The sequence below is a fragment of the Lyngbya sp. PCC 8106 genome (genome assembly GCF_000169095.1).
In the GTDB taxonomy this organism is placed as follows: Bacteria; Cyanobacteriota; Cyanobacteriia; order Cyanobacteriales; family Microcoleaceae; genus Capilliphycus.
The window spans coordinates 115,343-173,013 of the sequence record NZ_AAVU01000007.1; the positions used below are offsets into that span (position 1 = coordinate 115,343).

Below are 57,671 nucleotides of genomic sequence, written 5' to 3' on the forward strand. Positions count from 1 at the left end.
TTTAGCATTTTGTCAAGATTTATTAATAAAAATCTAAAAATTTTATTAAACATACAATAACACAAAAATCCCTCAACCTGAAAAACTGACCTTGGGGGGATTCAAGAACTAAAAAATTGAATATTTGTTCAAAAATTATATCCAATTAGAAGTGTTTATACCCAAAAACAAACATCCATCTAATCACATAAAAAGAGGTGAGCAAAGCCCACCCAAAATTATACTAAAAGGTTGAGAGAAAGCTGACTACTTCGTTTCTACAAAATCAGCATCAATGACATCATCACCAGAACGAGAAGCAGATGTGATCGCAGTCTAAAAAAATAGAGGGCGCATTTTGCACCCCAGACCGTTATTTTGACAAGCGTTTAAGCTGGCTGTAAATTAGTGATTGTCTTTTGCTTCTGAGGACTGATCTTGATGAAGGAGTGAAGTCGGCAAAGAGCGTTCTAAATTCATGCGTTGAGAAGCACTATGCAAGAAATAACCATTTAACATCGCTGCGGCTAAGAGTTGTCCTAAATTTTCACGACTGGTGGTAATAGAGACATCAAAATGTTGGGGGGGTAAGTTCCCTAATATGCCGTTGAGATGAGATTCCATCAATTGACGAACTTCAGAATTCGGCTTAGACAGTTGAGAGATTGATTCAGTATCGAGGGATTGAATATACTCGGAGAGGACATTCTGATGGCTAGAGTTGGGGTGGAATCCGTTTTGAGTAAATTGAGATTGATTATTCATGTGATTTTTCCTCTATGACTTTCTCTAAACTTTCTATCTATTTGCTAGTGTAGAAGACTAAGGATGAGAGTTTAGTGAGTGTAACCGAACATTTATTTTCGGATTTCACAGCCTGTCAGGTTGTCCGATAAATTGGTCAGGTCAATTCAACTTTAGGATTAGCTTTTGAATATATAAATATCTTCTGCTTTTCCGAGTGCAAATTTAATGGAGTCGGGAATATTGCGGCTAGACTGGGTGATAAATATGATTAAACCGAGTAGTGCTAATCCGGCATCTAAAAGATACATATTCGAGTAACCAACTTGTTCAGCAACCCAACCAAATACCGGGCCAGCCAGTGCAATTCCGATATCAAATCCCCCAATACACAGCGAGAAAAATTGACCCCGTTCATCCGCCGAACAACGGTCTGTAACTAAGGTGATCACGGTGGGAATGAGAATTCCGGCACCTGCCCCTTCTAAAGCCGCTGCTAGGAGAATTTCAGAGTGATGATTTGCGGTTCCTAAAAGCAGCATTGAGATCAGATACAAGATCAAAGCAATCGTGATAAACATACCTCGACCATATCGGTCTGAAGCGCGACCCACGAATAAACGAGAGCTAAAACTAGCGATCGCTGCGGTAGAATAAAATAATCCAGCATTTAATTCTAGGTTAGATTCAGCCAGATAAAGGGGTAAAAAAGTGACTAAACTGCCAAAGATTAGACCGACGATTGCCATGACAAAAGCAGGAGTTCGTAATGCCGGACTTCCGATTAATTTGAAGTAGCGAAATAGTTTTTGTAGGCGAATCTTGGGCGTTACAGAGATGAGGTCAATGTTGTCTAAAGTGGGTTTAGGGCGAGTGGGTTCCCAAACTTGAGAAATACCCAGTCCGGCAAGAAGTCCAAAAGTTGCACTCGATAAAAATAGAAAATTGTATCCCAAGCCTGCTTGTACAAAACCTCCAAAAGCCGGGCCAATTGCCATCCCTATAGGTGTGACGAGACTCATATAACCAATGACTTCGCCTCGACGGTCAATGGGGGCAATATCGGCGACTAAGGCACTGTAACCAATGGTAAAGGCGGCAAGACTAACCCCATGAAAAGCCCGAATTACTGCCATTGAGGGAATTGAAGTGACCCATAAGTAGCCCAACGGGGCTAGTGTGACAACGGTGGTGCCAATCAGTAAAACGAGTTTGCGACCTTTGCTGTCAGCAAGGGGGCCAAGTCCAAACCGGGAGGGTAAGAGTCCGATAGCAAAAGCCCCCATCACTAAACCCACTTGTCGATTGGTGCCACCGAGGGCTTGAATGTAGAGGGGTAGAGTGGGGAGTAAACTGGTGGTGCTTGACCAAAAACACAAACCTGCAATAAACAGAAGTAATAGGCTACGCCGTCGCTTGGGGTCTAGAGTTGAAAAAACGTTCAAAATATTGATTCCTCGGAATGCTCAACATCGATGTCTGACCAAGCTGTTAGTGTGATCAAAATATCGGATACTCTTTCTATTGTGTAACAATTTATTAAAAATTGGCAGGTCAAAGTATATCAAACTTTTTTGATTTTTTCAGCGTGATGATCGAGAATCAATTTTAAAAAGATCAGGATTGAGGAATATAAAATGTGAATATTTCCTCAATTTTAAGTGGATCTTTTTATCTAATTTTCGGTTTGTTTTTCAGGCCAACTTTTGTCAATATCAAGTAACACCGTATCAACGTCTTGACCGTCAATATAATTAATAATTCCGAGCCAAAACGTTCCAGTCCCCACTGCTCCGGACATGACATCTGAAGCATCAAAGCGAATTAAATCGGCATTTAATAAAATTTCAGCTTGTTGGCGACTGACGGCATCGGGATAAACATCCAAACTCACCCCACGATGGGGAGAAATATAGCCTCCCATTGCCGCCGAAATTTCGTGAGGTTGAATAGAGGCTAAATATTGCATTAATTTCCGAGCTTGGGGTGTATCGTTGAACATGGCAACAACATCGCCGCCGACTAAAATAGGTAAGCCCAATTCTTCGTTAATCGGAGGTAACGGAAAAATATCCACATTTTGACCCAGTACCACACCTTCCGGGAAAAAACTACTAATAAAACTGGCTTGACGGTGCAGATAACACTCAGGTGGATCTGTAAATAAACCGTTGGGAGACACACCAAAGGGAATATTAATAATGCCAATGGTGCCGCCAACAACATATTTAGGATTGAGGGCGATTTGACCAAACCTTTCAAAGGCTTCTTTAATCGGCGGAGAATTAAACGGGATTTTGTGTTGAACCCACTGATCATAAACTTCTGGGCCAGAAGTTCGCAGGACAATATCTTCAATCCAATCGGTACCGACCCATCCGGTTGCATCTCCGCTTTGGATTCCCAAACACCAAGGAACACGACTATCAGCGACAATTTGATCAGAGAGATCGACGAGTTCATCCCAGGTTTTCGGGACGGTGTATCCTGCGGCTTGAAAGGCTTTCGGATTATACCAGACTAAACTTTTAACGGAGGCTCTGTACCAAATTCCGTAGATTTTGCCATTCACAGTACCCAAAGTGAGCCAGTCGTTTGAAAAAGCTTGAGTGAGATCTTCTCTATCAATGACGGTTTCGAGGGGAACGAGTAAGTCTTTTTTAGCAAAGTCTGCCATCAAACCGGGTTGAGGAAACATCGCAATATCGGGTGCATTTCCCGCTTCAACCCGCACGGGAAGCAGGGTGCTAAAGGCTTCTGTTCCCTGATAAATGACTTCGATCCCTGTTTTTTCGACAAAAGGGGTCAATGCAGCTTCTAGCTTTTGTTGTTGGGGGCCTGTCATTGCCCCTAATATCGTCACACTTCCCTGGGAGGGGGGATTGCTCTGGGTTTGTTGGTTTTGATTTTCCGCCGTTCCGGCACTACAAGCAACTGTCAAGACCGATAGACTCACCAACAAACCTGCATTGCTGAATGCACGACGGTACTGACCGCAAGAACACCAAATTTTGTCAACTTGAATAATCACTCTATAAATTTGAGCTTCCCACATTTTGATTTCCTCCTGACTAGACTTTAGCTATTTGGAAAATAAAGAGCAACACAGTTAGACTGTTAGACCCAAGCTGTTCTATAAAGTTACACTCCATTTTGAGCAAAATAACCAGAGGAACAGTGCAAATATGATTAGTCTGAGACTTTTGTCTCCGGTGTCCAGCGATTGATCATCAAATTAACTTGATATGGTCGAATGATCTGTTATATAGTTGATCTAAATAAGTTTTGGCTCAATTCTGGGTATTCTCAGAGAAATATTCGCTACATCGCCTTGCTTGTTAGTCTTTGAGACCGCATCCGGTTTTAAAAGTGCCACTAATTCTCAGAAAAAACACCACTCCTGAAGCGAGAGCGGTGCATAGGGGGTGTTATGGGTGTTACGGCTACTAGAGTAGCAGAGTCGAATTGGGTCTGAGTCTCAAGCTTGTGCTAGTTGACAAATTGTCACAATATTTTTAGGGTGTTGAGGTTAACTAAGCTGATATTATGCCAAAAAAACACCGCTCCTGAAGCCAGAGCGGTACATAGGGGGTGTTATGGGTGTTATTAGTCCTAAGGTAACAGACCCCCTATTGAGTGATCATCATGGTTGTGCAAGTGATCAAATTGTCACAATTGAGGATCGTAGATGTTATAATTCCCTAGACTCAAAGGATGGCAAAATGGGGAATCAGATGCCAAAACAAGGGTTGCTATGAATTTTAGTCTTTTCGATCTGTTCTGGATTTTTCTGCTGATCAGCTCTTTGCAACCTGTAATTCAGAAACGTTCAATGGAGTCGCGTCGGATCAAAGCGATTCGAGAATTTGAACAAAAGCGAAACAGTCGGGTTATCCTGCTGATTCATCGTCAAGAGTCGATTAGCTTGTTCGGAATTCCGCTCTCTCGTTATATCAGCATCGAGGACTCAGAACAGGTACTCAGAGCTATTCGCCTCACTCCTTCTGATGTTCCAATTGATTTAATTTTGCATACTCCGGGCGGTTTGGTGTTAGCGACTGAACAAATTGCTCATGCTCTCATTCGTCATCAGGCTAAAGTCACCGTGTTTGTGCCTCATTATGCCATGAGTGGAGGGACGATGTTAGCTTTGGCTTCTGATGAGATTGTCATGGATGAAAACGCCGTATTAGGCCCGATTGATCCCCAGTTAGGTAATTTTCCGGCAGCAAGTATCTTAAAAGTTCTTGAAGATAAACCGATTAGTGAAATTGACGATCAAACTTTGATTATGGCGGATATTTCTCGGAAAGCAATTCGTCAAGTTCAAGACTTTGTAAGAACTTTGCTCGAAGATAATATTCCCCAACAAAAAATTGATCCCAGTCGCATTGATGGGGTGATTAATGCCTTAACGACAGGTCGCATTACCCATGATTGTCCGATTATGGCAGAAGAAGCAGCAAAATTGGGATTACCTGTAACACCGGGATTACCAAAATCAATTTATTATTTGATGGATTTGTATCCTCAATCGCGAGGAAACCGTCCAACTGTACAATATATTCCTATGCCCTATACTCGACCTGCGGCGATGCCTGAAGGGACAAAAAAATCAGACCTTCACTAAATTTTTCTTTGCACAATACTCAACCTAAACTGTTATCTAAAGACGTAAAATTATGCTAGACTCTAAATCTTCTTTAACTTATCCAACCACTCGCAAAGGGGATCACGTTGATGATTATCATGGGGTGAAAGTTGCTGATCCCTATCGTTGGCTAGAAGATCCCAACTCTGAAGAAACAAAAGCCTGGATTCAAGCACAAAATGAGATTACATTTGGTTATCTCCAACAAATTCCTGCCCGAGAAAAGCTGAAACAACGCCTAACTAAACTTTGGGACTTTGCTAAATATAGCACGCCTTATAAACAGGGTAATCGCTATTTTTATTATAAAAATGACGGTTTGCAAAATCAAAGTGTGTTGTATGTTTTAGATGATTTGGAAGGTCAGCCCGAGGTTTTGCTAGACCCCAATACATTATCTGAAGATGGTACCGTTGCGTTGTCTGGGGTTTCCATTAGTGAAGATGGAAATTTGATGGCTTATGGAATTTCGACATCGGGTTCAGACTGGCAAGAGTGGAAAGTTCGAGATGTTAATACCAAACAAGATCTCGACGATCATTTAAAGTGGGTTAAATTTTCAGGAGCGTCTTGGACACACGATCATCAAGGCTTTTTCTACAGTCGTTATAACGAACCGAATGAAAACACCAAACTTGAAGATACCAACTACTATCAAAAGTTATTTTATCATCGTTTAGGTACACCTCAATCTGAAGATCTTTTAATCTACGAACGTTCAGATCAAAAAGAATGGGGTTTTAGTGGTTCAGTCACAGAAGATGGCAAATATTTGATTATTTCGGTTTGGCAGGGAACTGATCCTAAAAATCTAGTTTTCTACAAAGATTTAACTCAATCTGATGCACCTGTGATTGAACTGATCAGCGAATTTGAAGCTGAATATAATTTCATTGATTATCAAGATACAAAATTTTGGTTTCAAACGGACTTAAATGCTCCGAAAGGGAAGGTAATTTCCCTCGATATTCACAGTGGAGATCGAACCGAAATCATCCCAGAAATTGAAGATACTCTGCGAGGAATTAATATTCTCAATCATCAGTTTGTGGCTTTTTATCTCAAAGATGCTCACACTCAAATTAAAATCTTAAATCTTGATGGTTCTTTTGTGCGAGAAGTCGAATTACCGGGAATTGGTTCGGCGGGAGGATTTAGCGGTAAACCTGACGACACCGAAACTTTTTATGCTTATACCAGCTTTACCACGCCAACGACGATTTATCGTTATGATATGGTAACAGGAGAAAGCCGTCTGTATCGTCAGCCCGAAGTTGATTTTAACCCCGAAAATTATGAAACCCAACAAATTTTTTATCCAAGTAAAGACGGGACTCAAATTCCCATGTTTATTACTTATAAAAAAGGCTTATCACTTGAGGGGAATAATCCGACAGTTTTGTATGGCTATGGGGGATTTAGTGCTTCTTTAACCCCTAATTTTTCTATTAGTCGTATTGCTTGGTTGGAAATGGGGGGAGTTTATGCGATTCCTAACCTCAGAGGCGGCGGTGAATATGGGGAAGAATGGCATCAAGCGGGTACAAAACACAATAAACAAAATGTCTTTGATGACTTCATTGCAGCGGCGGAATGGTTGATTAAAAATAAATATACTTGTTCGCAAAAATTAGCGATTTCTGGTGGAAGTAATGGCGGTTTATTAGTGGGGGCTTGTATGACTCAACGCCCAGATTTGTTTGGGGCGGCTTTACCTGCTGTGGGGGTGATGGATATGTTACGTTTTCATAAGTTTACGATTGGTTGGGCTTGGTGTTCAGACTATGGTTCACCGGATAATGCCGAAGATTTTCAGGCAATTTATGCTTATTCTCCCTTGCATAATTTGAAACCTGAAACGGCTTATCCGGCAACTTTAATTACAACGGCTGATCATGATGACCGAGTAGTTCCAGCACATAGTTTTAAGTTTGCAGCAGCGTTACAAGCCGTTCATGTGGGAGATAATCCGGTGTTAATTCGGATTGAAACAAAAGCCGGACATGGTGCGGGTAAACCAACGGCAAAAATTATTGAAGAATTAGCAGATGGATTTGCTTTTTTGGTGAGAGTATTTGAGATGAATCCTACGTTTTAAGCGATTGAGTTTTTTAGGGTTGAGGGCGGCGGCTTTTACCTTCAAATGAAGTGAATTGAATCGGTATCATTTAAGTAGAATGTCGTCAAGTTCAACCCTAAATCTTGTGAATATGAAGTGGTTTATTAACTCTAAGATGTCGAAGATTAAGTTTAGCTTAAAGTTTGGTTAATTTTGTGAAAACTATGATAAACTATTAACAATAAGTTAATTTCTGAATTCTTGATTATTTTAGAAGTGTATGAACTGTGTTCCCTCAAACGGTTAACAACGATTAAAGCCGGGCAAAATCTGAAACAAGTTGATTTCTTTGACTCTCGTTCAAGATGTCAATAAAAGTTAATCTAATGGTGGTATAATGGATAAAACCTTTTCCGTCAATCACCAAGAAGCTATATCTCGCAGCGTTGAACGATTTTCTCAATGTCATCTATCGGTAACAATTGATTTAGAACCTTGATCATGGAATCCTGAATATCCATTAACATTAGATTTACGAAAATTTACATAAAAACAATTTTTTTTGTCAAACTGTAAAATATAGCGAAGAAATGCTGACTTAGTTATCCAGTTTATAAAAAATATCTTAAGACAAAGTGAGTTTAGGAGGAAAGTACATTGTAAAATAAAGAGGACACCACGCCACACACAACAGAGAAAAATGACCCAAAGTAACCCCAAAACTCAAACCATTCAGGAACAAACCGGACTCCGACAGAGGCATTTTGCGGATCTGATTCGAGTCGCACAAATCATTTTTGATCCTTGTGGAGGAATTACAGGTCGAGTTGTTAATGCAGATTGGCAAGCATTCGGTATTCCGATTGAAGTTGAAAAAAATCTTAAACTTTTAGGAGATAAATATCGCTATGCTTCTCCTCATTTACCGATGGAAGAAGTTTGGGAACAGTTGACCCCGGAAACCCGAAGTTGGTTCATCGAAAATAAAAATGAATTGTGGATGTTAGAAGAAGCATTTCCGGCACTTGATGAAGACTAAAGATTAACGTCACGTCAACACTCTATTTTATTTTACCCAAGCCAGACGGCCCAATGGGTCGTCTAAAATTTAGAATTAATTATGAAACATTTAAAGAAATTTATGAGATAATATACATGAATCTTGACTTTAGTTTAAAAATGTATTATATATGTAATATAATACAGATAGTCGTTCCATATGCTGATCTGAGGCAAGTTAAACAGTGAGCAATTTCTCACAGAAGGTCAACCCAAAACCCAATCTTCTCTATCAACGACTAGAGGAGGCTCTCCAACAGGGGAATGAAGTGCAGGTCGTATCATCTTGTGGCAGATTTTTTGGTATTCCCTCTGCTCTTGATGAGGATTTTTTAGAACTCGTTAATCTGTATATTCCCTCTGAAGAAGAAGGTTGGGAAGATGAGCCATACGAACGCACAGTTTGGTTGATTAAAATTTCTGAGATTGTTGCAGTTGCTTATCCAATTCAATCGTTATCAAAAGCTCAACTAGAGTCATTGATTAACCCCAGTCAAACAGTCTTTGAATCTGAGGATTAATCAAGCCACTCAATGAGGTGGTTTCCCAAGACTTCAAAAACGATAACCCGAGATTGATTTCGGGGATAGAATGAATTAAAATTCATCACGTTAACTGATTTCAAGGGATTTCCACCTCAACTCTTTTCATCCCCTAATTGTGACTCTTTTCAGACAAAACTTGACAATGAATCCTCAGCGTTTGGTCAAAATTAGTCAATATTTGAGCAAACACTTACGACATCAACCCGAACGTCTAGGACTAAAATTAGCGCCTGGAGGTTGGGTTAATGTTGATAAACTTTTAGCAGCTTGTCAACATCATCAATTTCCTCTGAGTCGGGTCGAACTCGAAGAAGTCGTGATTAAAAATGATCAGCAACGATTTTCCTTTGATGAAACAAAAACTCGTGTTCGTGCGAATCAAGGTCATAGTATTGATGTCGATTTACAGTTAAAAGCGAGAATTCCGTCCGATATTCTTGATCACGGAACAGTGAAAAAGCCATTGATGCAATGTTGCAATTTGGGTTGCTAAAAATGTCTCATCATCACGTTCATTTATCTACTGATATCACCACAGCAACAGGAGTTGGAAGGCGAAAGAGTCGTCCTATTATTTTTCAAGTGAATGCAGCTTAAATGGTTCAAGACGATTACACCTTTTATTGTTCTAAGAATGGCGTTTGGTTGGTGGAACAAGTCCCAGTAAAATACTTAACCCCTCTAAACTGAGAGCCAAAAAAATGAATATTCAACACTATAATTACTGCTTGATTATAGATCTAGAAGCGACTTGTTGTGATCAACATACCATTCTGCGTTCAGAGATGGAAATTATCGAAATTGGGGCGGTAATGGTGGAGACAAAAAAACTGACTTCCGTTAACGAATTTCAGACTTTTATTAAACCCATTCGTCATCCAATTTTAACTAAATTTTGTCAGCAATTAACGTCTATTACTCAAGCTCAAGTCGAGCAAGCACCTCACTATCCAGAAGCCATTAAAAATCTAAAAAATTGGTTATCTCAATATTCAGATTCTCATTTAATTTGGGGTTCTTGGGGAGACTATGACCGACGACAATTTGACCAAGATAGTCAATTTCATCATGTGTCTTTTCCGATAGGTTATCCTCATATTAATCTGAAAAAAATGTTTAGCACAAGTCAAGGCTTAAAAGGACGTTATGGGATGGCAGACGCTTTAAAATTGGCAAATATTCCCTTAGAAGGAACCCATCACCGAGGAATTGATGATACTCGCAATATTGCTAAACTCATGCCTTATATTTTAGGTGTTAAAAAGCTAGAGCATTAAGTTGTAAACTCTGAGTGAAAAGATAACCATGAAAATCAATAATTTTGACGCTCCTAAATTATTTTATCAACAAGCTAAAGAATATTTACTGCGCTATGAAGCTGAACATAATCTATTATTAGGAATTAGTCAAGCCTTAATACATTCACCTGATAGATATGGGAATCAACCCTATTTAGCAACGGTAGAAGAAGAAGATAAAATTGTAGCGATTGCCATGATAACTCCTCCCTATAATTTTCTGCTTTCAAAAGTTGAAAACTTCGCGGCTATTGAAATGATCGCTCAAGATTTATATCAGAATAAAATATCATTACCGGGAGTTAGTGGTTTAACAACTGAAACTGAAATTTTTGCTCAACAATGGCATAACTTAACTCATCAAGCTTATGAAATAGAAATGCACTTGAGAATTCATCAACTCAAACAGGTTGAACCCATCCCAAAGGTTAGCGGTTTTCTGCGTTTAGCAACAGAAAATGATCGCGCTTTACTCTTCAATTGGTATGAGGAATTTATTCAAGAAGCGGCACCTTCTGAACCCACGAGTATTGAAAAAACTGTTAACTATCATTTAGGTCAAAATCATATTTATCTTTGGAAAAATGAAGTTCCTGTTTCTATGTCTTTAGCCACTAAAGCTACACAAAATTCTAGCAGAATAGGGCTAGTTTATACTCCTCCAGAATATCGAAAAAAAGGTTATGCAAGTGCTTGTGTTGCGAGTCTCAGCCAGCAATTACTTGATCAAGGAAATCAGACTTGTTATCTGTACACAGATTTAGCAAATTCCACATCTAATCATATTTATAAAAACATTGGATATAAACCCGTTTGCGACTGGAATATTTATCAATTTGATGCGATTTAATTTTAGATTTTAATTTCCTCAAAAATAGGGAAGATATCTATAAGCTTATTAATCAACTTTCAAAGATCGTTTTATCTTAACATCAACTGATTATAAAATGACACCTAAATCTACTTCTGCTCAAACCAAAAATCAAGTTTTAAATTCCGAAAGCGAGCAAACTTTTCGCTCTCAACCCCAAGAAGAACTTTCTTTTCAACAACTTGTCTCTAATCTAATAGCAGGTTTAGTTGTTGGAATTATTGGGGTAACAATGTGTGTTTCCTACGCGGCATTAATCTTTTCTGAACAACTTGCTAATTTTCTCACACGAGGAATTGGAATTACCTTTTTTAGTGCAGCATTGTTATGTTCAATTGTCGCTATTTTAAGTTCTTCTTCTGCGGGAATGATTGCTATTCCTCTCCCGGCTGCTGTCCCAATTTTAGCATTAATGGTTGCTGACATTGAAAAAAATATTCCCGAAGAAGCATCCTTAAATGTGTTACTATCAACGGCTCTTTGTACAATTGCTTTAACTTCTCTATTAACTGGAATTTCTCTACTCATTTTAGGACGATTAAAAGCAGGTCAACTCATTCGATATATTCCTTATCCAGTTGTTGGGGGTTTTCTTGCAGGTGTGGGTTGGCTGCTATTTAAAGGAGGAATTGAAGTCACAACAGGAATTGAAATTAGCTTTTCTAAACTCCCCATTTTATTTCACTCTAATTTACTGTTGCGTTGGCTACCTGGATTAATCTTTGCGATTGTTTTACTCTTGATTTCTCGTCGCTATAAACATTTTTTGATTTTACCTTTGAGCCTAATTTTTGCAGTTACTTTGTTTTATTTGGTATTAGCGATAACTCATACCTCATTAGCGGAAGCGACTGCTCAAGGTTGGCTGTTAGGGCCATTTCCAGAAGGAAATTCTTGGCAACTGTTGGGCTTAAGAGAAATCAAAACAGCAAATTGGTCACTGATTTTTGATCAAGTGGGTAGCATGGGTGCAATTATTGTGATTACAACCCTAGAATTACTCCTAACAGCGAGTAGTATGGAGTTAATTACCAACCGAGAAATTGACCTCAACCGAGAATTACAAGCCGCAGGAATTGCGAATTTAGCTTCGAGTTTGGGTGGAGGCTTAGTGGGTTGTCATTTGACTTCTTTAGGAAGATTAGCCTCAAAAATGGGAGCAACTCGTCGCTTAGTTGGACTAACTGCTGCTGGGGTTTTTGGGATTATGTTAGTTTCAGGAACTTCCCTATTACCCTTTTTTCCTAAAGTTGTTTTAGGCGGATTTTTGCTATTATTAGGGCTGAATTTTTTAGTTGAATGGTTATATGATTCCTGGATTGAACTTCCGCGAAGTGACTACTTTTTAGTCGTTTTAATTTTATTGGTGATCAGTACATTTGAGATTTTAGAAGGTGTGCTAGTGGGTTTAGTTGTAGCGGTGATTTTATTTGCTATTAAATATAGTCAGATTGAGGTAACAAAACATACTTTTTCTGGAGTCAATCGGAAAAGTTATGTTCAACGTTCTCCAAATCAAGAACACTTACTCCAAAAGCAAGGAAAGCAAATTTATATTCTTGAACTACAAGGATTTATCTTCTTTGGAACTTCAAATAAGTTACTCAATCAAGTCCGAACTTTATTAAGTCAAAATCAAGATCCTCCCTTACAGTTTGTGGTGTTAGATTTTCGTTTTGTTAACGGACTTGATTCTTCTGCGGTGCTTAGTTTTACAAAACTCAAACAACTTTCTCGCAAAGAACAGTTCAATCTAGTTTTAACAAATCTCAATTCTCAAGCGGAAAAGTTACTTCAACAAGGAGGCGTTTTAGAAGCAGAGAATTCTTTGTTAACAGTTTTCCCCGACTTAGATCGAGGGTTAGAATGGTGTGAAGACCAAATTCTAGAAATTTATCATCTCAATAAACTTAACTTCCAGCCTCTAAGTGAACAGTTACAAAGCTTTTTTCCCGACTCTCAACAGGTTATCATGCTGATGAAATACCTAAAATTATTACAAATTTCCCCGGATGAATTTATCTTTAGAACTGGAGATCTAGCAGATGGCTTATACTTCGTTGAAACAGGTCAAGTCAGCGTAATTTTTGAGCTACCAACGGGTCAAATGAAACGGGTACAAACTTACTATAGTGGAACGATTTTAGGAGAAATTGGTCATTACATGAATGTACCCCGAACGGCTTCAATTATTGCCGATCAACCCAGTCGTCTTTATTATCTCTCAACTCAAGCCTTTGAACAAATGGAAGCTGAACAGTCTCAACTCGCCAGTGAGTTTCATAAGTTTATTGTGAAGTTACTGGCTGAACGATTAAAGCAGCGATCCCAAGAACTGCAAAACCTTTTACAATAATTTAAACAGGTATTAAGTTTTATTTTGAACTGATTTTGAGTCTTGTTGTTGCATAAATTCATCATACTTATTGCGAACTTTTTTAATATCTTCCCACATTAACCATTTGGGTTTTCCGGGTTCCAGAGAAGGATTTCGCAGTAAATAAGCGGGATGAAAAATCGGCATACATAAGCGTCCTTCCCATTGTCGCCACTCACCCCGAATTTTAGTAATTCCTTGCTTTTCTGCTAACAACGACTTGACCGCAGTCGCTCCCGTCAACAAAATAATCTGCGGATCAACTAAGCGAATTTGTTCTAATAAATAAGGTTTACAAGCCTCTATTTCGGCAGCCGTGGGAGTTCGATTTTCGGGTGGACGACAACGAATCGCATTAGAAATATAAACCTCTCGTTCGGTACTCAACCCCACAGATTCTAAAATTTTATCTAAGAGTTGACCCGATCTTCCCACAAACGGTAAACCCTGTTCATCTTCATTTTTACCCGGTGCTTCTCCAATAATCATAATAGCCGCTTGGAGATTTCCGCGACCAATCACCGCATGAGTTCGATTATTTCCCAAAACACACCGATGACATTGATTACAATGATCCGCAATTTCATCTAAATTTTGGTAAGTTTCAGGAGGAATTTGAACCTGAACATCTTGGGGAATTTGATCCCGATTAAAATGAGATGGAGTTGGAGTAGCACCCGACTCGTCAAAGTCAAATAAATTAAGTTGTTGATCGCCAGACATGAATTTAAAAGCTGAAGTCACACGACAGAAACTTTATTTAGTCTAGACTGATTGAGTTGCAACTCTCAAGTTTGACGGTCAAGATAAAGAAGATAATGATCGCCCGTTATGTTCTCAACCCCTCCTTTTAAAGATCGCACACAGGCAGGTATAGAACTCGCTAAAGCCATTGAGCGACAAATTGCTCGACACCCCCAACACCGCGATCGCATCATCGTCTACGCCCTTCCTAGAGGCGGTTTACCCGTTGCTGAACCTGTAGCCCGTCGTCTCAACTGTCCGTTAGATGTGATCGTTGCCAAAAAAATCACCCATCCCGATAACCCTGAACTCGCTTTAGGTGCTGTCACCGCAGAGGGATATGTACTTTGGTCTTCTAAACATCGCCCGGCAAATTTTGAACTCCAGCAAACCCTCTTACATCAAGCCCACGGTAAAGCCCTCGATCAACTCGCCCAACTGGCGCCCAATGGCTTGAAAACCAACCCTCAGAACGCATTAGCAATTATCATTGATGATGGGATTGCCACCGGGTTAACAATGGCTGTAGCGGTTAGATTTCTCAAATCCAAAAACCCCAGTGAAATTTGGATCGGTGTACCTGTTGCCCCCCGAGACTTACAAGAACCCCTAAAACAATGGTGCGATCGCTTAATTATTTTAAAATTACCCCGAATATTTTTCAGCGTCAGTCGGTTTTATCGAGATTTTCCTCAAGTTGAAACCCAAACCGCGATCGCTTATTTACAACGTCAAACCGAATGGCTTTAGATTCAGTAACCCGTTGTTACAGTGACTCGTGAAAAGGTCACAGGGAAAATTCATAATTCATCGTTCCCGATTTTGTATGATATTTCAAGAGCGAACTTACAAATAAACTGGTCATGAGACTTTGGCAATATTGCTGGCAAACCCTGGTACTCTCGACTCAATACAATCAGCCTCAATTTATCGAGGTGATCATGTTAATATTAGCCATTATCTTACTCGGATTTTGGAGTTTAACCGGAGAGATACCCTATTTAGTGCTGTGTTTGAGTTATGTTGCGGGTTCCTCGACCTCGATGTTAGTCCGAGAAGCAATCATTCCTTCGACCCATTTTAACATCGCTCCACTGCTTGCTGTTTTGTTACTGTATATTAGTCTGTTTATGTTCATTGAATTGATGCTGACTGTTGCTTAAAGATCTTGACGGGAAGACTGATGTAGTATGATACGATTTCCCACAGGGTCATAGGCATAAATTTCTCGACCATGAGAAGCGGTTAAAATCTCTCCGGGGGGTGGATATCCCAGGCGAGATAACTCCGCGATCGCCCCATCCAAATTCGCCACTTCCAAACACAGACTCATTCCGGTTTTGGCTTGATCTGCAAACTCCTCAACCTGAGTCGAGTTGGGTTGAAAGATACCTAATTTTAAACCCGGAAGCTGAAACTCTGCATAAACTTTCGGGATGTACGACTGAGGTTCAATTCCCAAAAATTGACGATAAAACTCCACTAAAATCTGGAGATCTGTCGCCGCAAGCGTGACAAAGGCTTCAATGCAGTGTACAACCATAATGGCAAAATTGCTAAACCTAACGCTTAAATTGTACAGATGGGACGAATCTTTTTATCCGCAGGTCATGGTGGCTTTGAAAACGGAGTCCGAGATCCGGGAGTGATTGCAGGAGGAACAACCGAAGCCCAAGAAATGATTTGGATTCGCGACTTGGCTGCTGCGGAATTGCGATCGCAGAATTTTACGGTATATTTGGTTCCTGATGATCTCTGTCAAGTTGAAACGGTTGACTGGATTAACTATTATTCTCGTCCGGGTGATGTCGCGTTAGAATTGCAAGCGGGAGGCTCATCAAATCCCAGTGTACGGGGCGTAACGGTGTTTTATATTGCTCACAATGCCGAACGTCAACGGGATGCTCAACAGCTTTTAATGGCGTTGTTACGGCGAGTTCCTCAATTTCCCAGTCGGGGAACGAAAGCGGATACTGCAACTGGATTAGGGCGTTTAATGTTTTGTCGCTGGATTATTATTCCTTCTTTATATGTTGAAATTGGTTTTTTGACTAATTCTCAAGATCGAAGTTTAATTCAATCTCGACGACAGGATATTGCTCAAGGAATTGCGGATGGAATCATCGGTTGGATTCAAGGAGAAAACGTCATCCCTGCGCCTCCCGTTCCACCGAATGTGATGGTTTATGGTTCAATTGGAATTAAAATTAATGGTCAATCTTATGGGGAAGGTGGGATTTTAATTCAAGGGAATTCTTATATTCCTATTGATTTAGTGGATCGTCTCGGAATTAATGTTGCTCAACTGGCTCGGGTGCGTCGAGTTCGATATCAAAATATTGTCTATGTTCGTGCTGTAGATTTGCGAGATTTTGGCATCTCCGTGTCTTGGGATAATCCGACTCGGACTGTTGTTTTACGGTCTTTTTCCCGAGTTTATGCTGAGAAAATTGATCGAATTATGAGCAATGGGATTACGACAGAATTACAACTGATTGCGTTTATCAAGTCTGAAAATAATACGGGTTTGTATCAATTTCCAGAGTTGGCTCTGATCTACCAAGAAGAAGCTAATATCGAAGGCGTTAATTATGATATTGCTTTTTGTCAAATGTGTTTAGAAACGGAGTTTTTACGATTTGGGGGCGAAGTCAAAGCCGCTCAAAATAATTTTGCTGGACTCGGAACGCTTGGCGGTGCATCAACAACGGCTTCTTTTGCAACCCCTCGATTGGGAGTTAGAGCGCATATTCAACATTTAAAAGCTTATGCAAGTACCGAACCTTTAGTTCAAGATATTATCGATCCTAGATTTCATTTTGTGACCCGAGCAATTGCCCCTTCTGTGTTGCAATTAAGTGGGCGTTGGTCAGATGATTTACAATATGGTAATCGAATTTTAGCCCTGATGCAACGACTTTATGAAGTTTCTGGAGTTCTCTAATTGAGTTCTAGACTTGAAAAATTAAGCGATTGAAAATAAAACTCTATCGAGAGGCAAAAATCGCCGGAGAGACTGACTGAACTTGCATTTTTTTATATATTATGCTATGATTAATTGTTGTAAGCTCATATCAAATATTATTTATGTGTATTTGAGGGTATAACTTTTGTATACTTTAGAGTATAAATTTATAACATACAACAATCGGGTTTTTGACTCATTATCAATCCTCTTGATTAATCGCAAAAAAGTAAAGTTATAGTAGAGTAAATATTGAACTAAGATAAAGAATATATAAGCATCTCCAGATTGACTTACTAGATTAAAAATTAAACTTATAACCCACCCTTTTTTAGACTTATGTCTTCAATTCAACATCAGTCACCTGTAATGTGTTCTGTTCATCGAGATTCTCCCATGACTGAACAACCCGGCGGCCCTATCCCTCCTTTCTCAACAATATATATTGAGCGTTCTCCTCTCGAAAAACAAGCCAAAGAAGCGATTGAACAACCCGGATGTTTACTCCGAATCAAAAGCCCAAAAAAGATGGGCAAAAGTTCCCTAATTGGTCAGGTTAAAACTCACGCAATAGGCTTAGGATATCGGATCGTTCATCTAGATTTACATCGAGTCGATTCTAATATTTTAACAAACTTAAACTCTTTTTTACGGTGGTTTTGTAAAACTCTCAGTTATCAACTGCAACTTGAATGCGAACTTGAAGATTATTGGAATGAAGATATTGGCAGCAAAATTAGTTGTACTGCTTACCTCTACAACTATATTTTAGAAAAACTAGAAACTCCGCTATTACTCGTGATCAGTGAAATTGATTGCTTATTTGAACATCCACAAATTTACCAAGATTTTTTACTGTTGTTGCGTTCCTGGTATGAAGAAGCAAAACAAGAAGAAAGCATCCAAAAACTCAGGTTAATTTTGAGTCATTCCACCGAGATTTATATTCCTCTCAAGATCCATCAATCTCCCTTTAATGTCGGTTTAGTTCTCCAACTTACCCCCTTAAATTTACAACAAACCCAAGCCCTAGTTCACTGCTATGGATTCTCGTCTACTCTGAGTGAAACTATTACTAATCAACTCTACGAATGGGTAAACGGACATCCCTATTTAACTCAACTGGCTTTGTATCATCTCGTGAAGCAAATAGAAGTTAATTCAGAGACTCCAGAAGTTAAACTCGCTCATCTTATAGAAGAATCTGTCACACTATCAGGGATTTATAGCGATCATCTACGACGTTGTTTAATCCACTTAAAACAAAATCAAGAACTCGCCACCGCTTTTCAATACGTCGTTGAAATCGATGATGCAATTACACTCGATCCCATTTTAGCCTATCAGTTAGAAAGTCTAGGGCTAGTCACACTCATCGGTAATAAAGTGATTTGTAGTTGTCAACTTTATCGACAATACTTTAGAACTTACAAACTAGACATCATTGATCAGCATCCATTAATTCACCATCTCAGACAACTCGAAAAACAAAATCTAACCTTAAAAAGCCTCTCAGAAACAGATGAATTAACCGGACTGGCTAATCGTCGTTGGTTTAACAACATGATTGAACAAGAATGGCAACGATTAGGACATCAAAATAATTCCTTATCACTTCTTCTTGTCGATATCGATTATTTCAAAGTCTATAACGATCTCTATGGTCATCCGGCTGGAGATGTTTGTCTACAAAAAATTGCTCAAGCCCTAACAGAATGTGTTAACCGTTCAACAGATTTGGTTTCCCGTTATGGGGGAGAAGAATTTGCAATTTTGCTCCCGATGAGTAACAATCAGGGCGGAGTGCAAGTCGCCCAACGTATTCAAAAACAAATAAAAGCCTTACAAATTACCGTTAAAAATTCTCAGATCATTTGCTTTCCAGAGGACGTTGTAACAGTTAGTATTGGAGTAGCAAGTATTATTCCTTCATCCGATTTTAATTGGCGAGATCTGGTCGAAGCTGCTGATCGATCTCTCTATGAATCTAAGAGAACAGGACGCAATCGGATTACAGTCAGTCAAACTTTTAGCAGGTTAAATGAGTGAGAATTTTTATCAAGTTGGAGGGAGCTTAAGAGTTGGAATCGGAATCTATGTGATTCGACCCGCAGATCATGAGCTTTATCAAGCACTAAAAGCGGGAGAATTTTGCTATGTATTCAACGCCCGTCAAATGGGAAAATCTTCCCTTTTGTGTCAAACTCGTTACCGACTGCAACAGGAAAATATTCGCTCCTCCTTTCTAGATATTACCCGAATTGGTAGTAATGATGTTACACCCATTCAATGGTATAGAGGAATAATTTATGAACTCTGGCGAGGATTTAATTTGCCCAAACCCGCTACTCTCAAAACCTGGTTGCAGAGTCAAGCGGATTTCTCTCCCATACAGCAACTTAGTCATTTTATTGAAGATGTTTTATTGACTCAACTGAGCGAAGAAAAGTTGGTTATTTTTATCGATGAAATTGATAGCATTCTGAGTCTAAATTTTCAGGTTGATGACTTGTTTGCTTTAATTCGTTTTTGTTATAACCAACGGGCGGTTAATTCTGAATATAATCGCCTTACCTTTGCTTTGTTTGGAGTGGCTACACCTTCCGATTTAATTCGAGACAAAACTCGCACCCCGTTTAATATTGGACAAGCTATTGATTTAGAGAACTTGAGTTTAAATCAATCTATGGTTCTCGCTCAAGGATTTCCAGTTTCTAAAACCAAGAGTAAAGCGATTTTAACGGAGGTTTTTTACTGGACAAATGGACAACCATTTTTAACTCAAAAGTTGTGTTATCTTGTTCAAGGAAAATTAGAAGAAATCTCTATAAAAGATCCAGAATCAGCCCTAGAATATATTAGTCCAGAGCGCTTTGTTTCGGAAATTGTGCGATCGCAGATTCTCGAAAGTTGGGAATTTCAAGACGAACCCGAACACCTAAGAACCATTCGCGATCGCCTGTTATACCATCGCCAGCAAGTCGGACGAATTTTAGGGATTTATCAGCAAATTTTGCAAGGTAAAAATATTAACTCCGATGAAAGCCGGGAACAAATTGAGTTATTGTTGTCCGGGTTGGTGATTAAACAAAATGGCAAATTGCAAGTTATCAATCCCATTTATGCCGGAGTTTTTAACCTCGAATGGGTAAACCAACAGCTTCATAATTTGCGCCCCTATTCGCAGGCGTTTGATGCTTGGATCGCTTCGGAAAAAACTGATGAATCTCGTTTATTGAGCGGACAAGCGTTGCGAGATGCTCGAACTTGGGCGCCGGGTAAAAGTCTGAGCAATTTAGATTATCAATTCTTAGCGGCTAGCGAGGAAAGCGAGCGTCAAAAAACTCAGCAAGCCTACGAAGCCGAACGCGCTAAAATTATAGAAACCCAACTCAAACAAGAGCGTAAAAATGCCAAGTTGCAACGCTATTTGCTCGGTTCCATAAGTATAGGATTTTTGGTCGCCGTTGGTTCAGGATTGATCGCAATTAATCAACGCCAGCAAGCCATCCAACGGGAACAGCAAGCCACAGTTCAAGAAATTCAAGCCTTAATTGATTCCTCAGAAGGACTGTTTACCTCTCAAAATCGCTTAAAGAGTTTGGTGACGGCAATCAAAGCAAAACGGCGATTAAACAACCTCAAAATAACGCCATCTAATCTCGATAAAAATGTGACAGACACATTACGCCAGACTATTTTAGGAACCGCAGAATTTAATCGTTTGCTGAGTCATCAGGGTGTGGTTGTTGGAGTTGATACGAGTCCAGATGGTGAAATTATCGCCACAGGAAGTAGCGATAGAAGTATTAAACTTTGGAATCGTCACGGTCAGTTACTTAATCGTTTAGAACACGATGGTACGGTTTTTGCGTTTAGTTTTAGTCCCGACAGTCAAACCCTTGTTTCTGCGACTACACTCGGTACAATTTATCTTTGGAATGCTCGGGGAAAACTGCTAAGAAAATTCTCGGCTCATCAAGGTGCGATCTGGGATATTAGCATCAGTCCGGATGGTAAAACGTTTGCCTCAGCCAGTGGAGATACAACCGTTAAATTGTGGAATTTAGAAGGTAAACTTCTCAACAGTTTTACAGGAAATTTAACTTCCATTTGGGGAGTCGCCTTTCATCCAGAGGGAAATATGATTGCCTCGGCAAGTCTGGATGGAACAGTTAAACTTTGGAGGCTGAATGGTCAAAAAATTCTAACTATAGCAGCCCACAAAGCACCCGTTTGGGATGTCAAATTTGCTTGGTTAAAAGATGCAAACGGACAAAATAATCCGATTATTGTTTCCGCCAGTGGGGATAATACGATTAAAGTTTGGACAACTGATGGCAAGTTAATTAAAACCTTAGAAGGTCATCAAGGTGAAGTCATGGAAATTGAGATTAGTTCAGACGGAAATCAAATTGCTTCTGTGAGTGGGGATAAAACGGTAAGACTCTGGACAACAGAGGGAAATCTATTAAAAACTTTTAAAGGACATCAATCTACAATTCGAGCGGTAGCATTTGCTGAAGATGATCGAACCCTGATTTCGGGTGGTGATGATAATACAATTCGGTTTTGGACAACAAAAAATCCCTTTTATCAAGCTTTTAGCGGAAACGCCGGAACAATTTGGCAACTCAAATTTAGTCGGGATGGTGAAACTTTAGCATCGGCAAATTCTAGTAATACGGTTAAATTATGGTCAACCGATGGGAAATTACAACAAACAATAGACGGAAGAAGAATTAGTTTTTCATCAACTCAAAATTATACTTCGGGTTTAGAAGATCTACTCACCATCGCAAAAATTGGCGGTACAATAGAGTTTTGGAGATCGGGTCAACTGATTAACTCTTTCCCCGCTCATTCCAGTCAAATTTGGGATTTGTCCTGGAGTTATGATGGTCAAATATTAGCATCTAGCAGCGATGATAAAACTGCAAAGTTATGGAATGTAGACGGTGATTTAATTACAACTTTAATTGGACACAAAGCCCGGGTTTATAGAGTTAAAATTGCACCCGATAATCAGACGGTTATAACATTGAGTGAAGATGGAACGGCTAAACTGTGGAAAACAGACGGTACTCTGGTGAAAACCTTAAACGGTCATAATAATTCAGCTTGGGGACTTGATATTAGCCCAGATGCTGAAATCATTGCCACTGCGAGTTTAGATGATACAGTGAAACTCTGGAAACTTGATGGTACAATCCTACAAACTTTTAAAGGAGAATGTCGGGGAATATCTTCAGTTAATTTTAGTCCCGATGGTCAAACATTAGCAGTGGGTTGTGGAGATGGTTCGGTGAAAGTGTTAAAAATAGATGGAACTGAGATAGTTAAACTGAAAATTCACGAGAGTAATGTTTGGGATGTAGCTTTCAGTCCCGACGGTCGATTTATTGCTTCTGGTGGAGAGGATCAGACTGTTATTTTATGGAATTTAGAGGAAATTTTCAAGTTGGATGAACTCCCTTATGCTTGCAATTTTGTTAAAGATTATCTTCAAAATAGTTCGGAAGTTCAAGAACGCGATCGCTCTTTGTGTGATGATGTAAATTGAAACCTCTCCCCAACCCCTCAATAATGCTACAGAAGGTAAAAGGCAAAATCTCCCGACCTCCCCATCTATCATCTGTAGCAAACACTTAGGGATTTCAGATTATAAGTCAAACACTATTAAGCTTCTTTGAAAAACCTGACAAGTTCTCGGGCATGACTTAATATTTCGCTATCTGTTGTGAGTTGAGAAATAGCATTTTCTGCCTCTCTAGATAACTGTTGATGTTCAGCTTTATTCGTTGATTTTAACTGTTTTAAATCAGCCGATAGATTCTCTAAATCTCTGGTTTGAACTTCCCAATTTCTGATTTGTTGAGAGATAAACGAATTGGGATTATTAGTATCCAATATATTTGTTAATTGTTCTACCTTAAACTCAAGTGTTGTAAAGCGATTGCGAAGTTCAACAACATCCTCTCGCGGATAAGAAAACTCTCGCCGAACCATTGACAAACGTGCGGCTAAATATTGATAAGCACGAATCGATGGACGCAAAACAGTTAAGAGTAATGCCGCCCCCGAACCGATATAACCAACAACACTAATTCCAGCTAAAGCTAAGGCATAAAGTCCGAGAGTAGAAACGAGATGTAATCCAATTGCAACCCACAGAGAACGACTGGCAACAAGCTGAACATATTTAAGCTGTTTTTCGTCAATTCTGATTTCTTTTTTGATAGAATCATCCGCCTCCGCGATCACTTCCTTAGCATCAAAGTGAATATTCCAAGGAACCGTTACAATTAACAATAACCACCAAAATGTTGCGCCACCAATTACCCAGTCTAAAAAGTTCCCCGTCGGAATATTCAACCATTGCAAGATTCCGAAGCAAAAGAGAACTAATAGAAAAAGTCCTACAGTAAAACCTGCAAAATTAATTGAGTTTTTCATCGTTAAACGCTGGCAAATTCAGATGACTTAATTATGTTGGGCGAATGGGGACTTCTATAAAATCATGTGACAGTTCCCTGACTTTCATAGTTGTGACAATTGAACAATTGGATGCTACTCTCAGAAAACAGTAGAATCGCCAGGCTGTCATCCAAAATAAATAGAAACCTCCTTGTGACAATTTCACAATTGGATGTTACTCTCAAAAAACAGTAGAACCGCCAGGCTTACCGCCTCAACTCAAATTAATATAAACGTCAAAATAGAAATGAAAACCTCAAAACCAGGGAAAGTATATTTAGTGGGTGCAGGATTAGGAAATGTTGATTATCTAACGGTGCGATCGCATCAACTTTTGACCCAAGCAGAAGTAATTATTTATGATGCTTTAGTCGATGATTCGATCTTACAACTGATTCCCTCAAATTGCCTAAAACTTGATGTCGGTAAACGAGGCGGAAAACCAAGTACACCCCAATCAGAAATCAATCAGCTATTAGTTGAATATTGTCAACAGGGAAAACAAGTTGTGCGACTCAAAGGCGGTGATCCGTTTATTTTCGGACGGACAACCCACGAAATTCAAGCCTTAATAGCAGCGAATTGTACTTTTGAAGTTGTTCCGGGTATTTCCTCAGTATTAGCAGCGCCACTACTGGCTGGAATTCCGCTAACCGATGCTGTAATGAGTCGATGTTTTGCCGTATTAACCGCCCATGAACCCGAAGCAATTGACTGGAATAGTGTTTCCCAAATTGACACCTTAGTGATTTTAATGGGAAGTCGGAATTTAACAGAAATTATCCATCAATTACAACGTCACGGGCGATCGCCTCAAACTCCCATTGCCATTATCCACGAAGGAGGCCGCCCTCAACAAAAAGTTTGGATAGGGACATTAAGCGATATCATTGAAAAAACAGCAAACTCCTCTCTTTCCCCCTGCGTTATCGTTGTTGGAGAGGTGGTCAACTTGCGGGATTTCCTGCAATCTCCTGTATATCCTATGTCTAAGCCTCAAAACCCTTTATCTGAAAAAACCATTTTAGTCACCAGGGCAGCGGGACAGTCGAGTAAATTTAGCGAATTGTTAACCGCAGAAGGCGCAACGGTGATCGAAATGCCAGCTTTAGTAATTGGCCCCCCTTCCAGTTGGATGGCCCTCGACCAAGCGATCGCCCATTTTGACGGGACTTCCCCTTATTTTCATTGGTTAATTCTCACCTCAGCTAATGGTGTCAATTTCTTTTTTGATCGACTGCAAGCCAAGGGTAAAGATCCTCACGCTTTGAGTCAGACTAAAATAGCAGTTGTGGGGAAAAAAACCGCCGCAAGTTTACAGAAATACGAACTCCAACCTGATTTGATCCCGCCTGATTTTGTGGCTGATTCTTTAGTGTCTCATTTTCCCGAATCGTTAGCGGGAAAACGAATTTTATTCCCGAGAGTCGAAACAGGAGGGCGAGATGTGTTAGTACAGGAATTGACCCAACAAGGCGCCGAAGTGGTGGAAGTTCCGGCTTATGAGTCTAGATGTCCGGATACAATCGCCCCAGATGTCTTAGAAGCTTTGCAACAGCATAAAATTGATGTTATTACATTTGCGAGTTCTAAAACGGTTCAGAACTTCTCTCGTCTGACTCAATTTCTGGGAAAAGATTTATGGGAGGGTGTTTGTATTGCTTCGATTGGCCCGCAGACCTCGGAAACTTGTCAGCAGTTATTGGGTCGGCTAGATATAGAAGCAAAAGAATATACTTTAGAAGGGTTAACAGAAGTCATTGTTGCCTGGGAGTTGGGACAGAAAAAAAATCAGGGTCATTTGTAAACGTAAAAAATTGATATTCTCCCTTGGGGGTGAAAATATGAGTTTAAACAGATTTCGACAAAGCAATTTCACGCCGGATTTAACACAGGTTTTATTCGGGACTGCGACTGTGGCGGCGATTGTTGTCACTCAACAGAATATTGTTGTGGCAAAATCAGCCCAAGAAGTTGCAGAAATAGCCGCCCCGATTACGGTTCAAATTAATAGTATGTTGGGTGATGGTTCTGGTGTGATTGTAGCAAAATTGGGTCAGAAATATACAGTTTTGACCGTCAATCATGTGGTTGAAGAAACCAGTACAAATTATAGTATTCGCACCCATGATGGGGAAAATCATTTAGCAACGGCAGTCACTCGTCTACAAACTGATAACACCGAACCCGATTTAGCCATTGTTGAATTTGAGAGTAATTTAGATTATCCAGTTGCAACATTAGGAGATTCTGAACAGGCTGTTATTGGCGCTCAAATTTATGTTTATGGATATCCGGCAACCGGAGGGTTAACCGGGGCAGAACGCGAACCCGAACTCTCGCCGGGATTAGTCACCAGTCGCCCCAAAAGTCGCCCAGAAGGATACAATTTGCGCTATCAAGCTGTTACCTGGAGCGGTATGAGTGGCGGCCCGGTATTTGATGGGGCGGGGCGTGTGGTGGGTTTACACGGACAAGGGGAGTTTGGATTTGCTCAAACCAGTTCCGGTGATGTGGCACCGATTAAAACGGGGTTTAATGCCGCAATTCCGATTAATTTATTTATGGTACAACTCTCAGAAACACCCTTAAAGCGAGAGGATCTTCAGATTGATGAAACCTCAAAAACGGCAACAGAACCGACGTTATCTCTAGATAATCCTGGGGATGCTAAAACGTTCTTTTTTCGGGGTTTAAGTTTGTTGGATCAAGGATATGCTTGGGAGGCAATTGAGAGTTTGAATCAAGCCTTAAAACGTGATCCTAATTTGCCTGAAGCTTATTTTAATATGGGGTTAGCTCGTACCTTATTAGCGGCGAATGTTACTCAAGAAATTGGCACAGTTCGCGGTTCAAATCCGGTTGGTGATTATACTGAAGCGATTCGTTTAAATCCGGGTTATGCTGATGCTTATTATAATCGGGGGTTGGCATATTTAGAGCTAAAAAAGCTAGATTTAGCGATCGCTGATTTTCAGCAAGCAGCCCAACTTTATCGCCAATTAGGACGGGAAGCCTCCTATGCAGATGCAGTTCAACGTATTCAAGAACTTGAAACCTCGATGTAACTGATTTAACAACTAAAGTTAGAATAATCTCAAGTCTCCAGAAATTAAGTAAGTTTCTGGGGAATTTTGTCTTTTTAGAAGTTTTAGTTATAGTAGAATTAGAAAATAATCAGATGTAGTCTGTCCAAATTAAAACAGATTAGATCTCATCACATTATTGATGGTAAATTTTCTATATAAAGGTATAAAAAAAAATTATTAGATCCATCAGTTTTTGATTTGAAACCTTTGAATAAAACTACCTTTTTTGCTTTTTGTCAGGGAACAATCACACCAGGAAATTTAAGATGACTTCATTAACCACAGAAACAGAAAAAATCGATAAAGGAAATATTGTCGTTGTCGATGATACACCAGATAACTTGCGCTTGTTGGGTAACATTCTCAGAAAAGAAGGATATAAGGTTCGATTAATTCCGAATGGAGAGTTAGCTTTATCCGGGATTGAGTTATTACGACCTGATCTAATTTTACTCGATATAATGATGCCGGAGATGAACGGTTATGAGGTGTGTCAACACTTAAAAGCAAGAGAACACAGCCGGGATGTTCCGGTGATTTTTATTAGCGCGATTGATGAGGTTTCAGATAAAGTGAAAGCCTTTGAAGCCGGAGGAGTTGATTATATTACGAAGCCGTTTCAAGTTCAAGAGGTATTAGTCCGAGTCGAAACTCATCTAAAGATTCATTTTCTGCAAAAGAATTTACTCGAAAAAAATCAAGAGTTAGAAGTTACCCTCGAACAACTCAAAGCCACTCAAAATCAACTGGTTCAGTCAGAAAAAATGGCAGCACTGGGACAATTGGTTGCCGGAATTGCCCATGAAATTAATACTCCTTTGGGGGCGATTCGTTCTTCTATCGAGAATATTACCACCTTTTTTAATGATAATTTAGAACATCTACCCGAAGTTCTCCGAACGTTAACTCCAAAAGCACAGCAAGATTTATTTGCCCTCTGTCAGCAGTCTTTACAACAAACAACAGGCTATTCTAACAAAGAAAAACGTCAAGCTAAACGGGCTTTGAGCCGTCAGTTAGAAGCGGATCAGATTGCCAATGCAGATACGATTGCGGATACACTTGTTGATCTCGGAATCATGGAAGGTTCATCATCGATTTTATCATTTTTACACGATAAAGAGGGCAATAAAGTGCTAGATTTAGCCTATCAAATTACCAGTGTTCAAAAAAGTGCTAACACGATTAAAACCGCGACAGACCGAGCCGCAAAGGTTGTATTTGCCTTAAAAACTTATGCCCGATATGATCATTTTGGAAATCTTGTTGAAGCCAATATTATTGAGGGAATCGAAACGGTATTAACGCTGTATCAAAATCAGATCAAGCAAGGGATCGAAGTAATCCGAAACTATCCTGATTCTATGCCTTCGATTTTATGTTATCCTGATGAGCTAAATCAAGTGTGGACAAATCTAGTTCATAATGCCTTACAAGCGATGAATTATCAAGGGACGTTAACCATTGATGTTATCTATGAAAGCCAGAACCTAGTGATTCATATTACTGACAGTGGTGATGGAATTCCCCCGGAAATTCAATCCAAAATTTTTGATCCTTTCTTTACTACAAAACCCGCAGGTCAAGGAAGTGGTTTGGGTTTAGACATCGTTCAAAAAATCATTGCAAAACATCAAGGTAAAATCGAGGTAAAATCGGTTCCGAGTGAAACCATATTTACCGTCTGTTTACCCATTCAGAGTTAATCACAATATCTATATTTATGATTGAACGAATTGCATGGTATCCTATGATCTGTAATGTGCTTTTCGAGATGAAGTGCTTGCTATTCTCTGTTTGAATTGAGTTGCGCTCCTAGATTAAAATCCTAATTCTACTGAGGTTAGCTATAATGTCTAAGCCCGTTATTTTATGTGTCGATGATGAATCTGTCGTTTTAGATAGTTTAAAAATTCAGCTCAAAAATGCTTTTCGAGATGCTTATAGCTATGAAATGGCGGAAAGTTCTGATGAAGCTTGGGAAATTTTAGAAGAACTTTGTGAGGATAATAGTCATGTTCTCGTCATTGTTTCTGATTGGTTAATGCCGGGAATGAAAGGGGATGAATTTTTAATCAAAGTACATCAAAGATTCCCCAAAATTTTAAAGATCATGCTGACGGGACAAGCAGATATAGAAGCTGTAGAAAAGGCAATAGAACAAGCTAGTTTGTATCGATGTTTATCGAAGCCTTGGAACAGTGAAGAACTAATTACCACGATTAAATCAGGGTTAACTAACTATCAATCTTCTCAAAACTATGAGCAAACCAGTGGTGATTTGTGTTGATGACGAACCAACTATTTTAGACAGCTTAAAAGTTGAACTTAGAAAAGCCTTAGAAAATCAATGTATTATTGAAGTAGCTGAAGGGGGAGAAGAAGCGCTAGAACTTTTAGATGAACTTGAGGAAGAAAACTCAGAGATTGCTGTTGTGTTATCCGATTATTTAATGCCGGGAATGAAAGGTGATGAGCTACTCAAACTTATTCATCAAAGATTCCCGAAAACTTTAAATATATTGCTCACAGGACAAGCAGATTTACCCGCTCTGGGGAATGCAATCAAATATGCAAAACTCTATCGATATATTGCTAAACCTTGGCAACCGGAGGATTTAAGACTAACTGTAGTTGAGGCAGTTAACAGTTATGTTCAAGAGAAAAAACTCCAAGAACAAAACCTAAAACTACAACAAATGAATCAGGAGTTACAGCGATTAGCGGGAGAATTACAACAAGCAAATCGAGAACTTCAACGTTTGGCTGTGACTGATAGTTTAACTCAATTGGCAAATCGTCGTCAATTTGATGAATATTTAATCCATGAATGGCTAAGAATGTTGCGAGAACAGCAATTTTTATCGGTAATTTTATGTGATGTAGACTTTTTTAAAAATTACAACGATAAATATGGTCATCCCGCCGGAGATAATTGTTTAAGAAAGGTTGCTAAAGCCATTTGTCAACAAGTTCAGCGCCCTGGAGATTTAGCCGCTCGCTATGGTGGAGAAGAATTTGTGATTATCCTTCCTAATACTCAAGCCGAAGGTGCGATTAATGTTGCCGAAGGCATTCGCCAGGCTATAAAATCCCTTAATATTCCCCATTCTCAATCTAAAATTGCAGATTGTATTACAGTAAGTTCGGGAGTGGCGAGTGTCGTTCCTCAAGCAAATGATTCACCCTCTAACTTGATTGCAACGGCGGATACTGCTCTCTACGAAGCCAAAAAAAAGGGCCGAGATTGTGTGATTTATAAACCCTTTTCTGACTGTTATGATTTTGATAATCTATTCTAAATAATTGAGTCTAATCCTTTAGACTGATGTTAAGTATTCTAATTGAATGCTAACATGACGCTCCTCCAGCGTTTGTTTAAATAAATCCGTAGTTAAGGCTTGCTCAATCGGCCAAACTCCGGGTTGATTGAGTTGATTGGTGAGTAGAAGTTGAGCCACACTTCCGGTTCCTATTCCCGCTGCAATGGCTGTATTTTCATGGGTGAGAGTTGAACAACATTCAACCCGTTTTTGGTCTTTGTAACCCTGAGTTGATGACCGAACAGCTACTCCAATTCCACTAAAATAATCGGTGAATGTTGTCATCGCATAACTCACCTGAGAGAGAAATTCAATCACTGCGGTCTGTTGTAACCAACTTGACGGCCATTGATGAGCAACCATTTGAGTTAAATAATTATAAAAATCGGGAAAAGTGCCGAATTTAGTGACGACTGTTTTAACATCAAAAGATTGAGCCAGAGTAAAACATTCCGGCATATCAAACCAATAGACCCCTAGTTTACCATAGGGTGCTGGAAATTCAATTTCTTCGCGATCGCTATAGGGTTTAACCTGTTGCCATTTTCCCTCTTTCCAGACCTCAAAGGGACGCTGTAACCCCAGAAAAGTCGTTCGCATCACGGTAATTCCCGCCCCACCGGAACCCCCAACAACATAACTCAAATGAATATTTTCAACTTGATCTAACTGTTCAACACAAAGACGAACTAAACTATTAGAAATCCCCGGAAAAATACCCGTATTAATCACTGCCGTTATGCCTTTTTCTTGAGCTTGATGGTGATAATTTAAAGCCTGGATTGTAAAGCTGCGATTATCACTCACATCAATATAATTCACTCCCGCATCAATACACAGTTTCAGAACTGTTGCATCCCGATAGTGAAATGGCCCGGCACAATGAATCACTAAATCAACGGACGAAATTGCAGCTTTTAATGAATCGCGTTCAGCTAACTCTAACTCTAAAAACTGCATTCTCGGATCAAGAGGCAGCTGAGATTGTATAGCTTTCCGACCCGTTACAATAATCTCAACCTCTGGGATAAAATGAATAATATCTTGAGCAACACAACTCCCAACTCGTCCTCGTCCTCCTAAAATTAAAACTCGCTTTTTCATCATGTTATTGATTGTCTATTGTTGGCATTAAACAAAAAATGTTTGATTGAATCTGGGTTTAAGTAAAAGCAGTTAAAATTGCCCTTGCTGTTTGAATATTAGTCGCACAAATCACCTGAGAAGCATCACACAATCTTAAAATAGCATCTATAGACGCTCGGTTAGGTCTACGAGCTAAGGGATCTCTAAAACAAACCACAGCTTTAATATTACCTAAGATAATTTGTGCGCCAATCGTATCTGATCCCCCAACTAACACATTAGAATTAATCACCTGTTTCACATTCAGATTAATATTCTGCTGCAAACTTTGAGCCACCCATTCTGGTGCAAAAATAGGTATATTGTACAAGATATCTATTTCCTTTTGTACCCAGTCTAGCAAATCTGACATTTTCGTTTCATCTGCCATCAGAATCATATATTTGCGATGCGCTTGAATTCCACTGTTGCGAATGTTCTCAACGGCGGATTGGGTAATACGATGAACGAGTTTAACGGCTAAATAAGGATGTTTGAGTTTGAGATTTTCAATATCATCAAAAGTCATAATCGCAATTTGACCATCACTCGCCGCAATAAAATCAGCTTGGCGATCAACTGACTCCAGCAGCGCCATTTCTCCTAAAAAGTCTCCCGCAACTCGGCTTGGGTTGTCAACTTGATGATCATCTATAATACTAATTTCTCCACTGAGAAGTAATCCAAAAGAAGTATCACGTCCAGTTTTGGGCATGATCTCTTGTAAGTCAAAAAACTTATGAATGGAAAAATATTCACAGATCAGTTCGATTTCTTCCGAGTAAAAATCCTTGAAAGTCTCTAAATTGTGAAATAAGTCCGCTTTCTCAGACATAAAGTCAGAACCCCAAGAGTATATTAGGAGAAAAATGATCACAGTCTACTTTTGGTCAAATCAGGAAGGCTTGACCAACGGTCACAGCAGGAAGGCTTGACTCGTCGGGAAATACAAAAACTCAAATGTTGAGAGCCAGATTCTTCAGAAACTCAACTGAAGATTTGAGAATTGAAAATTTCCCTCGATGAATCTGACCTCAATCTGCGCGTCAAAAATCCCCAACTACAACTTATAATTAAATCAATATAATAACTGAATCGCACATCTATTCCCAAATTTGATGAGTCTATCACAACTGATTGCATTTGAACCGATTGCGGCGATCGCTACAACTCCCAACGCCAGCCAACGACTGCAACCCTTGTGTCAGACTGCCGATGTGACGCTCTATGTCCCTCAATCTTTGGGCAATATTCCCAGAACCCAAGTTTACCCTGACTCTCTACGACAACTCCTCCCGCAACTGTGGTCAAGTCATCGCGCCATTGTCTTCTGTTTGGCGTTAGGCGCCGTTGTCCGTCTGATTGCCCCTTTATTACAACACAAATCCACTGATCCGGCGATTATCGTAGTTGATGAAACGGGTCAATTTGTGATTAGTGTCTGTAGTGGTCATATTGGTGGCGGCGATCAGCTGGCCCAACTGGTCGCCCGTATACTGGGAGCAACTCCGATTTTAACCGGATCAGCCAACGCTTTGAATCTCCCCGGAATTGATGTTTTAGGGACTCCTTTTGGCTGGAAACGCGGTAGCGGAGACTGGACAGGGGTGAGCGCTGCCATTGCCCAACAAAAAACGGTACAAGTCCAGCAAGAAGCGGGTTCCACGCTTTGGCAACACCATCTCCCCGCAACTCATTCTTTTGAATTTACCTCAACTCAAACCCCCCAAGCCCAAATCTGGATTAGCCCGAAACAGCGACAACTCTCAACTGAAGATTTACCTCAAGTTCAGTGGCATCCGCGAGTGTTGTGGGTGGGTGTCGGTTGTGAACGCAATACCCCCAAAGCGGTGATTGAAAGGGCAATTTTAGAAGTCCTACAAGCCCATCAACTGGCAGAAGAAGCCGTTGCCGGAATTGCCACAATCGATCTCAAAGCTGATGAAACTGGATTGGTGGAACTTTGTCAAGAGCGTCACTGGCCGTTACAGACATTCAGCGCTGAAATTTTGCGTCAGGTGACGGTGCCGACGCCTTCGGAGATTGTTCAGTCTGAGGTGGGAACGCCCAGTGTTGCTGAAGCTGCCGCCTTACAAGCCGCCCAAGTTCAACCGTTACTCGTGTCTAAACAGATTTATCGTTCTCACAGGCCCCAACCCTCGGAAGCCGAAAGAATCGGTCAGGCGGTAACGGTGGCCATTGCGATCGCCCAACAGGAATATACCGGACGAGACGGACAATTATTGCTTGTGGGTATAGGCCCCGGTCAACTCAACCAAATGACTCCTGCCGCTCAAACTGCCGTAACTCAAGCCGATGTAGTGATTGGGTATTCGTTGTATTTAGATTTAATTACACCACTTTTGCGATCGGGGCAAATTGTTGAGTCCTATCCCATTACCCAGGAACGTCAACGGGCTGAACGGGCGATTGGGTTGGCCCAATGGGGTCTAACGGTGGCGGTAGTGTCTTCGGGAGATTGTGGGATTTATGGGATGGCGGGGTTGGTGTTTGAACAGCTTCGCGCCCAAGGTTGGCAAGGTGAAACGCCTCGAGTGCAAGTGTTTCCGGGGATTAGTGCGTTGCAAGCGGCGGCTTCTCGGGTTGGGGCGCCATTGATGCACGATTTTTGTGCAATTAGTTTGAGTGATTTGTTGACGCCTTGGGAGATGATTGAAAAGCGCTTAAAAGCCGCAGCGATGGCTGATTTTGTTTGTGCTTTATATAATCCGCGATCGCGCAGTCGTACAGAACAATTATCTCAGGCTCAGGCGATTTTTTTACAGTTTCGTTCTCCTCAAACTCCTGTGGCTTTAGTGCGTTCAGCCTATCGAGACGATGAACACATTACCTTGACTACCTTAGAGAAATTAGGGGAAGTTTCGGTTGATATGTTAACAACGGTTTTGATTGGTAATCAAAGTACAACTTTTCACCACAATTGGATGATTACACCCCGAGGGTATCTGGGATTTACTTAATAAAATTTCAACTTTAGTGAGTGAATAAAATACAAGTTAAAGTAGAGCTATTCATACTTTACTCTTGTTCAAATGATAGAAATTTTCAAGTCTGCCTAAAATGTATATGAGCGAAAATATTGAGTCTAACGGGACTCCAGCTTTAGAACAAATTCTGAATCAATCTCCACTCATTGTTACTCCAGAAACTTGTATAACAGATGTGTTGACTTTGCTCAATCAATCTCAGGAAGCAGATTGTGTTTTAGTCGTGGAAGCCCAACAGCTTGTGGGAATCTTCACCACTAGCGATGGAGTCAGACAAATCGTTGAGGGGAGTCTTCAAAAAATTCCGATTAAGAAGGTAATGACTCAGCCCGTGATTACACTCGATGAGAGTGAATATCGAGATATTTTCCAAGTTTTATCTTTGTTAAAGCAGCATCAAATTTATCACCTTCCCATTATCTCTAGAGAAGGAAAACTGCAAGGTTTGATTACACAAGACCGTTTACTTCAATCCTTTGCTGCCGTTGATTTGTCTAGTCAGGTTCAATCCCTACAGCAAAAAATATCTCGGATACAGTTAGAAAAAAAGGGAATATTACAACAGCAAAATCAACAACTAGAACAGCAAGTTCAGGAACGAACAGCCGCTTTAAATCAACAAATTGATTTGGATCGCATCTTAATTAATATTGCTGATAACATTCGGCGTTCTCTTAATCTCGGTCAAATTCTGAATACGACTGTCACCGAAATTAAACAGTTACTCCAGGTTGATCGAGTTGTAATTTATCGCTTTAATCCCGACTGGAGTGGGGTAATTATTGCTGAATCTGTAGGGGCTGGATGGCTGTCAATTTTAGGAACATTTATTGACGATTCTTGCTTTGCTCCCAACTGGGTTAAATCCTATCACAACGGTAAAATACGAGTCATTTCTGATATTTATACAGCCGAAATGTCATCCTGTCATCGCGAGTTACTCGAAGCACTACAGGTTCGGGCTAAAGTTCTGGTTCCAATTCTATTAAATTCTCCTGAACATTCCTCCAGGGAATGTTTTTTATGGGGATTACTGATCGCTCATAACTGTGGCGAACCTCGGCACTGGCTACAGCATGAAATTCAGTTATTAGAAAAATTGGCAGTACAAATTTCAATGGCGATTCAACAATCTGAACTTTATCATCAATTAGAAGTTTTGGCAACTCAGCGAACACTTAAATTAATTGAAATAAACAGTCAGTTATACCAAGAAATTAAAGAGCGTCGTCGAATTGAAAATACTCTCGAAAAGAGCAATGATCTTTTGCAAGCGATCAGTGAAGTACAATCTCAATTTATTGCAAATGCCGAGTCAAGAATTTTATTTGATTTTCTCCTCGAAAATTTTTTGAATCTGACCGAAAGTGAATACGGTTTTATTGGGGAGATTCTCTATACTAAAAAAGGAGAGCCTTACCTCAATAAAAGTTATGTCAAAATCAAAGGGAAACCCGAGCTAAAAAATTACAAAATCACCAACAATTCTTGGGAGCAAGAAACCTACAGTTGGGATGAAAAAACGGATCAGAAAGGGATGGGGTTTTACACTCTAAAAACTCTATTTAGATCGGTGATGACAAGGGGTGAACCCGTGATTGCTAATGATATCAAAAATGACTCCATCATAGGAGAAACACCAGAGGATTATCTACCCTTGAATGCTTTTTTAGGAATTCCATTTTTTAGCCCCTCTCAAAAGTTAGTGGGAATCGTTGGAATTGCCAACTGTCCAAAGGGTTATGACGAAGCATTAATTCAATATTTACAGCCCTTTTTAGCCACCTGTGCCAATATTATAGAAGCCCATCGTAGTAATCGTCGTAGTAAAGAAGCGGAAAAAGAGTTGCGAGAAAGTGAAGCGAGATCTCGCCTTTTTACTGACATCACGCTCAAGATTAGGGAATCTTTACAACTCAATGAAATTTTACAAGCGACGGTAACAGAAATTCAGAAAATTTTAGAGGTTGAACGAATCTTAATTTATCAAGTCTTTGCCAACGGTACGGGTCGTGTGGTCTTTGAAGAAGTTCAACCGGGATGGACTTCCATTCTTAATATTGATTTTCCAGAAGATGTTTTTCCCCTAGAGCATCAACAGACCTATTACAACGGACAAGCAAAAGCAATTTCTGATGTCAATCAAGCTTATAGTGAAATCACACCTTGTCTACTGGATTTTGCAGAAACATGGCAGATCAAAGCTAAGTTAATTGTACCAATATTACAGGACAATAATCTTTGGGGATTTATGATTGCTCATCACTGTTCAGCACCTAGAGATTGGAAACAATTTGAGATCGAACTCCTACAACAAATTACAATTCAACTGGGGGTTGCTCTGGCTCATGCAAAACTCCTCGAACGTGAAAAAGAACTAAATGAACTCAAGTCACGTTTTATCTCAATGGCTTCTCATGAATTTCGGACTCCTTTGACTTGGATTGCTTCTTCTGCGGGAATTTTAGAAGATTATGGTGATCGCCTTCAGTCTGAAAAGAAACAAAAACATTTCGCTCGGATTCAATCTTCGGTTCAGTATATGACTCAACTCTTGAATGATGTGCTAACCATTAGTCGTTCAGAAGTTTATCAGCTAGAATGTAATCCAATATCTTTTGAACTGGTTGAATTTTGTTCGGATTTAGTTGAAGAATTACAAACTTCAACTCACCAACACCAGATTATTTTTAGGGCTTTTTATGCAGATAATCCTCGAGATGAAATTAAGCTAATTCCAGTTTTTCTCGATGATAAATTGTTACGGCAAATTCTCACCAACTTATTGACAAACGCGATTAAATATTCACCCAAAGCTGAATCGATTAACTTCGAGATCATTCGTCAAGAGCAAGAAGTGATCTTCAAAATTCAAGATTCTGGGATTGGAATTCCACTTGCAGATCAATCTAGAATCTTTCAGTCTTTTCATCGAGCCAACAATGTTGATACCATTGCAGGTACAGGTTTAGGGCTGGCGATTGTCAAGAACTGTGTTGAGGTTCAAGGTGGTGAAATTACCTTTTCTAGTCGGCTTGGGAAAGGTACAATATTTCAAGTTAAACTTCCTCGAATTCTTCCTCACATGATAGAACAATCATCGTGATTTTCTAGAGTTTAATGTTATTAAAGTAGATGAAAACATCTGTTATGACACCTATTACAATACATCAATTTATGCTAAGTATTAAAATCTGTAAATATAATTGATGATTCATTATGAAATATGATAAACTATCAACAACTAGAGATTGATTTTCCTCCTAATGATTAAGATTTTAGTAATTGAAGATGACAAGCAAGTACAAGAAAATATTCAAGTCATTTTAGAACTCGAAGATTTTGATGTGATTGTAGCTAGAGATGGTCAATCCGGTCTTGAAAAAGCGATCGCAAGCTCACCCGATTTGATTCTTTGTGACATCATGATGCCACAGATGGATGGATTTGAAGTTTTATCTGCTTTACAATCCATAGAAGCAACAAGTAATATTCCTTTCATTTTTTTAACGGCTAAATCGGATCGAGATGATTTACGTCAAGGAATGGAATTAGGAGCAGATGATTATTTGACAAAACCTTTTACACCGAAAGAATTACTCAAGGCAATTCAAATTCGTCTTGATAAAAAAGAAAAATATCAACAAAAATATACTCAAACAATTCAAGAGATTTCAGAACAAGTTGAACATCAGCTTCATTATGATCAAGTCACAGAGTTACCCAATCGCCTCTCCCTACGAGAACAATTTAACCAGAGATTAGCTCAAAGTCAATTTATAGCAAGTAATACTCAAATGTTGCCTATATTTTGCTTGAGTTTAGACCGCTTCAATCAAATTCAAAAAAACTTGGGATATAACTTCAGCGATCAATTACTCAAGGCTTTTGTTGAGCGAGTAAAAAAAAGTTTAGATCCAAAAATTTTTCTAGCTTATCTGGGTTCTAATGAATTTGCAATGATTCTACCCATTGTTGAGTATAAAACATTTATTTTTGATCTCGCTAATCACATCAAGACTCAACTCAATCAGCCCTTTACAGTCAATAATCAAGAGGTTTTTCTCTCGGTGAGTATTGGAATAGCTCTTTATGAAAAAGATGCTCAAGACATTGAAAAAATCCTTCAAAAAGCAAAGAAAGCGATGTATAAAGTTCAGGAAAATGGAGGAAATGACTGTGAGTTTTACAGTTGGGTTCTTGATGTGCATACCTCTCGACGACAGAGACTAGAAAATGATCTTCACTATGCAATTGAGCGGGGAGAACTATCAGTTCACTATCAACCTCAAGTCAGCCTAAAAACGGGAAAGATCATCGGTTGTGAAGCTTTGGCTCGTTGGTCACATCCGACTTATAATATGATTGCACCGGATGTTTTTATTCCAATTGCTGAAGAAATTGGTTTAATTGATAAAATTGGAGAATGGGTTTTAGATCAAGCCTGTAAAGAACTAAAAAAATGGCAATCTTGTGGATTTTTGAGTTTTAAAATGGCTGTTAATATTTCGGTTTGTCAATTAAATAAAGCTAATTTTCGCCAAAAATCAATTAATACTTTATTAGCCAGTAATATTCTACCTAAATATATAGAGTTTGAGTTAACCGAAAGTTGTCTGGTACAAGATTTAGTGATGGCAAAACAAAAAATTGAAGCTTTAAATTCTTTGGATATTAGAGTTTCTATAGATGATTTTGGGACAGGTTATTCATCGCTAAAATCTTTACAAAATTTGCCTTTCAATACCTTAAAAATAGATCGATCTTTCATTCAAGATGTTGATAGTAATCCGAGTAATTCTGCAATTACCAGTAATTTAATTAAAATTGCACATAGTTTAGGTTTAAAAGTCGTTGCGGAAGGAGTAGAAACAGCCGGAGAACTTAATTTTCTAAAACAGCATCAATGTGATGCGATTCAAGGCTTTATTTTCAGTTATCCTCTCCCCGCTTCTGAAATGACAAACTTACTCAGAGAAGGAAAATGCTTAAAAATTCAGGAACCACTGGAATAAATTCCTGAAAAAAGTTAGATGAAAATATTGAGTTTAAAAACAATAAAATCTCAGGTGAGAAGATTTTTGAGTTGATTAATCAGAAAAGCGTTAAATTTCCTGACTATTGGGATCAAAGACTTTCCCAATCAAACTAGAAACCAAGGATAAAACAATCGAACCAAACAACGCCGGGAAAAATCCTGCAACTGTAAATCCGGGTGTAAAATATCCAACCAAGCCCAGGGAAATGGCATTAACTACCAGTAAAAAGAAACCCAAAGTTAGTAAAGTTAAGGGAAGTGTAAACAAAATCAAAATCGGTTTAACAATCGCATTAACTAACCCCATAATCACGACACCAATTGCTGCGGCTTGCCAACTCGCAATAGTTAACCCCGGTACGATAAAAGCAGTAATCCAAAGGGAAATGGCTGATAATAGCCACGTTAGAAAGAAATTCAGCATAGCCAGCTTAACCCTATCAGTACCTTATAATTTTAGCAAATTAACCGATTTTTTAGGCTTCTGTATCCGCAAGTCGGTATGCTGGAATGAGAGATTCCATTTGAATAGGAGATTTAAAGATGATTCGAGGATTGATCACTTTTCTGGCGACGCTGTTGTTGTTCTGTTGGCCTTTAACGGCACTCGCGGATAATCCATCCGGTTTGTTTTTTAATCATAGCCTCTTGCAAGGACGAGATTTTTCCGATCAATCTCTCCCTGCGGCGGAGTTTGCTAACTCAAATTTAGAGTCGGCTAACTTTGATCATTCTCAATTAGTGGGATCAGTTTTTAGTAAGGCGATGATGAAAAATGCCAATATGCGAGGTGCAGATTTGACTTACGCCATGCTGGATCAAGTCGATTTTAGTAATGCTGATTTGAGTAATTCTATCTTTACAGAAGTCTTATTTTTTGGTTCAACTTTTAAGGACACTAAAATCACAGGTGCAGATTTTACGGATGCTCTTTTGGATGGAGAACAGCTTCGACAATTGTGTATAACTGCTAGCGGAGTGAACCCCAAAACTGGAGTTTCTACGCGATATTCTTTAGGGTGTCGTTGATTTTTTTTCGGGATTGGAGTTGATAGCCTTGACCATTTTTTAGGCTGTTTTTCAACCAGGATTACACCCTAAATTTAGCTATAACTCCAATCTTTATTAAAAAAATTATAGTCATCCTCAATCCGAGTCAAAAAAAGAAAACCCATTTAAAAATTAAAGACTAGGTTTATGATTCTCGATCCAATGTTGATCAATCCCCGCAGATAAAGCCCCAAACGTTTCAGCTAATACACTGATCACTCGATAACAAGCGATCGCACTGAGTAAAAGTCCAGAGGGAAAATGGGATTCTAAAAGGGCAAGCGTTGTCGCTTCAAACACACCCAAACCTCCCGGCGCACCGGGAACGACTAAACCTAGTAACCAACCTAAACTATAAGCACTAATTAACAATGGAATTTGCTGAGGAGTAAACGGCATCAATGCTAAAGCAGTTAATAAAAACCCAATTCCTCGCAAGCTGACAAATCCTAATTCTCCTAAAAAAGGTCGCAAAGGATAACGTTCTAACTGATAGAAGAATGCTGAGGGACTCTCAGAAGAAGTCACTTTCCACTTGATTTTTCTCAAGTGATTAACAACAGGATTTAAAATCAGAGGATGAACACCAGTCAATACCACAACCAAGCAAAGAATCTGCAAACCCCAGTATTTTTGTTGAGCGGTAATTAAAGCGATCGCTAATGCCGCAGATGCCATTAAAAGCGGTTCCAGTAAAACGCTGAGTGTAGCTGGCCCCAGAGAAACACCTGCCTTATTCACTTCTGTAATACGACCATAAAAATGCCAGATATTTCCTGGTAAATACTTAGCAATATTCGTTTTAAGATAAATATGTAATCCGCAGCGTTGTTTGATAGTTTGATTAAACTCTCGTAAAATCAATAACCACACCCATGCTGCCCAAATATGAGCCGTTGTCGTTACGACAAAAGCTATTGTTAGACAAAGCCATCCCGTACTCGTAATCTGGATTTCCGCGATTTCTTGCCAGTTTGTTTTTAAGGTATGAATCAGGAAAAAGGCTGTTAATCCCAGAATTAACCAACGGAGATAAGGTTTGAGGATGGATATAAATTTTTTCATGTGGTTTTTACTAAAATCAACAGAGGGGCTAGTTTTCAAGGCTTTTAAAATCATTAAAACTACATCAACACTTAGACAGTAGATTGAAACAGTTTAGATAGTGGGAACATCAATAAAAGTTGTAATACGCCGGGTTTAGTCCAACTTTTCAGAAGAAGTTTTTTAAATTAAATCTTCCGATGAGAAGCTGGGTCAAGCCACCGACTGATAACTGCTAACAACTCTGCCTGCACCCCGTAACTGCCGATAGTATCCCTGAGCAACTCTATCTCCCTGATCTGATATAACGTCAATTTCAATGCCATTTCGACCTTTTTCAGGGCTAGAACTGTGAATGTAACGTCCTTCTCCTAGATATAATCCGACGTGAGTTGCTTTAGTCGGAGTTCCAAAAAATATTAGATCTCCAATGTGTAAACAAGATAGCATGAGCTGAGTTTTGTCAAGATCAATCTTTTGGGTGAAAGCCTCCTGTTGGTAAGCATCGCGAGGCAACCATATTCCCTGGGATGCAAAAGCAGCTTGCATCAAACCAGAACAGTCATAATTTGGCCCCACTGTTCCTCCCCATAAATAATAATTGGGTGTGTTCATTTTTTCATAAGTAAAGTCAATAACAGCCGATAATTTGGATTGGATCTCAGCTAAACTGATCGGTTGAGGTTGATAGGGAGTTGTAGCGCATTCAATTTGATCGACATCAGTACGCGCCAACCAACCCGGATAATCATCTTCACACAGTTGAACCTGAATGGCTTTGCAGTCGAGACAAGGGTTTAAATCTCGGTGACTGACTCGCAAATGTCTTCGGGCGGCAGCTTGGGTCGCCAACGCTTGGCAGTCTGCCGAATCATACAGATTCAGATTCGCGGTGCAACGATACTCTACAATGTCCGATAATGGGTCAATAATCATGGGTTGGTCGTGATCGTTTGGTCTGGAGACATCCGGGGTGAATTGTGTACAATCGCCAATCATACGTTAAAAAAACAGATATCTTTAGGTCAGAAAATATAACAAACTTTAGTCACTACCCAATTTTTGATTCTGATTCCTTATTCTTTATCCTCTGCTATGACGTTTTTTAATTTAGACGAACAACTCGAAAACTTGGGCAAAGGCATTATAGAGGCAACTTGCGCCCAATTTCCAGCACTTGCACCGGATCAAATTGCCATGACTTGGGTGGTCTATGATCCTCCCATTCCCGTTAACACAGGGGGGGCATTAACTCCGGAAGAATTTTGGAAGTATACCGTTCGGGGATTTGCCTATCGCGGGATTGAACGCATCTATCCGGCGAGTGTCGTCAAGTTGTTTTACTTGGTGGCTTTGTACGAATGGATGGAAAAAGGCATGATTGCGATTTCTGCCGAGTTAGAGCGGGCAACACGAGATATGATCGTAGACTCGAGTAATGATGCTACTAGCCTGGTCGTCGATATGTTAACTGGAACAACCAGCGGCCCTGAGTTGGCACCTGGCCCCGATGAGACTTGGAAAGCCCAACGAAATCTGATTAACCGTTACTTTCAATCTCTCCATTGGCCGGAACTTAAATCGATTAATGTTAATCAAAAAACTTGGTGTGATGGGGCCTATGGTCGAGAACGAGAATTCTTGGGAGAATTGATGGAAAATCGCAATATGTTGACCACAAATGCCACCGCCCGGTTATTACATAGTATTGTCGGTGGGATTGCCGCTTCTCCTCAAGCTTCTCAAGCGATGATGAAGTTGATGAAACGGAGTCTTGATCCGGCTGAGTTAGCAGAAGATCCAGAAAACCAAGTTAGTGAATTTTTAGGGAGTGGTTTACCTTTAAATACTAAACTTTGGTCAAAAGCTGGACATACCAGTCAAGTTCGTCACGATGCGGCTTACATCGAAATTCCCGGTTTATATCCTTATTTACTTGTAGTCTTTACAGAAGGCAAAAGCCAAAGTCGCAATACTGAACTCTTACCTTTTGTGTCTAAACAAGTTTTAGAAGCAATGAAAACTGTTTGTTCAACAAAAAAGTAAAACCACTCCACTCGGGTTTTAAAAGTTAGTCGGATCATTCATAAAAGCCTGATTGAGAAAACAACAAAATGACAAGATTATAATCTATTGATATTTTAACAACTCCAACCTCAATTACTCAGTCCCTTTTTTGAGTGACAATGCGACATTTAAAACGTTCTTTTTTGAGTCTAATTTCGAGTCTCGTCTCTGTGACGGCGATCGCCACAACCGCCCTCTCTACACCACCTCCGACACCCGATCAAGAAGTCGCTTGTGATATTTTAGTCGTTGGGGGAGGGTTAGCTGGATCAGCCACCGCCTATGAAGCCCTACTCGCTGGACGAACTGTCTGTATGACCGAAATTACGGACTGGGTTGGCGGTCAAATTTCTTCTCAAGGAACCTCAGCCCTTGATGAACGGGCGACACAGCGATCGCTACTTTATTTCCCTCGGGGTTATCTAGAATTACGAAAACGAATTGAAGAAAAATATGGTCGATTAAATCCTGGGGCTTGTTGGGTAAGTCAAGCTTGTTTTATGCCCTACGACGGTGATAAAATCCTATTTAATATGTTACAAGATGCCGCCAAAAAAGGCAAGGGTAATTTGAAATGGTTTCCGTCTACTGTTGTTAAAGAGATTGAAGTTACAGACGGTTTAATTACCAACGTTACCGCCATTCAACACGAACCCGCACCAGGAACACCGCCCCTCAATACAGAACCTTTATCCCAAATTATAGAAGATGCTTACAGTTACGAAGATTCTCCCCGTTTAGATAAAACAATTATTCGTTTTAATCCCCCCAGTCCCCCCTTAGAAAGTGAAAATCCACCCTTGGAAAAGGGGGCTAAATGGTATGTAATTGAAGCGACAGAAACGGGAGAAATATTAGGTTTAACAGACGTTCCTTATCGGTTGGGAGTTGATGAAAGAACACCCTTTGAACCGACATCTTCCAGTGTATCCGGTGCGCCCTATTGTACGCAAGGATTTACCTACACCTTTGCGATGGAAGCCACCGCAGAACCCCAACCCCACAAACTTCCCTCATTCTATCAACAATATGCACCCTATTACAGTTATGAATTAGAACGATTAGCTAACTTTAATCTCGTTTATACTTATCGCCGCATTCATAGTATGAACCCCGACGAACAACTTCCCGGAAATGTCCGAGAATGGCCGATTTATCCCGGTGATATTTCCATGCAAAACTGGACATGGGGAAATGATTATCGCCCCGGAAGTGCTGAAGATAATTTTATTTTCACTCGCAACCAACTACAAGCAATGGGTCAGTTAGAACCCGGAGACTGGAAAGGAGGATTGAGAACAGAAACCCTAGAAAGAGGCGAAGAAAATGCCATCGGTTATTTTTATTGGTTAGTCGTCGGAACTACAGATTCTCAACTGGGAGAAGGCGTTAAAAAACCTCATCCAAACCATCGTTATGTCACCGGGTTAGACTCGCCGATGGGAACAGTTCACGGGTTGTCAAAATATCCCTATATTCGCGAAGGTAGACGAGTGATTGGTCGTCCGAGTTGGGGTTTTCCAGAAGGGTTTGAAATTACAGAAATTGATATTTCTCGGAATGATTTTCGCAAGGAATTTTATCAAGAGAATTTATCTTCAGAAGATTATCAGGCGTTGTGGACGGGGTTAGCCGGGTTAGAACTTCCAGCGTTATTAAGTGGAATGCAAACAGTTGAAGAAACAAATCCCAAATCACGGGCGACTATTTATCCCGATACTGTGGGAATTGGTCACTATGCAATTGATTTTCATCCCTGTCTAACTAAAACCCCCCCAGAGGCGCCGGGAAACACAGAAAGAGAAGGCGAAAGACTCGGACAGGGGGCGGCTTATCCCTTTCAAATTCCCTTGCGGGCGATGATTCCTCAAGAGATTGATAACTTATTAGTTGTGGGGAAAAGTATTGCAACCAGTCATATTGCAGCAGCAGCTTATCGGGTTCATTCGTTTGAATGGTCTTCGGGAGTTGCGGCTGGAATTACCGCAGATTTTGCCTTAAAAACAGGGATTAAGCCTTATGAATTAGTTGATGATTTACCGTTGCAAGAACCCCAGTTAGAAGTGTTAAAAAAGAGAATTCAAGAAACAGGTAATCAAATTTATTTCCCGGAAACCTCTATTTTTAACAATTCTTGGGAAGATTGGAAATAAAGACTGTTTGTGATTGGATAGCGTTCTCTCTAGAGGGCTACATCTTCTTCTCCTTTGGTAATTTCTACAGTTGACTTTTGATAAAATAGTGCAATCCCAAAAGACAACGGCCCAACTCTACCAATATACATTAAAATAATCACAGCGAGCTTTCCCAATGCGGTTAAATCTGAGGTTATTCCTCGGGATAAACCCACCGTTCCTAAAGCAGATGCGGCTTCAAAAATTATATCTTCAAAGGCTTGATTTTGAAAGATGAACAATAGACTACACCCAAACAAAAAGGCAATAATATAAAATACCCATGCGGAAAAGGCAGTAAATAATCTTTCTTGGGGAATTTTTCTACCGAAAATACTAATAGAATTGTGACCTCGTAATGAACTCCACATCACCGCTAAAGCTGCAAAGACTGATGTTGATTTTAAACCTCCTCCAGTTCCAGAAGGAGATGCTCCCACAATCATAAGAATTAGGGTTAAGAAAATCCCGATCGCACTCAGCGTACCGATAGGATGAGTATTGAATCCTACAGTGGTTAAAGCTGTCATCGCTTGAAACCAGGCTGCGAGTAAATGTTCTCCCAAAGGTAAAGTTTGCAGGGATTTATCAAATAAAAAAAGCAGTAAAAAACCTACAACGATAAACCAAGCCGTTACCCACAAAATAATACGAGTTGTTAAAGTTGTGCGGCGATTGCGTTTTGTTAAACCTTGCCAAATATCTGATGCAACTAAGAAGCCAATTGCGCCTAAAATACTCAGTATACTAATGATTAAGTTAATTCCAAAATTGTTTCTAAAATCCTCTAAACTATTGGGAAAAATACTAAATCCAGCCGTACAAAAAGCTGAAATTGAGTGAAACGTTGCCGCCCAAAATGGATTGTCAACATTGGCTGATTTAAAACAGATATAGAGTGAAATGATTCCGGCAACTTCTACCAGTAGAGTAAAGATTACAGTATGCTGAATAAATTCTTTCAAGCTGAATCCCTGGGGTAAAGAAAAAACGGCATTTCCAATTCGTTGACGCAAATAGGATAAAGAGTTCTTGCTAGCAATCAAAACAAACGAACCCAAGGTCATGTAACCTAACCCACCCACTTGAAAGGCTGACATAATCACTAATTCTCCAAAAAAGCTGTAAGCTTCAGGAGTATTAACCGTGACTAATCCTGTTGTACTAACGGCTGATGTGGCGATAAACAAATTATCTAAAGGAGAAATCGCTTCGGCTTCCCAACTAATCGGTAAACAAAGAAGTAGCCATGCAATCAAGATATACAATCCGTACCCAAATAAAAGTAGTCGAACAGGATTATGATGAGCAAATCTATTCAGTAAACGCTGAAGAGAAGATGGTTTCATGAAAAACTAGAATTTTACTAAGCTGATTTATATATTCTTAGGGGTTTTAGTTCTTCAAAAACATCTATCTTCAGATAGATTTAAGGTCTGGAAATATTTCCTTATACTAATTTTAAATCCTGAAGCCGCAGCAAGAGATAAAGTGGTTTTTTTCTGTCACATTGTTTTCACAAAATAAAACAACAAAAGTTGCTTTGTTTATCTTTTTTGAGATTAACTATAAACAATCAAGAGATTTTCGGCAATTGATGGTGTAAAATAGACAAAGTTTGTCAAAGTTAAACGCTACCGTGTCAGAGTCCCCCTCTTTTCAGTCTGCATCTTCATCGAACTTACCCAACCAACGATGGCATCTAGTTCCGCCTCAACCCGAAAAAGCGCAACAATTGGCGGAAGCTACCCAACTTTCTCCTCTGTTAGCACAAGTTTTGATTAACCGAGGGTTTGACACCGTTGAAGAAGCAGTTATTTTTTTAGATCCTGAAACTCAAGCTTTACCCGCACCCATTAATGAACTTCCTGACTTAGCAAAAAGTGTAGAATTTTTACATGATGCGATTCTTCAACACCAAAAAATTGCCATCTGTGGAGATTATGACGCCGATGGAATGACGAGTACCGCTTTATTAATACGAGCGCTTTCAAGCTTAGGAGCGGATGTCAGTTATGCCATTCCGAGTCGGATGAAAGAAGGCTATGGGATTAATAATCGCATTATTGAAGATTTTCATCAAGAGGGAATTCGCTTAGTTTTAACGGTCGATAATGGCATTTCTGCCTATGAACCCATTGCCAAAGCGCGAGAATTAGGCTTAACAGTAATCATTACTGATCATCATGATCTGCCTCCCTTACTGCCACCTGCTCATGCTATTCTCAATCCTAAACTCATTCCTGAAACCTCTCCCTACAGAGGATTAGCGGGTGTGGGTGTGGCTTATGTGTTAGCAATTTCCCTCGCTCAAAAAATGGGGAAAGTACAAGGTTTAGTTAATCCTTTGTTAGAGCTTTTTACATTAGGAACAATTGCTGATTTGGCTGCTTTAACTGGAGTAAATCGTCGTTGGGTCAAACGAGGATTACAGCGATTAATGAGTTCCCAAATTGAGGGAGTTCAGGCGTTAATAGAAGTTGCAGGATTGAGTGGTTCTCAGGTTTCTGAATCCTCAAAAACAGAGGAGATTGAAGGGAATAGAAAAAATTTTAAAACAATCAAACCCGAAGATATTGGCTTTCGGTTAGGGCCTAGAATTAACGCAGTTGGACGCATTGCTGATCCACAAATTGTGATCGAATTACTGACAACAGAAAACATGGGAATTGCTTTAGAAAGAGCGATGCAATGTGAGCAAATTAATCAACAACGTCAACAACTTTGTGAACAAATCGAACAAGAAGCGATCGCCTGGTGCGAAAATAGTAATATTGATTTCACAAAAGAAAGAGTTTTAGTGATTGTTCAACCGGAATGGCATCATGGAGTGATTGGAATTGTTGCTTCTCGGTTAGTCGAACGTTATGGAGTTCCGGTGTTCATTGGCACCTATGAAACGGAAAAAGAAAACGAAGACAATTCATCAGAAAAACCCGCCCCAATGATTCGCGGTTCAGCCCGAGGAATTCCCGAATTTAATGTCTTTGAAGCCTTACAATACTGTACAGATTTATTGGGTAAGTTTGGTGGACATAAAGCCGCAGGGGGTTTTTCCTTTCAGGCTGAAAACCTAGATCAATTTCGTCAACGGTTGAGTCAGTTTGCTCATCAATGTTTAGAAATTGAACATTTAAAACCCGTCGTCAAAGTCGATGTTCAAGCCAATCTGAAGCAGATTAATTTTGAGTTATACCATCAAATTGATCAACTTCATCCCTGTGGAATCGAAAATGATCCTCCTATTTTTTGGACTCCTAATGTTAGAATTGTCAAACAAAAAACGGTGGGAAAAGGTCATATTAAACTCACACTTTCTCAAGACTCTCGCTCAGACCATAAAATCGCAGCATTACCCACTCTAGAAGCAATCGCATGGCGCTGGGAAGATTATTTTCCCTTACCGACTCAGTTAGATATCGCCTACAAACTCAGAACCAATGATTGGCAAGGTCAAACCTCTCTTGAACTCGAAATTGTGGGAGTAAGACTTCCGAAAATCTCTCCTGTTGTGACGCCAAAAAAACAGAATTTAGCTGAATTTTATTATCAAGATCGCAAATATACTTGTACTCTCTGCGATAGTGATTCACTCACAGAACTTAGAATCCGCAATTCTGATGGAAAAGTTCTCGCTATTGAGCAAGGAAAATCAACAGGTTTATTAGGTGAAAATCGAAAGTCAGCTAAAATTGTTGATATTTCTCAACCCTTCTATCATTACTTAATTCGATCTGCTTGTCAGGCTTTGGGAATGGGAGAATAATCGGTAAACAAACAACGAAAGAAGTGATCAGCTTTCTTTTTCTTCATCTGTTCTCCAACCTTGTTCTCTATTCGTTTCTTGCTTAAATTCTTGATTAATTTCTTGACTTTCGGCTTCCATTCTTCTCTGTTCTTCTCGACCCATTTCCTGATTGATTTCTCGTCTTTCTGCTTCTATTTCTGCTTGATTTTCCTCGGGAATAGTTGTTTCTGAAGGTGGATTTTCCGCAGTCGTTAGTGAATATTCATTCATCGAAAGTTCAGTCGCTTCTATTTGTTCATTCATCAAATCAAGATCTTCAGTTTTGGATTCAGGTTCTAACTGATGAATTTGAATTTGATCAATTCGTGGCCCTTCTGCTAAAATCACCGTAAATTCAAGATTTTGATAACGCAGTGTTTCCCCAACTATCGGAATTTTTTGGAGTTGATAGATCAGAAAACCACCCAAAGTTTGATATTCTTCAGTAATAGGAAGATCTAAATCAACCAGTTCATTAACTTCTTCAATATCGAGTTGAGCTTGAACTAAAAATGTTTGTTCATCAATATATTGCAACTTAATTTCTTCTGTTTCTGTTGATTCTGAACTATCTCCAATAATTTCAGCAATCAAATCATTAATCGTTACTAATCCAGCCGTTCCACCAAATTCATCGACAATAATCACCATTTCTAAATGCGATCGCTGCATCAGTGGTAATAATTCACTCAAGAGCATTTGTTCAGACACAAATCGAGCTGGACGAATCCAAGATTCTAGAGAGGTTTCTGGGGAAAGTAATCCTTCAGCGAGCGGTTTTGCTAAATCTCTAAAGTCAATAATTCCTAAAATATCATCTAAAGATTCTCGCATGACTGGATAACGAGAATGACCCGAAACTGTCATTTCATTGAGTAAGTTTTGAAAATTTGCGGTGCTAGAAATAGCGATAACATTGGTGCGGGGAATCATCACTTCTTCAGCTAACACATCCCCAAATTCAAACACATTATTGAGGATTTCTCGTTCTTCGGCTTCCAACCCCATCGACTCACTAGATGTGGTGATAATCAGTTGTAATTCTTCTGGAGTTACTCGTGTATAAGGTTGTCCAGTATATTCAATTCCACCGAGTTTTAAGAGCCAGCGAGTCGATTGATTTAATCCCCAAACAAACGGACTAAAAAAACGAGCGATTGCTAAACTAGGAGGGGCTAATAAACGAGAAAGTTGCTCGGGATAAAGCAGGGCTAACGACTTTGGACAGAGTTCACCTAAGACAATTTGTAGATAAGCAATTAATACAAACGTAAAAATCGGAATTGCCAAAGAATGAGCAATAAAATCTTGAAGATTAAGAGGGATAGGAAGCGAAACGATTAACGCTCGAATCGCAACTGCTAAGGTTCCTTCGCCAATCCAACCTAAGGCTAAACTCGATAGCGTAATTCCAAACTGAGTCGTCGAAAGTAATAGATCAATCCGTCGCTGAAGCCGTTGAACTGCGAGAGCGGGTTTATCTCCCTCATCCACAAGCTGACTAATTCGCGAACGTCGGACAGAAACCATTGAGAACTCAGCAGTCACGAAAAAAGCGTTGATTGCAATCAGCAGAAGCACTGACAATAAGCGCAATAGCAAATCCTGCGAAGTCAGTGTCATTGTAGAAAAGTCACCCACATGAGTTCTATTAAAAAAAGTCGCACAAACATCAAAACTGATTTATCTTATAATTGGAATTCCAGACATTTTTAGTTCTAGTTTCTGATCTGGATAATCCGTTAAACTAATGGCTAATTCATTCGCGTTATCAAGCAATGCAGTCGGAATACTGACCGTTCCCACATAGGTTTGACTATCAGCAGGTAACTGTCCGGGTAAATCATCTACACTTGCACTCAAAGCACGACCTTTATCATCTGTCACATTTAAGAAACTGTAGAGAAATCTAATCGAACTATCGCTTTCATTTTTGAGCTGAACTTTTAACTGAAGCGAGCTTCCGGTTTGACTAGCTGAAATAATTTCTAGCGTGACTCCCTCATCTCGACTAACAATCGGAAAAGCGGATGAATTAGCCTGCTGTTGGGGTTTTTCTTCAGGTTTTTGTTCGGCTTTTTCTTCAGGTTTTTGTTCGGGTTTCTGTTCGGCTTTTTGTTCACCTTGAGCGCTGGCTGGGGGAGAAGTTGTTGTCTCCTCATCCTTCCCTTCTATGCGCTTTTTCACATTCGCTAAGATCTCACCTTCTTTAAGCATTTTCACGCCTTCAGATTTGTGATTGCTGTCTTCTTTTTTCCCGGTGAGGTTGCTTGGACGAACATCAGGCTGAGTAATCTCTTTTAAAGCTTCCCGACCCAGTTTATACCCCCAAGCAGAACTAAAAAACCCGGCTCCGAACATAAGCACGAGTAAAATAACGGTCATTACTACGGTTGAGTTCAATCCCATCTCCTGTAAATGTCAGTGTGAGCTATTGTGATTGATGATCAGTTTCAATCTAGATATACTAGCAGTCTCCAGCCTAAATGTAATGGCAATTTGTGAGATCCTGATCTTAACCTCCAGCCCAATACCCGAGCAGAACTGACTGAGCCAGAACCTTTGTCGGGATACTGTGGCTTGCACTCAAAACCAAAATATTTTAGCGATCGCTTGCATCAAACACCTATGTTAAACTAGAATCACAAAGTAATTGTCGGTTAAAATCAACTTTTGTGTTAACCTAGACAATAATGCGCCCTTGGCCGATTGGGGAGGCAGCGAACTCATAATTCGCCTTCAGGCTGGTTCGATCCCAGCAGGGCGCACTTGACAGCTATTCACAGACCGAAAACTGTACATTGATTTTGTTGTACAGTAGCAAATTAATTCCGTCTCTACACTAGAATAATGGCTCATCTTCCAATAATGTGAGCGTCGAGCCGATTAAATGATCTTGAGTTTGAGACAATCGAGAAAGACTTTTAAACCCGTTTAAAATCGGTTCAAGCTGAGATTTTGCATCCTCATAACCTTGTTGTTTCAACTCGGAAATTCGTTCAGCATCAAAGTTGAGCAAACTTTTTAAATCGGAATTGAGTAGTTTTTGAGGTCGAATTTCAATAATCGTTTGATTGGGAAAATCATGGCGGTTCCAAACCCGACCACTCCCTAAGTGTATCACAATCACATGAGTACAACCTCTAGCCGCCAATGCACCCAATGGAACGTTATCAACTAAACCCCCATCAACGTAGTTTTTCCCATTAACACTTCGACAGGGGAAAGCCAGAGGAATAGCGACACTCGCTAACAATAAATTATAAATTGTTTCGTTATCTGGGCAATCTTGAATACACAACCATTCAGCGCCCGTTCCCGTTTTAGCGCGAATAAAATCAATTAACCAATCATAACCCAAACCGGGAATTTTTAACGAAGGAAATACTGTTACCCAGAGTTCAATTCCTCGCCGCAACTCAACGGGATTAATAGTTTCTCTTACCAGAGATTCTATCGGAGTTGGATCATAAATTGCGGTTCTATCTTTCAAGATTCCGCTTTCAACTAAAAAATCTAACATCCACTCTCGAAAAGTGGGAATAAAAGTTTGGGCGGCGTAACTAATAAGATGATAAATTTGTTCAGTATTGGGTTTGAGAATTTCAACTTCTCCGAGATTTGTCCAGAGTTCATTTAGCTGTTGAACGGCGTTAGAAAACGGGCGATCAGAGGCTAAAACCGCCCCGTTAAGAGCGCCTACACTGGTTCCGGCGATAATTTTCGGTTGAAAGTTCAACTCGGCTAAATAGCGGAGAGCGCCCGCTTGATAAGCACCTTTAGCACCGCCTCCGGTTAATACTAATCCCCATTGAGAATTGAGAAAGTTTTGATTCATTTTATTGAAGTTTATAAGTACAAAAAAGTTGTTACGCTAAAGCGCAGTATAATAGGGCGGTCGCTCAACAACGAACTGAGTTTTTACCGAATTAAATTAACACAATCATTGGCAATTTCTTCGACAATCGCCGTTACAAACTCTCTTGCATCGGTGGTTTGAGAAATCCGATCTATTTGTTGGCGACAAAGAGCGATCGCACATTTTCCAATCTGTTTCGGTTGGGCATCTGGCGGTAAAATTGCCAGTTCTAAAGTTGTACCAAGAGTAAATAATAATGGTGTGGTTTGTAGCCGCGAAAACCGAAGCGATCGCACTTCTAATAACGCCGCAGTCAGTTCCCGATCATCTGCGGGTATTTCTTGACAAGTTTGATTGAGTAAATTTGCAAGTCCAAAAAATTGTTTAGAAGGGGGTTGACTGTGGGCTAATATTTTATTTACCACCAGAGGACGAAATCTTTTAGTGTCGCCCGTTACTCGTTCGTAAATTGCAACGGAACTGCTGAATATTTCCCGTGTTAACAGTGCTATTTGTATCGCCCAAGGTAAGTTTGTATAGGTTTGTTCCGCCATCCAAGCGGTTAGAATTCGATCCAAATCTTCCGATGCGGCGATTCTAATTTCTAGCTGATAAATTCGGCTTTCTAATTCATTTAATCGCTGGTTAATTGCGTTGATGGAGTTTTCTAGGTGTTCACTCAGAGATAATATTGCTTGTTTTTGACGGCGAATGGCTGACCGTGCTTCTAATAATGATTGTTGGGTAATTGTTAGGGCGACTTGGCTAATACTTTGAGAATCGGTTAATTCTAATACCCAATTATATAACGCTTCTTGACCTGCGATCAGGTTGCCATCGAGTAATAGTTGACGTTGGCGATCGCTTCCGGTTAAGCTTTCAAAGAGTTGTCCGAAATATCCTCTACTTTTGCGATAACGAATTAAGTCTTTATTGATGTCAATTCCGTTAACTAAATCGACTAATGCTTTATCGCTAACTAGGGGAATTCGTTGTTGGAGTTGTTGAAGGCGATCGCTTAATTCTGTTTGGGGTTGTCGGTGAGTTGAGAACATTTTAACTCGGTAAATGGGATTAAGTTGGTTGGTTAGACAGGGAATTAATTCCCTGCCCAAGTGATTGACTATTTGTTAGGGGACATTAATTGCTCGTTTCGCCCCTTGTATGAGTTTACTGTTTTAATGTTTTCGCTTGCCTTTTGAGCGATGTTTTCAAACTCATCAATTAGGTGTTTTTGCTGTTCAAGAGAAAGTTTTTTATCTTTCTGAGCTTGTTTCAAACTGTCTCGATAATTCCCCAGATAAGCATCAAGGTTCTCAAAGAAAGTATCAATTCGTTCTTGGAAGTCTTCTTTAAGATACTCAGAAATATCCTGATTGATCTTACCAATTCTTGCTTCGAGAGAATAATTAATCTGAGCAACTAAATCATTTATAGAAACAACATAGTAATCTTCTCGGACATCAGGCTTCTTGTAAGTTTCTTCCTCTTCATAAGGGACTATCCAAAGCCAATGCCAAAAAGAACGCTTTTCAACTGTTCGCGTACCATACCCTCCGTCTCGCAGGCGAGTTTGAGATTTCACATCAAGCTGTATCGTTGTTAAACTATCATCTGACTCTAAAGTAGGTGAGGGTAAATCCAAGTTAATCTCGAAGGTTTCATTCAAGCGCTTTTTCGCTTTTTCGATGATGGGCTTTGTTTGTTTTTCTAAAACTTTTGTCAAGTTTATTCGAGCTTGTTTAACCTCTTTTTCTGCATTTTGACGAACACTTGACATGATAAATTTCGATCTCTTTCTTGCCCAAGCAACCGCTTGTTCGGAACACTCTTGTGCTTCTTGCTCGGTCTTAAATTCAAAAACTCCTGCTGATTTGTACTCGGTCTTAGGCTTTGTTTTTGGTGAAAAAAATTTAGGAAAAAGAGCGAAGCTTCCGCCTAAATTAATTGGTGGAGCAATTCCGACTAAGGCTTTGGCTTTAAATGTATCGGGTTTTTTTATAGCACCATCCTGTTTGTAGTCTTCCTCAATGGAGTAATCCTCTATGCTGACTTTAGCTTCTTTTTTTAGTTGAATCTGATTCAAATTGCTCTCAAGCGATGTTATGATTGAATCAACAACTTTTAATCGATTGCAACATTTTTCAAGACTATGTAAATCGTTTTCGAGCGCACCAATTTCTAACCTCAAATCTTCCTCACTTTTGGCGATCGCATTACTGCGAAGTATAACATCATCTCGTAATTCTAAGAGACAAGAACCAGTGAGACTAAGCGAAGACTTTATACAGCGAGGCGCCGCAGTTTCCATCAGTACATTAATTGCTTGATCAATAAAGGGTGCAAATCCTGACTTCTTCCACAATTTTAGAGCTTTTTTCTCTAGTTCTTCCGTTGTTGCATCCTCGAGATCTTCTTCCCAGTCAATCCCAAATACTTCTTGAGCCAGTGATTTTGCTGTGACTAATTCCCTTACTTCAGCGTCGGGATTTTGTTGTAACTCCAATAAAAATTTAGTCGCACAAAAAGCGCGAATTGCAGCGATTTCAAAGACTTGTTCTGTATCGCTAGACTTACTAAGTTCCAAGTCAGAAGCAACAAACTTTTTAACATCTTCAGGGGTCATATCTCCTTGACGACGTTGATCAACTTTATTCACCAGAACATAAAGGTTTTCTTTTCCGAGTAAATCAATAATCGGCTGAACCTGTTTTTTAACACCTTCTGCGGCTTGGTTATTTAGCTGTGTAAAATCGAGAACAATCAACACAATAGAACTTTTTCGTAATTGATCTTCTACTACATCACTCAGCCGAAGGTTTTCTCCCGCTTCATTGGGTCCCGGAGTATCAACAATCACTAAATTACCAAGTTTTTTGGATTGTTCACCTTCCTGAGAATGCCAAAAAGGTGTTTCAATACGAGGAACATCTCGAAGTTTGAACAGTGGATCGCTGTTTGGATCTAAAACGCTACACAGACGAACAATATCATTAAGAACACTGAGGATTTTGTGAATTTCTTCTCGTCCTTTATTTTCTGGTTTTAACAGCAATGACCCCAAACTTTGAATCTTCTGTACCAAATCATTTAAGTGGGGATATTGAGCAATTCTTTTTTGAGTTTCTTCCGAACCCAATTCGTTTATTTTTTGCTGCAAACCCTCAAGAGTGTCTTGAAAAATAGATAAAACTTCATCATCTAGCGTGAGAATGGGTTCATTTAAGTTAGCGTTGAAAAAAATCTCTGTGGGTAGTGTCGTCATTGCAGCGTTACGACTGGGAAGCAAATCTTGACCGATAATTGCATTGATAATTGTAGATTTACCTGCTTTCATCGGCGCAACAATTGCCATTCTTAACTCTAATTTCTCAACCTTTCGAGTCTCGTTTTCAACTTGCTTTTGAAATTCTCCGTATTTTTGACCGAAATCTTTTGAACTCAAAGTAGAATTAGCTCGACCCATTAATTTACTGACTTCTTTTAACAGCTCAATCACATCCAGTTGCAGAGCTTGGACACTGGGTTTTAATTCCGTCCCATTCATAACGTTAAATTCCTCGAAGGTGAATAAAGGCTTTCCCAGAAAATATTCTCTAGGCGTTGGCTCTGTTTGTAACGGGAAACTGTTCAACAGAACTTTGAAGGCTCTCTATTCAAGAATAAGCGATTAAAACTTAGATATCAACGTGGGAATTACCGAACTTTCTAAATGGTATAATTGCTAAAACATAGATGATTATCAGTAAATTTACGGAGGCTATAATTTGCATAACTTTTTTGAATAAATCATCCTAAAAAACCATCTAAATTTAAGCCAGTTAACCTAACTAATCAGCGTTCGCCTACTCACTCTTCCCTCTACCTTTAATCAGTTTTAACTGACTTGATCTATTAGACAGGGAATTAATTCACTAGAGGAGTGATTGACTATTTATTAGTTCAAATGAATTGCTCGTTACCAAGCTGTGTTACTGTTAGGAGGATCGAAACACCTTCTTTAACTATCTTTACAGGACAGCATCAAAATCAATGAGACAGTATTCTCCACTCACAATTGTTCTTTATATCATCGGTCCCGTGCTGATTATCTTTAGCCATATCGGATCGTTACTCCTTCTAAAAACGGGCTTATCATGGGGCGCTTTTTTATGGGTGATATTGCTATATCTAATCCGTATGTTGGCCACGACAGGCATCTACCACCGACTACTCACCCACAAAAGCTATCAGGCGCCTATTCTAGTTCTTTGGGTGGGAAGTATTATCGCAGCATCAGCAGGACAAATGGGGCCAAGTTGGTGGAAAGCACACCACATGACTCATCATCAATATGTC

Annotated in this window: 42 protein-coding genes, 1 tRNA gene and 1 pseudogene (1 of these 44 cut by a window edge); 27 read left to right on the forward strand and 17 right to left on the reverse strand. The window is 39.7% G+C overall.

Annotated features, from left to right (window positions below; genetic code table 11):
• Positions 1-384: 384 nt before the first annotated feature.
• The 3 genes from L8106_RS06970 to L8106_RS06980 all read right to left on the reverse strand — a co-directional run bounded on the left by L8106_RS06970 (position 385) and on the right by L8106_RS06980 (position 3,778).
• Entirely contained in the window at positions 385-744 is a 360-nt protein-coding gene (locus tag L8106_RS06970; RefSeq protein ID WP_009783536.1) for a DUF760 domain-containing protein, read from the reverse strand.
• 158 nt (positions 745-902) lie between these two features.
• A complete protein-coding gene (locus L8106_RS06975) occupies positions 903-2,168 on the reverse strand; it encodes an MFS transporter (RefSeq protein WP_009783537.1) in 1,266 nt (421 codons plus the stop codon).
• 230 nt (positions 2,169-2,398) lie between these two features.
• Entirely contained in the window at positions 2,399-3,778 is a 1,380-nt protein-coding gene (locus L8106_RS06980) for an ABC transporter substrate-binding protein (protein ID WP_009783538.1), read from the reverse strand.
• 699 nt (positions 3,779-4,477) lie between these two features.
• Here L8106_RS06980 and L8106_RS06985 point away from each other — a divergent pair.
• The 8 genes and pseudogenes from L8106_RS06985 (at position 4,478) to L8106_RS07020 (ending at position 13,562) form a co-directional block, all read left to right on the forward strand.
• Entirely contained in the window at positions 4,478-5,353 is an 876-nt protein-coding gene (locus tag L8106_RS06985) for a hypothetical protein (RefSeq protein WP_009783540.1), read from the forward strand.
• A gap of 52 nt (positions 5,354-5,405) precedes the next feature.
• Positions 5,406-7,472 (forward strand): prolyl oligopeptidase family protein, encoded by a 2,067-nt coding sequence (locus L8106_RS06990; RefSeq protein WP_009783541.1) that lies wholly within the window; start codon positions 5,406-5,408, stop codon positions 7,470-7,472.
• A gap of 661 nt (positions 7,473-8,133) precedes the next feature.
• Complete coding sequence (locus tag L8106_RS06995; protein ID WP_009783542.1) at positions 8,134-8,472, forward strand: hypothetical protein; 339 nt, start codon at positions 8,134-8,136, stop codon at positions 8,470-8,472.
• Between the two features lie 205 nt (positions 8,473-8,677).
• Complete coding sequence (locus L8106_RS07000; RefSeq protein WP_009783543.1) at positions 8,678-9,013, forward strand: hypothetical protein; 336 nt, start codon at positions 8,678-8,680, stop codon at positions 9,011-9,013.
• Between the two features lie 166 nt (positions 9,014-9,179).
• Positions 9,180-9,634 (forward strand): annotated as a pseudogene (locus L8106_RS07005) (RNA 2'-phosphotransferase).
• Positions 9,635-9,738: 104 nt separating this feature from the next.
• On the forward strand, positions 9,739-10,314 hold the full coding sequence (locus tag L8106_RS07010) for a 3'-5' exonuclease (protein WP_009783547.1): 576 nt from the start codon (positions 9,739-9,741) through the stop codon (positions 10,312-10,314).
• Between the two features lie 28 nt (positions 10,315-10,342).
• On the forward strand, positions 10,343-11,185 hold the full coding sequence (locus L8106_RS07015) for a GNAT family N-acetyltransferase (protein ID WP_009783548.1): 843 nt from the start codon (positions 10,343-10,345) through the stop codon (positions 11,183-11,185).
• Between the two features lie 97 nt (positions 11,186-11,282).
• The gene (locus L8106_RS07020) at positions 11,283-13,562 is read left to right on the forward strand and encodes a SulP family inorganic anion transporter (RefSeq protein WP_009783549.1); all 2,280 of its coding nucleotides are present in this window, start codon (positions 11,283-11,285) and stop codon (positions 13,560-13,562) included.
• A gap of 12 nt (positions 13,563-13,574) precedes the next feature.
• On the opposite strand, the gene L8106_RS07025 is transcribed toward L8106_RS07020, so the two are convergent.
• Entirely contained in the window at positions 13,575-14,306 is a 732-nt protein-coding gene (locus L8106_RS07025; RefSeq protein WP_009783550.1) for a uracil-DNA glycosylase family protein, read from the reverse strand.
• Positions 14,307-14,414: 108 nt separating this feature from the next.
• Here L8106_RS07025 and L8106_RS07030 point away from each other — a divergent pair, with 108 nt between their 5' ends.
• Both L8106_RS07030 and L8106_RS07035 read left to right on the forward strand, forming a co-directional pair.
• Positions 14,415-15,077, forward strand: a complete 663-nt coding sequence (locus L8106_RS07030; protein WP_009783551.1) for a phosphoribosyltransferase — start codon at positions 14,415-14,417, stop codon at positions 15,075-15,077.
• A gap of 113 nt (positions 15,078-15,190) precedes the next feature.
• The gene (locus tag L8106_RS07035) at positions 15,191-15,490 is read left to right on the forward strand and encodes a hypothetical protein (RefSeq protein ID WP_039895640.1); all 300 of its coding nucleotides are present in this window, start codon (positions 15,191-15,193) and stop codon (positions 15,488-15,490) included.
• Here the strand turns inward: L8106_RS07035 and L8106_RS07040 are convergent.
• Positions 15,487-15,870 carry a VOC family protein gene (locus tag L8106_RS07040; RefSeq protein WP_009783553.1) on the reverse strand — a complete coding sequence of 128 codons (384 nt, stop codon included), beginning with the start codon at positions 15,868-15,870 and terminating at the stop codon, positions 15,487-15,489. The genes L8106_RS07035 and L8106_RS07040 overlap by 4 nt on opposite strands.
• Positions 15,871-15,909: 39 nt before the next feature.
• On the opposite strand from L8106_RS07040, the gene L8106_RS07045 reads away from it, so the two are divergent.
• From L8106_RS07045 to L8106_RS07055, 3 genes are all read left to right on the forward strand, one after another.
• Complete coding sequence (locus L8106_RS07045) at positions 15,910-17,271, forward strand: N-acetylmuramoyl-L-alanine amidase (protein WP_009783554.1); 1,362 nt, start codon at positions 15,910-15,912, stop codon at positions 17,269-17,271.
• A 360-nt stretch (positions 17,272-17,631) separates the two neighbouring features.
• Entirely contained in the window at positions 17,632-19,341 is a 1,710-nt protein-coding gene (locus tag L8106_RS07050; RefSeq protein ID WP_009783555.1) for an AAA-like domain-containing protein, read from the forward strand.
• Positions 19,334-22,855 carry an AAA-like domain-containing protein gene (locus L8106_RS07055; RefSeq protein WP_009783556.1) on the forward strand — a complete coding sequence of 1,174 codons (3,522 nt, stop codon included), beginning with the start codon at positions 19,334-19,336 and terminating at the stop codon, positions 22,853-22,855. The genes L8106_RS07050 and L8106_RS07055 overlap by 8 nt, the downstream gene beginning before the upstream one ends.
• Positions 22,856-22,971: 116 nt before the next feature.
• Here L8106_RS07055 and L8106_RS07060 read toward each other — a convergent pair whose 3' ends face one another.
• Positions 22,972-23,748, reverse strand: coding sequence for a hypothetical protein (locus L8106_RS07060; protein ID WP_009783557.1), 777 nt, complete (start codon positions 23,746-23,748; stop codon positions 22,972-22,974).
• A gap of 268 nt (positions 23,749-24,016) precedes the next feature.
• Here L8106_RS07060 and cobA point away from each other — a divergent pair, with 268 nt between their 5' ends.
• The 5 genes from cobA (at position 24,017) to L8106_RS07085 (ending at position 30,160) form a co-directional block, all read left to right on the forward strand.
• Positions 24,017-25,576: a uroporphyrinogen-III C-methyltransferase gene (cobA, locus tag L8106_RS07065; protein WP_039895642.1), complete on the forward strand. Its 1,560-nt coding sequence runs from the start codon at positions 24,017-24,019 to the stop codon at positions 25,574-25,576.
• Positions 25,577-25,613: 37 nt separating this feature from the next.
• Positions 25,614-26,837, forward strand: a complete 1,224-nt coding sequence (locus tag L8106_RS07070; RefSeq protein WP_009783559.1) for a tetratricopeptide repeat-containing serine protease family protein — start codon at positions 25,614-25,616, stop codon at positions 26,835-26,837.
• Positions 26,838-27,124: 287 nt separating this feature from the next.
• Positions 27,125-28,564 carry a response regulator gene (locus L8106_RS07075; RefSeq protein ID WP_009783560.1) on the forward strand — a complete coding sequence of 480 codons (1,440 nt, stop codon included), beginning with the start codon at positions 27,125-27,127 and terminating at the stop codon, positions 28,562-28,564.
• 146 nt (positions 28,565-28,710) lie between these two features.
• The gene (locus L8106_RS07080) at positions 28,711-29,148 is read left to right on the forward strand and encodes a response regulator (RefSeq protein WP_009783561.1); all 438 of its coding nucleotides are present in this window, start codon (positions 28,711-28,713) and stop codon (positions 29,146-29,148) included.
• A complete protein-coding gene (locus L8106_RS07085) occupies positions 29,120-30,160 on the forward strand; it encodes a diguanylate cyclase domain-containing protein (RefSeq protein WP_009783562.1) in 1,041 nt (346 codons plus the stop codon). Before L8106_RS07080 ends, L8106_RS07085 begins: the two co-directional genes overlap by 29 nt.
• An 18-nt stretch (positions 30,161-30,178) precedes the next feature.
• Here L8106_RS07085 and L8106_RS07090 read toward each other — a convergent pair whose 3' ends face one another.
• The gene (locus L8106_RS07090) at positions 30,179-31,285 is read right to left on the reverse strand and encodes a saccharopine dehydrogenase family protein (protein WP_039895643.1); all 1,107 of its coding nucleotides are present in this window, start codon (positions 31,283-31,285) and stop codon (positions 30,179-30,181) included.
• A 58-nt stretch (positions 31,286-31,343) separates the two neighbouring features.
• On the reverse strand, positions 31,344-32,141 hold the full coding sequence (locus tag L8106_RS07095; RefSeq protein WP_009783564.1) for a hypothetical protein: 798 nt from the start codon (positions 32,139-32,141) through the stop codon (positions 31,344-31,346).
• 283 nt (positions 32,142-32,424) lie between these two features.
• On the opposite strand from L8106_RS07095, the gene cobJ reads away from it, so the two are divergent.
• The 3 genes from cobJ (at position 32,425) to L8106_RS07110 (ending at position 39,329) form a co-directional block, all read left to right on the forward strand.
• On the forward strand, positions 32,425-34,287 hold the full coding sequence (gene cobJ / locus L8106_RS07100; RefSeq protein WP_009783565.1) for a precorrin-3B C(17)-methyltransferase: 1,863 nt from the start codon (positions 32,425-32,427) through the stop codon (positions 34,285-34,287).
• Positions 34,288-34,393: 106 nt separating this feature from the next.
• Complete coding sequence (locus L8106_RS07105; RefSeq protein WP_009783566.1) at positions 34,394-37,420, forward strand: GAF domain-containing protein; 3,027 nt, start codon at positions 34,394-34,396, stop codon at positions 37,418-37,420.
• A 160-nt stretch (positions 37,421-37,580) separates the two neighbouring features.
• Positions 37,581-39,329 carry an EAL domain-containing response regulator gene (locus L8106_RS07110; RefSeq protein WP_009783567.1) on the forward strand — a complete coding sequence of 583 codons (1,749 nt, stop codon included), beginning with the start codon at positions 37,581-37,583 and terminating at the stop codon, positions 39,327-39,329.
• A gap of 90 nt (positions 39,330-39,419) precedes the next feature.
• Here L8106_RS07110 and L8106_RS07115 read toward each other — a convergent pair whose 3' ends face one another.
• A complete protein-coding gene (locus tag L8106_RS07115; RefSeq protein WP_009783568.1) occupies positions 39,420-39,776 on the reverse strand; it encodes a phage holin family protein in 357 nt (118 codons plus the stop codon).
• Between the two features lie 119 nt (positions 39,777-39,895).
• Between L8106_RS07115 and L8106_RS07120 the strand changes: the two genes are divergently transcribed.
• Entirely contained in the window at positions 39,896-40,381 is a 486-nt protein-coding gene (locus L8106_RS07120; protein WP_009783569.1) for a pentapeptide repeat-containing protein, read from the forward strand.
• 153 nt (positions 40,382-40,534) lie between these two features.
• Here L8106_RS07120 and L8106_RS07125 read toward each other — a convergent pair whose 3' ends face one another.
• Together L8106_RS07125 and L8106_RS07130 are read right to left on the reverse strand one after the other, a co-directional pair.
• Positions 40,535-41,467, reverse strand: a complete 933-nt coding sequence (locus tag L8106_RS07125; RefSeq protein WP_039895673.1) for a lysylphosphatidylglycerol synthase domain-containing protein — start codon at positions 41,465-41,467, stop codon at positions 40,535-40,537.
• Positions 41,468-41,659: 192 nt separating this feature from the next.
• Positions 41,660-42,382, reverse strand: a complete 723-nt coding sequence (locus L8106_RS07130) for a C40 family peptidase (RefSeq protein WP_039895674.1) — start codon at positions 42,380-42,382, stop codon at positions 41,660-41,662.
• Between the two features lie 159 nt (positions 42,383-42,541).
• Here L8106_RS07130 and L8106_RS07135 point away from each other — a divergent pair, with 159 nt between their 5' ends.
• Positions 42,542-43,492: a serine hydrolase gene (locus L8106_RS07135; RefSeq protein WP_039895675.1), complete on the forward strand. Its 951-nt coding sequence runs from the start codon at positions 42,542-42,544 to the stop codon at positions 43,490-43,492.
• Positions 43,493-43,632: 140 nt separating this feature from the next.
• Positions 43,633-45,666 carry an FAD-dependent oxidoreductase gene (locus L8106_RS07140; RefSeq protein ID WP_009783573.1) on the forward strand — a complete coding sequence of 678 codons (2,034 nt, stop codon included), beginning with the start codon at positions 43,633-43,635 and terminating at the stop codon, positions 45,664-45,666.
• 29 nt (positions 45,667-45,695) lie between these two features.
• On the opposite strand, the gene L8106_RS07145 is transcribed toward L8106_RS07140, so the two are convergent.
• Positions 45,696-47,036: a TrkH family potassium uptake protein gene (locus L8106_RS07145; RefSeq protein ID WP_009783574.1), complete on the reverse strand. Its 1,341-nt coding sequence runs from the start codon at positions 47,034-47,036 to the stop codon at positions 45,696-45,698.
• 290 nt (positions 47,037-47,326) lie between these two features.
• On the opposite strand from L8106_RS07145, the gene recJ reads away from it, so the two are divergent.
• The gene (gene recJ / locus L8106_RS07150; protein WP_009783575.1) at positions 47,327-49,453 is read left to right on the forward strand and encodes a single-stranded-DNA-specific exonuclease RecJ; all 2,127 of its coding nucleotides are present in this window, start codon (positions 47,327-47,329) and stop codon (positions 49,451-49,453) included.
• A gap of 27 nt (positions 49,454-49,480) precedes the next feature.
• On the opposite strand, the gene L8106_RS07155 is transcribed toward recJ, so the two are convergent.
• Entirely contained in the window at positions 49,481-51,097 is a 1,617-nt protein-coding gene (locus L8106_RS07155; RefSeq protein ID WP_083798377.1) for a hemolysin family protein, read from the reverse strand.
• 60 nt (positions 51,098-51,157) lie between these two features.
• Positions 51,158-51,883: a hypothetical protein gene (locus L8106_RS07160; RefSeq protein ID WP_039895645.1), complete on the reverse strand. Its 726-nt coding sequence runs from the start codon at positions 51,881-51,883 to the stop codon at positions 51,158-51,160.
• A gap of 286 nt (positions 51,884-52,169) precedes the next feature.
• On the opposite strand from L8106_RS07160, the gene L8106_RS07165 reads away from it, so the two are divergent.
• A tRNA-Ile gene (locus tag L8106_RS07165) sits at positions 52,170-52,242 on the forward strand.
• 74 nt (positions 52,243-52,316) lie between these two features.
• Here L8106_RS07165 and L8106_RS07170 read toward each other — a convergent pair.
• From L8106_RS07170 to L8106_RS07180, 3 genes are all read right to left on the reverse strand, one after another.
• Positions 52,317-53,312, reverse strand: coding sequence for a patatin-like phospholipase family protein (locus tag L8106_RS07170; RefSeq protein ID WP_009783578.1), 996 nt, complete (start codon positions 53,310-53,312; stop codon positions 52,317-52,319).
• Between the two features lie 83 nt (positions 53,313-53,395).
• On the reverse strand, positions 53,396-54,388 hold the full coding sequence (locus L8106_RS07175; RefSeq protein WP_156803606.1) for a diguanylate cyclase regulator RdcB family protein: 993 nt from the start codon (positions 54,386-54,388) through the stop codon (positions 53,396-53,398).
• Between the two features lie 68 nt (positions 54,389-54,456).
• Complete coding sequence (locus L8106_RS07180; protein WP_009783580.1) at positions 54,457-56,880, reverse strand: dynamin family protein; 2,424 nt, start codon at positions 56,878-56,880, stop codon at positions 54,457-54,459.
• Positions 56,881-57,365: 485 nt separating this feature from the next.
• Here L8106_RS07180 and L8106_RS07185 point away from each other — a divergent pair, with 485 nt between their 5' ends.
• On the forward strand, positions 57,366-57,671 hold the 5' end (the start) of the coding sequence (locus L8106_RS07185) for an acyl-CoA desaturase (RefSeq protein ID WP_039895646.1). It continues 591 nt past the right edge of the window; 306 of the gene's 897 nt are visible here — the first part of the coding sequence; its start codon is at positions 57,366-57,368; its stop codon lies off the right edge, out of view.

Excerpts from the sequence above, each read along its gene's own strand:
- L8106_RS06970 (WP_009783536.1), bottom strand. The coding sequence starts at position 744 with ATGAATAATCAATCTCAATTTACTCAAAACGGATTCCACCCCAACTCT.
- L8106_RS06980 (WP_009783538.1), bottom strand. The coding sequence starts at position 3,778 with ATGTGGGAAGCTCAAATTTATAGAGTGATTATTCAAGTTGACAAAATT.
- L8106_RS06985 (WP_009783540.1), top strand. The coding sequence starts at position 4,478 with ATGAATTTTAGTCTTTTCGATCTGTTCTGGATTTTTCTGCTGATCAGC.
- L8106_RS06990 (WP_009783541.1), top strand. The coding sequence starts at position 5,406 with ATGCTAGACTCTAAATCTTCTTTAACTTATCCAACCACTCGCAAAGGG.
- L8106_RS06995 (WP_009783542.1), top strand. The coding sequence starts at position 8,134 with ATGACCCAAAGTAACCCCAAAACTCAAACCATTCAGGAACAAACCGGA.
- L8106_RS07010 (WP_009783547.1), top strand. The coding sequence starts at position 9,739 with ATGAATATTCAACACTATAATTACTGCTTGATTATAGATCTAGAAGCG.
- L8106_RS07015 (WP_009783548.1), top strand. The coding sequence starts at position 10,343 with ATGAAAATCAATAATTTTGACGCTCCTAAATTATTTTATCAACAAGCT.
- L8106_RS07020 (WP_009783549.1), top strand. The coding sequence starts at position 11,283 with ATGACACCTAAATCTACTTCTGCTCAAACCAAAAATCAAGTTTTAAAT.
- L8106_RS07025 (WP_009783550.1), bottom strand. The coding sequence starts at position 14,306 with ATGTCTGGCGATCAACAACTTAATTTATTTGACTTTGACGAGTCGGGT.
- L8106_RS07030 (WP_009783551.1), top strand. The coding sequence starts at position 14,415 with ATGTTCTCAACCCCTCCTTTTAAAGATCGCACACAGGCAGGTATAGAA.
- L8106_RS07035 (WP_039895640.1), top strand. The coding sequence starts at position 15,191 with ATGAGACTTTGGCAATATTGCTGGCAAACCCTGGTACTCTCGACTCAA.
- L8106_RS07040 (WP_009783553.1), bottom strand. The coding sequence starts at position 15,870 with ATGGTTGTACACTGCATTGAAGCCTTTGTCACGCTTGCGGCGACAGAT.
- L8106_RS07045 (WP_009783554.1), top strand. The coding sequence starts at position 15,910 with ATGGGACGAATCTTTTTATCCGCAGGTCATGGTGGCTTTGAAAACGGA.
- L8106_RS07050 (WP_009783555.1), top strand. The coding sequence starts at position 17,632 with ATGTCTTCAATTCAACATCAGTCACCTGTAATGTGTTCTGTTCATCGA.
- L8106_RS07055 (WP_009783556.1), top strand. The coding sequence starts at position 19,334 with ATGAGTGAGAATTTTTATCAAGTTGGAGGGAGCTTAAGAGTTGGAATC.
- L8106_RS07060 (WP_009783557.1), bottom strand. The coding sequence starts at position 23,748 with ATGAAAAACTCAATTAATTTTGCAGGTTTTACTGTAGGACTTTTTCTA.
- cobA (WP_039895642.1), top strand. The coding sequence starts at position 24,017 with ATGAAAACCTCAAAACCAGGGAAAGTATATTTAGTGGGTGCAGGATTA.
- L8106_RS07070 (WP_009783559.1), top strand. The coding sequence starts at position 25,614 with ATGAGTTTAAACAGATTTCGACAAAGCAATTTCACGCCGGATTTAACA.
- L8106_RS07075 (WP_009783560.1), top strand. The coding sequence starts at position 27,125 with ATGACTTCATTAACCACAGAAACAGAAAAAATCGATAAAGGAAATATT.
- L8106_RS07080 (WP_009783561.1), top strand. The coding sequence starts at position 28,711 with ATGTCTAAGCCCGTTATTTTATGTGTCGATGATGAATCTGTCGTTTTA.
- L8106_RS07085 (WP_009783562.1), top strand. The coding sequence starts at position 29,120 with ATGAGCAAACCAGTGGTGATTTGTGTTGATGACGAACCAACTATTTTA.
- L8106_RS07090 (WP_039895643.1), bottom strand. The coding sequence starts at position 31,285 with ATGAAAAAGCGAGTTTTAATTTTAGGAGGACGAGGACGAGTTGGGAGT.
- L8106_RS07095 (WP_009783564.1), bottom strand. The coding sequence starts at position 32,141 with ATGTCTGAGAAAGCGGACTTATTTCACAATTTAGAGACTTTCAAGGAT.
- cobJ (WP_009783565.1), top strand. The coding sequence starts at position 32,425 with ATGAGTCTATCACAACTGATTGCATTTGAACCGATTGCGGCGATCGCT.
- L8106_RS07105 (WP_009783566.1), top strand. The coding sequence starts at position 34,394 with ATGAGCGAAAATATTGAGTCTAACGGGACTCCAGCTTTAGAACAAATT.
- L8106_RS07110 (WP_009783567.1), top strand. The coding sequence starts at position 37,581 with ATGATTAAGATTTTAGTAATTGAAGATGACAAGCAAGTACAAGAAAAT.
- L8106_RS07115 (WP_009783568.1), bottom strand. The coding sequence starts at position 39,776 with ATGCTGAATTTCTTTCTAACGTGGCTATTATCAGCCATTTCCCTTTGG.
- L8106_RS07120 (WP_009783569.1), top strand. The coding sequence starts at position 39,896 with ATGATTCGAGGATTGATCACTTTTCTGGCGACGCTGTTGTTGTTCTGT.
- L8106_RS07125 (WP_039895673.1), bottom strand. The coding sequence starts at position 41,467 with ATGAAAAAATTTATATCCATCCTCAAACCTTATCTCCGTTGGTTAATT.
- L8106_RS07130 (WP_039895674.1), bottom strand. The coding sequence starts at position 42,382 with ATGATTATTGACCCATTATCGGACATTGTAGAGTATCGTTGCACCGCG.
- L8106_RS07135 (WP_039895675.1), top strand. The coding sequence starts at position 42,542 with ATGACGTTTTTTAATTTAGACGAACAACTCGAAAACTTGGGCAAAGGC.
- L8106_RS07140 (WP_009783573.1), top strand. The coding sequence starts at position 43,633 with ATGCGACATTTAAAACGTTCTTTTTTGAGTCTAATTTCGAGTCTCGTC.
- L8106_RS07145 (WP_009783574.1), bottom strand. The coding sequence starts at position 47,036 with ATGAAACCATCTTCTCTTCAGCGTTTACTGAATAGATTTGCTCATCAT.
- L8106_RS07155 (WP_083798377.1), bottom strand. The coding sequence starts at position 51,097 with ATGACACTGACTTCGCAGGATTTGCTATTGCGCTTATTGTCAGTGCTT.
- L8106_RS07160 (WP_039895645.1), bottom strand. The coding sequence starts at position 51,883 with ATGGGATTGAACTCAACCGTAGTAATGACCGTTATTTTACTCGTGCTT.
- L8106_RS07170 (WP_009783578.1), bottom strand. The coding sequence starts at position 53,312 with ATGAATCAAAACTTTCTCAATTCTCAATGGGGATTAGTATTAACCGGA.
- L8106_RS07175 (WP_156803606.1), bottom strand. The coding sequence starts at position 54,388 with ATGTTCTCAACTCACCGACAACCCCAAACAGAATTAAGCGATCGCCTT.
- L8106_RS07180 (WP_009783580.1), bottom strand. The coding sequence starts at position 56,880 with ATGAATGGGACGGAATTAAAACCCAGTGTCCAAGCTCTGCAACTGGAT.